Annotated in this window: 53 protein-coding genes (2 of these 53 running past the window's edge); 20 read left to right on the forward strand and 33 right to left on the reverse strand. The window is 38.9% G+C overall.

The features are described from left to right. The 3 genes from FZF08_RS18995 to FZF08_RS19005 form a co-directional block, all read left to right on the forward strand. On the forward strand, nt 1-470 hold the 3' portion of the coding sequence (locus tag FZF08_RS18995; protein ID WP_159471631.1) for a M48 family metallopeptidase. 793 nt of this gene lie to the left of the window's left edge; the window shows 470 of its 1,263 coding nt (coding positions 794-1,263); its start codon lies off the left edge, out of view; the stop codon is at nt 468-470. Between the two features lie 360 nt (nt 471-830). Continuing rightward, nucleotides 831-1,496, forward strand: a complete 666-nt coding sequence (locus FZF08_RS32080; protein ID WP_159471633.1) for a DUF2975 domain-containing protein — start codon at nt 831-833, stop codon at nt 1,494-1,496. Nucleotides 1,497-1,500: 4 nt separating this feature from the next. Then, nucleotides 1,501-1,722 (forward strand): helix-turn-helix transcriptional regulator, encoded by a 222-nt coding sequence (locus FZF08_RS19005; protein WP_159471635.1) that lies wholly within the window; start codon nt 1,501-1,503, stop codon nt 1,720-1,722. A 286-nt stretch (nt 1,723-2,008) separates the two neighbouring features. Here FZF08_RS19005 and FZF08_RS19010 read toward each other — a convergent pair whose 3' ends face one another. The 3 genes from FZF08_RS19010 to FZF08_RS19020 form a co-directional block, all read right to left on the reverse strand. Further along, nucleotides 2,009-2,413, reverse strand: a complete 405-nt coding sequence (locus FZF08_RS19010; RefSeq protein WP_159471637.1) for a nucleotidyl transferase AbiEii/AbiGii toxin family protein — start codon at nt 2,411-2,413, stop codon at nt 2,009-2,011. After that, nucleotides 2,323-2,697 (reverse strand): hypothetical protein, encoded by a 375-nt coding sequence (locus FZF08_RS19015; protein WP_200837129.1) that lies wholly within the window; start codon nt 2,695-2,697, stop codon nt 2,323-2,325. Before FZF08_RS19015 ends, FZF08_RS19010 begins: the two co-directional genes overlap by 91 nt. Before the next feature lie 122 nt (nt 2,698-2,819). After that, nucleotides 2,820-5,222: an outer membrane beta-barrel family protein gene (locus FZF08_RS19020; protein ID WP_200837130.1), complete on the reverse strand. Its 2,403-nt coding sequence runs from the start codon at nt 5,220-5,222 to the stop codon at nt 2,820-2,822. A gap of 109 nt (nt 5,223-5,331) precedes the next feature. On the opposite strand from FZF08_RS19020, the gene FZF08_RS19025 reads away from it, so the two are divergent. From FZF08_RS19025 to FZF08_RS19045, 5 genes are all read left to right on the forward strand, one after another. Beyond that, the gene (locus FZF08_RS19025; RefSeq protein WP_200837131.1) at nt 5,332-6,999 is read left to right on the forward strand and encodes a histidine kinase; all 1,668 of its coding nucleotides are present in this window, start codon (nt 5,332-5,334) and stop codon (nt 6,997-6,999) included. Continuing rightward, nucleotides 6,933-7,694, forward strand: coding sequence for a LytTR family DNA-binding domain-containing protein (locus FZF08_RS19030; RefSeq protein ID WP_229216598.1), 762 nt, complete (start codon nt 6,933-6,935; stop codon nt 7,692-7,694). Before FZF08_RS19025 ends, FZF08_RS19030 begins: the two co-directional genes overlap by 67 nt. A gap of 451 nt (nt 7,695-8,145) precedes the next feature. Beyond that, a complete protein-coding gene (locus tag FZF08_RS19035) occupies nt 8,146-11,469 on the forward strand; it encodes a SusC/RagA family TonB-linked outer membrane protein (RefSeq protein ID WP_159471639.1) in 3,324 nt (1,107 codons plus the stop codon). 5 nt (nt 11,470-11,474) lie between these two features. After that, nucleotides 11,475-12,935, forward strand: coding sequence for a SusD/RagB family nutrient-binding outer membrane lipoprotein (locus tag FZF08_RS19040; RefSeq protein ID WP_159471641.1), 1,461 nt, complete (start codon nt 11,475-11,477; stop codon nt 12,933-12,935). Nucleotides 12,936-13,092: 157 nt separating this feature from the next. Further along, nucleotides 13,093-15,078, forward strand: coding sequence for a M1 family metallopeptidase (locus tag FZF08_RS19045; RefSeq protein WP_159471644.1), 1,986 nt, complete (start codon nt 13,093-13,095; stop codon nt 15,076-15,078). Nucleotides 15,079-15,554: 476 nt separating this feature from the next. Here the strand turns inward: FZF08_RS19045 and FZF08_RS19050 are convergent, their stop codons facing one another. The 3 genes from FZF08_RS19050 to FZF08_RS19060 all read right to left on the reverse strand — a co-directional run bounded on the left by FZF08_RS19050 (nt 15,555) and on the right by FZF08_RS19060 (nt 17,631). Continuing rightward, the gene (locus FZF08_RS19050) at nt 15,555-15,833 is read right to left on the reverse strand and encodes a hypothetical protein (protein ID WP_229216599.1); all 279 of its coding nucleotides are present in this window, start codon (nt 15,831-15,833) and stop codon (nt 15,555-15,557) included. 111 nt (nt 15,834-15,944) lie between these two features. Continuing rightward, on the reverse strand, nt 15,945-16,424 hold the full coding sequence (locus FZF08_RS19055) for a hypothetical protein (RefSeq protein ID WP_159471646.1): 480 nt from the start codon (nt 16,422-16,424) through the stop codon (nt 15,945-15,947). Between the two features lie 226 nt (nt 16,425-16,650). Then, on the reverse strand, nt 16,651-17,631 hold the full coding sequence (locus FZF08_RS19060; RefSeq protein WP_159471648.1) for a GlxA family transcriptional regulator: 981 nt from the start codon (nt 17,629-17,631) through the stop codon (nt 16,651-16,653). A gap of 131 nt (nt 17,632-17,762) precedes the next feature. Here FZF08_RS19060 and FZF08_RS19065 point away from each other — a divergent pair, with 131 nt between their 5' ends. The 3 genes from FZF08_RS19065 (at nt 17,763) to FZF08_RS19075 (ending at nt 19,748) form a co-directional block, all read left to right on the forward strand. Next, nucleotides 17,763-18,245 carry an SRPBCC domain-containing protein gene (locus tag FZF08_RS19065; protein ID WP_159471650.1) on the forward strand — a complete coding sequence of 161 codons (483 nt, stop codon included), beginning with the start codon at nt 17,763-17,765 and terminating at the stop codon, nt 18,243-18,245. A gap of 53 nt (nt 18,246-18,298) precedes the next feature. Continuing rightward, the gene (locus FZF08_RS19070) at nt 18,299-18,745 is read left to right on the forward strand and encodes an SRPBCC domain-containing protein (protein ID WP_159471652.1); all 447 of its coding nucleotides are present in this window, start codon (nt 18,299-18,301) and stop codon (nt 18,743-18,745) included. Between the two features lie 571 nt (nt 18,746-19,316). After that, the gene (locus FZF08_RS19075; protein WP_229216600.1) at nt 19,317-19,748 is read left to right on the forward strand and encodes a hypothetical protein; all 432 of its coding nucleotides are present in this window, start codon (nt 19,317-19,319) and stop codon (nt 19,746-19,748) included. Between the two features lie 95 nt (nt 19,749-19,843). Here the strand turns inward: FZF08_RS19075 and FZF08_RS19080 are convergent, their stop codons facing one another. Next, nucleotides 19,844-21,718, reverse strand: a complete 1,875-nt coding sequence (locus FZF08_RS19080; protein WP_159471654.1) for a M1 family metallopeptidase — start codon at nt 21,716-21,718, stop codon at nt 19,844-19,846. Between the two features lie 352 nt (nt 21,719-22,070). Between FZF08_RS19080 and FZF08_RS19085 the strand changes: the two genes are divergently transcribed. The 3 genes from FZF08_RS19085 to FZF08_RS19095 all read left to right on the forward strand — a co-directional run bounded on the left by FZF08_RS19085 (nt 22,071) and on the right by FZF08_RS19095 (nt 25,221). Further along, on the forward strand, nt 22,071-22,985 hold the full coding sequence (locus tag FZF08_RS19085) for an AraC family transcriptional regulator (protein ID WP_159471656.1): 915 nt from the start codon (nt 22,071-22,073) through the stop codon (nt 22,983-22,985). Nucleotides 22,986-23,114: 129 nt separating this feature from the next. Further along, nucleotides 23,115-24,461 (forward strand): Gfo/Idh/MocA family protein, encoded by a 1,347-nt coding sequence (locus FZF08_RS19090; protein ID WP_159471658.1) that lies wholly within the window; start codon nt 23,115-23,117, stop codon nt 24,459-24,461. A gap of 382 nt (nt 24,462-24,843) precedes the next feature. Next, complete coding sequence (locus tag FZF08_RS19095; RefSeq protein ID WP_159471660.1) at nt 24,844-25,221, forward strand: T9SS type A sorting domain-containing protein; 378 nt, start codon at nt 24,844-24,846, stop codon at nt 25,219-25,221. Nucleotides 25,222-25,399: 178 nt separating this feature from the next. Here the strand turns inward: FZF08_RS19095 and FZF08_RS19100 are convergent, their stop codons facing one another. The 18 genes from FZF08_RS19100 to hutH form a co-directional block, all read right to left on the reverse strand. Continuing rightward, on the reverse strand, nt 25,400-28,021 hold the full coding sequence (locus FZF08_RS19100) for a sodium-translocating pyrophosphatase (protein WP_159471662.1): 2,622 nt from the start codon (nt 28,019-28,021) through the stop codon (nt 25,400-25,402). Between the two features lie 213 nt (nt 28,022-28,234). Further along, a complete protein-coding gene (locus FZF08_RS19105) occupies nt 28,235-29,167 on the reverse strand; it encodes a zinc-dependent peptidase (protein WP_159471663.1) in 933 nt (310 codons plus the stop codon). Between the two features lie 53 nt (nt 29,168-29,220). Then, nucleotides 29,221-30,381 carry a DUF2062 domain-containing protein gene (locus tag FZF08_RS19110; protein ID WP_159471665.1) on the reverse strand — a complete coding sequence of 387 codons (1,161 nt, stop codon included), beginning with the start codon at nt 30,379-30,381 and terminating at the stop codon, nt 29,221-29,223. A 63-nt stretch (nt 30,382-30,444) separates the two neighbouring features. After that, a complete protein-coding gene (locus FZF08_RS19115; RefSeq protein WP_159471667.1) occupies nt 30,445-30,801 on the reverse strand; it encodes a 3-hydroxyacyl-ACP dehydratase in 357 nt (118 codons plus the stop codon). Between the two features lie 39 nt (nt 30,802-30,840). After that, the gene (locus tag FZF08_RS19120) at nt 30,841-31,473 is read right to left on the reverse strand and encodes an outer membrane lipoprotein carrier protein LolA (protein ID WP_159471669.1); all 633 of its coding nucleotides are present in this window, start codon (nt 31,471-31,473) and stop codon (nt 30,841-30,843) included. Beyond that, nucleotides 31,460-32,230: a polysaccharide deacetylase family protein gene (locus tag FZF08_RS19125; protein WP_159471671.1), complete on the reverse strand. Its 771-nt coding sequence runs from the start codon at nt 32,228-32,230 to the stop codon at nt 31,460-31,462. The genes FZF08_RS19120 and FZF08_RS19125 overlap by 14 nt, the downstream gene beginning before the upstream one ends. Next, a complete protein-coding gene (locus FZF08_RS19130) occupies nt 32,220-33,182 on the reverse strand; it encodes a beta-ketoacyl synthase chain length factor (protein WP_159471673.1) in 963 nt (320 codons plus the stop codon). Before FZF08_RS19130 ends, FZF08_RS19125 begins: the two co-directional genes overlap by 11 nt. Nucleotides 33,183-33,221: 39 nt before the next feature. Continuing rightward, nucleotides 33,222-34,409, reverse strand: a complete 1,188-nt coding sequence (locus FZF08_RS19135; RefSeq protein ID WP_159471675.1) for a beta-ketoacyl synthase — start codon at nt 34,407-34,409, stop codon at nt 33,222-33,224. 12 nt (nt 34,410-34,421) lie between these two features. Then, the gene (locus FZF08_RS19140) at nt 34,422-34,679 is read right to left on the reverse strand and encodes a phosphopantetheine-binding protein (protein ID WP_159471677.1); all 258 of its coding nucleotides are present in this window, start codon (nt 34,677-34,679) and stop codon (nt 34,422-34,424) included. Nucleotides 34,680-34,728: 49 nt separating this feature from the next. Further along, nucleotides 34,729-35,340 carry a hypothetical protein gene (locus tag FZF08_RS19145; protein ID WP_159471679.1) on the reverse strand — a complete coding sequence of 204 codons (612 nt, stop codon included), beginning with the start codon at nt 35,338-35,340 and terminating at the stop codon, nt 34,729-34,731. After that, nucleotides 35,337-36,371 carry a beta-ketoacyl synthase gene (locus tag FZF08_RS19150; RefSeq protein ID WP_229216601.1) on the reverse strand — a complete coding sequence of 345 codons (1,035 nt, stop codon included), beginning with the start codon at nt 36,369-36,371 and terminating at the stop codon, nt 35,337-35,339. The genes FZF08_RS19145 and FZF08_RS19150 overlap by 4 nt, the downstream gene beginning before the upstream one ends. Nucleotides 36,372-36,458: 87 nt before the next feature. Further along, nucleotides 36,459-36,872, reverse strand: coding sequence for a thioesterase family protein (locus FZF08_RS19155; RefSeq protein ID WP_159471683.1), 414 nt, complete (start codon nt 36,870-36,872; stop codon nt 36,459-36,461). A gap of 39 nt (nt 36,873-36,911) precedes the next feature. Further along, the gene (locus FZF08_RS19160; protein ID WP_159471685.1) at nt 36,912-37,328 is read right to left on the reverse strand and encodes a hypothetical protein; all 417 of its coding nucleotides are present in this window, start codon (nt 37,326-37,328) and stop codon (nt 36,912-36,914) included. Then, nucleotides 37,325-38,194, reverse strand: coding sequence for a lipid A biosynthesis acyltransferase (locus FZF08_RS19165; protein ID WP_159471687.1), 870 nt, complete (start codon nt 38,192-38,194; stop codon nt 37,325-37,327). The genes FZF08_RS19160 and FZF08_RS19165 overlap by 4 nt, the downstream gene beginning before the upstream one ends. 3 nt (nt 38,195-38,197) lie before the next feature. Beyond that, nucleotides 38,198-38,464: a phosphopantetheine-binding protein gene (locus tag FZF08_RS19170; RefSeq protein WP_229216602.1), complete on the reverse strand. Its 267-nt coding sequence runs from the start codon at nt 38,462-38,464 to the stop codon at nt 38,198-38,200. 277 nt (nt 38,465-38,741) lie between these two features. Then, on the reverse strand, nt 38,742-39,959 hold the full coding sequence (locus FZF08_RS19175; protein ID WP_159471689.1) for a beta-ketoacyl synthase: 1,218 nt from the start codon (nt 39,957-39,959) through the stop codon (nt 38,742-38,744). Further along, the gene (gene fabG / locus FZF08_RS19180; RefSeq protein ID WP_159471691.1) at nt 39,959-40,690 is read right to left on the reverse strand and encodes a 3-oxoacyl-ACP reductase FabG; all 732 of its coding nucleotides are present in this window, start codon (nt 40,688-40,690) and stop codon (nt 39,959-39,961) included. The genes FZF08_RS19175 and fabG overlap by 1 nt, the downstream gene beginning before the upstream one ends. Continuing rightward, the gene (hutH, locus tag FZF08_RS19185; RefSeq protein WP_159471693.1) at nt 40,687-42,216 is read right to left on the reverse strand and encodes a histidine ammonia-lyase; all 1,530 of its coding nucleotides are present in this window, start codon (nt 42,214-42,216) and stop codon (nt 40,687-40,689) included. The genes fabG and hutH overlap by 4 nt, the downstream gene beginning before the upstream one ends. 144 nt (nt 42,217-42,360) lie before the next feature. On the opposite strand from hutH, the gene FZF08_RS19190 reads away from it, so the two are divergent. The 3 genes from FZF08_RS19190 to FZF08_RS19200 all read left to right on the forward strand — a co-directional run bounded on the left by FZF08_RS19190 (nt 42,361) and on the right by FZF08_RS19200 (nt 49,114). After that, the gene (locus tag FZF08_RS19190; protein ID WP_159471695.1) at nt 42,361-46,215 is read left to right on the forward strand and encodes a trifunctional MMPL family transporter/lysophospholipid acyltransferase/class I SAM-dependent methyltransferase; all 3,855 of its coding nucleotides are present in this window, start codon (nt 42,361-42,363) and stop codon (nt 46,213-46,215) included. Nucleotides 46,216-46,341: 126 nt separating this feature from the next. Further along, nucleotides 46,342-47,871 (forward strand): NAD(P)/FAD-dependent oxidoreductase, encoded by a 1,530-nt coding sequence (locus FZF08_RS19195; protein ID WP_159471697.1) that lies wholly within the window; start codon nt 46,342-46,344, stop codon nt 47,869-47,871. Next, the gene (locus FZF08_RS19200; RefSeq protein WP_159471699.1) at nt 47,864-49,114 is read left to right on the forward strand and encodes an NAD(P)/FAD-dependent oxidoreductase; all 1,251 of its coding nucleotides are present in this window, start codon (nt 47,864-47,866) and stop codon (nt 49,112-49,114) included. Before FZF08_RS19195 ends, FZF08_RS19200 begins: the two co-directional genes overlap by 8 nt. A gap of 56 nt (nt 49,115-49,170) precedes the next feature. Here the strand turns inward: FZF08_RS19200 and FZF08_RS19205 are convergent, their stop codons facing one another. Both FZF08_RS19205 and FZF08_RS19210 read right to left on the reverse strand, forming a co-directional pair. Then, nucleotides 49,171-50,220, reverse strand: coding sequence for a beta-ketoacyl synthase chain length factor (locus FZF08_RS19205; RefSeq protein WP_159471701.1), 1,050 nt, complete (start codon nt 50,218-50,220; stop codon nt 49,171-49,173). 23 nt (nt 50,221-50,243) lie between these two features. Continuing rightward, nucleotides 50,244-51,893 carry a glycerol-3-phosphate dehydrogenase/oxidase gene (locus tag FZF08_RS19210; protein WP_159471703.1) on the reverse strand — a complete coding sequence of 550 codons (1,650 nt, stop codon included), beginning with the start codon at nt 51,891-51,893 and terminating at the stop codon, nt 50,244-50,246. 210 nt (nt 51,894-52,103) lie between these two features. Between FZF08_RS19210 and lysM the strand changes: the two genes are divergently transcribed. After that, nucleotides 52,104-52,562, forward strand: coding sequence for a peptidoglycan-binding protein LysM (lysM, locus tag FZF08_RS19215; protein ID WP_159471705.1), 459 nt, complete (start codon nt 52,104-52,106; stop codon nt 52,560-52,562). Nucleotides 52,563-52,654: 92 nt separating this feature from the next. Here the strand turns inward: lysM and rplI are convergent, their stop codons facing one another. The 4 genes from rplI to FZF08_RS19235 all read right to left on the reverse strand — a co-directional run bounded on the left by rplI (nt 52,655) and on the right by FZF08_RS19235 (nt 54,835). Beyond that, complete coding sequence (gene rplI / locus FZF08_RS19220) at nt 52,655-53,101, reverse strand: 50S ribosomal protein L9 (protein WP_159471707.1); 447 nt, start codon at nt 53,099-53,101, stop codon at nt 52,655-52,657. A gap of 20 nt (nt 53,102-53,121) precedes the next feature. Next, entirely contained in the window at nt 53,122-53,373 is a 252-nt protein-coding gene (gene rpsR, locus FZF08_RS19225; protein WP_015811483.1) for a 30S ribosomal protein S18, read from the reverse strand. Nucleotides 53,374-53,376: 3 nt separating this feature from the next. Beyond that, nucleotides 53,377-53,754, reverse strand: a complete 378-nt coding sequence (gene rpsF, locus FZF08_RS19230) for a 30S ribosomal protein S6 (RefSeq protein ID WP_159471709.1) — start codon at nt 53,752-53,754, stop codon at nt 53,377-53,379. 139 nt (nt 53,755-53,893) lie between these two features. Then, entirely contained in the window at nt 53,894-54,835 is a 942-nt protein-coding gene (locus tag FZF08_RS19235) for a hypothetical protein (RefSeq protein ID WP_159471711.1), read from the reverse strand. A gap of 140 nt (nt 54,836-54,975) precedes the next feature. Between FZF08_RS19235 and FZF08_RS19240 the strand changes: the two genes are divergently transcribed. Beyond that, entirely contained in the window at nt 54,976-55,638 is a 663-nt protein-coding gene (locus tag FZF08_RS19240; protein WP_159471713.1) for a YggS family pyridoxal phosphate-dependent enzyme, read from the forward strand. A gap of 37 nt (nt 55,639-55,675) precedes the next feature. Here FZF08_RS19240 and FZF08_RS19245 read toward each other — a convergent pair whose 3' ends face one another. Then, a complete protein-coding gene (locus FZF08_RS19245) occupies nt 55,676-56,737 on the reverse strand; it encodes a glycosyltransferase family 9 protein (RefSeq protein WP_159471715.1) in 1,062 nt (353 codons plus the stop codon). Nucleotides 56,738-56,893: 156 nt separating this feature from the next. On the opposite strand from FZF08_RS19245, the gene FZF08_RS19250 reads away from it, so the two are divergent. After that, nucleotides 56,894-57,271: a DUF423 domain-containing protein gene (locus FZF08_RS19250; RefSeq protein WP_159471718.1), complete on the forward strand. Its 378-nt coding sequence runs from the start codon at nt 56,894-56,896 to the stop codon at nt 57,269-57,271. A 206-nt stretch (nt 57,272-57,477) separates the two neighbouring features. Here FZF08_RS19250 and rodA read toward each other — a convergent pair whose 3' ends face one another. Continuing rightward, nucleotides 57,478-57,671, reverse strand: the final stretch of a protein-coding gene (gene rodA, locus FZF08_RS19255) for a rod shape-determining protein RodA (protein WP_159471720.1). 1,090 nt of this gene lie beyond the right edge of the window; 194 of the gene's 1,284 nt are visible here — the last part of the coding sequence; the start codon falls outside the window, past its right edge; its stop codon occupies nt 57,478-57,480.

Raw genomic sequence — 57,671 nt, forward strand, 5'->3', positions numbered from 1 at the left:
TAAAAAGCTGCACTCAGAAAATGGGGTCTGACGTTTTGCCGGACAAGGAAATCCGCATCAATGAAATCTTTCAGTTGATCAAAGGACAAAAAATCACGAAAGATTTACAGGGACTAAATGTCTCTTATAACGAGTTGATCTCCTTAGGCGTAACAACACCACAAGTTTATAATGGATTAGCTTTTACCCTACTTTGTCAGCAGGCAAATGAGGAAGCGAAGAAAAATATAACGCTTGGACTTGGTAAAGATTCACAGGACCTGTACCTGCTGGAAAACCTGGGGAATTATTATTTATTGACCGGCAAATATGATCTGGCCATGGAAATATACCGCAAGTATAAAAACGAAAAACTGCCGGATAAACGAAAATTCAAGGAAAATCTGGCTCAAAGTCTTAAAGAATTTGAAAGATCTGGAATCAAAAATTTAAATTTTGATAAGGTGAGAAAAGAGCTGAAATTGAAATAGATTGATCGCCACGAAGCAGATACAACTGCCTGATTTTTCAGATAGTATCCAAGACAAAAAACCTACCAGCACGAGCTGAACAAATCGCATTGCGTTCGATGTGGATATTTCATGTCAATTTCTGCATGGTTTATACCCTAGGAACACTTTTTCTTATACTATTTTTCCTCTTGATCTTGAAAATACATCACTTAAATAGCTGATAATTAAATATTTACATGGTATTCAAGATCCATTTTTCAGGCCTTCATCTAAATAAATATACATATTCAATAAATATTAATTAATTTTCAACTAATATTTATTGAATATCAATAAATATTAGTTTTCTTTGTGTTGTTAATCTAAATTTTCAAGCACATGAAAAATAAGTCAATCATATGGGTATTCCCATTCGTCAAGAGACTGGTTAGCCTTTTGTATTATTTCGTTTTAACTGCATTACTTCTTTTCACCCTTTTGTGTGGTCTGAAATTGCTGGGCATCCAAATCCATAATATTTCGTTTCAATCCGAAAACGTTTCGTTCGGAGATGAGCCCTCAGGCTATATCTCTCTACCAGTAACCTTTGGCCCAATTAGCGACAAAACATTTATTTCTTCAACACAACCTTTCATTTACCTAAAGCCTCACAATCTTACGAGTCAATTACAGGTGCCGATTCGATCAACATCCGGTATCCTCATGATTTCACTCGGGCTGGTTAGCTTAATCTCGGTGGCTTGGACTTTGTTTCTACTACGGCGCATATTTATGACTTTACAACCCCAATCTCCCTTTCATGAGCGTAATACCCGACGGATTACGATCATGGGGTTACTCTTTTTAGGACAGACATTTATAGAAATTTTACTTAAACTTATCCTTTTAAACCAGACCAAACCTTTCTTCAAGGGAATTAACCTGGATTATCCTATGGATATCAGATTAGACGGGCCCTGGCTACTGGGTTTAATTCTACTAGCCTTAGCTCAAGTCTATCAGCGAGGTATTGACCTTCAGCTTGAAAACGACTTAACCATCTGATAAAATGGCAATTATTGTAAACCTGGATGTCATGATGGCGAAACGTAAAATATCACTTTCTGAATTGGCTCAAAAAGTAGATATCACCTTGTCCAACCTGTCTATCCTGAAAACGGGTAAAGCCAAAGCGATTCGATTCAGTACATTAGAGGCTATCTGTCAAGCTCTTGCTTGTAAACCCGGAGATATACTGGATTATAAAGATGACCTTGAAACTACCCCATGATAACCCAGCGATTAGTTTTTAAATCAATAAAGCCAAAGGGTGCAGTTGATGTGGATTCTTTTGGGGTCCTAAACAAATAGTCGGTTCCTGAGAATTAAATTCTAATTGTTTCATTATAATATTAATCACTAAGGCAAGCGTAAGAGGAATTGTCAATGGCCTGAACTACGGATTTTCAAGCAGACGATCTGACGAAATATGGCTTTTTGCCATTGACAACTCCTGCGCGTTTTATGATTCAACAGACGGTATCGTCTTTTTTAAGCGGAATCAGGTCAGGAACCTTTTAAAGGTTATCACTAAACTTAAATAGAGCCTCTTCAATATCTTCCTTGATGAATTCCCAGTATTTACCTCTCAAACAAATCGGGTCAAAATCATTATCCGCACTTCTAAAATCTGAGAAATTTTCAATAATCATGTCTTTGTCATGACTATATTGATATCTAAGCTTATGAAGCTCCAACATAGTCTTTATGTCATAATGAGAAAGTAGCTCATGTAAATCCCAAAAATCCTTTTTCCGCCCACCACGCTGCACAACATCAATTTTCATAGCAATAATTTCCTCAATAGTAATCATCCTGATCGTATCTTGTTTTACAGAAGGTTGTATAAATGGATCGGTATAGTAGATATCCAGCTTAATTGTATTATCCCAAGATGTACCAACAGTATAGGATTTTCCCATTCCAGGCAGGGTGTATTATGCTCCTGCTTTTTCTTTTCTTCCTTTATTTCATAATGAGCCTGCAAAAAAACAAAGGTCCCTTCTTCCAATTGTAATTCTTTTTCAATTTTTAGAGCGAGTGCAGTATTCAGATTTCTCTTGCCCTTGGTGATTGCATTGAAAGTCTGCGGATGTTCAGCAATCGATAGCGCAAAAGGTCGCTGTTTAAGCGATCGCTTTTTCAATTCCCTTTCAAGAACAATACCAGGGTGAATACCTTTATATTTTTCAAACTGCTTTTCCATAATCTAAATGTAAACAAATTTGCTTACATTTATTGTGCTTTCTATTTATCAAAACAGCAATTTTCGGTGATGATCGCCGAAAATTGCTGTTTTGATAAATAATATAAAAACTTAATAGCTCCCTACTCCCTATTCCCTCTCTTAGCCTGCCTCACGGACTGATTTCCCTTACCATTCAACCGATATAAAAACGTCAGTCTGTAACGTGCAGCATTCGGCCGGTTTATTTGCGTTTGCAAATAATTGGTCCCCGTCGTTGTTGTTTTAAAGTTCCGCAGATTGAACAGATTTGACACATCAAAAACAATCGTAGCTGCATTTTTTAGCAGGTTTTTGTTTACTCCAAAATCAATATTATGTACTGCCGCAGTATTTCTTTGCGCATTGCTTTGAGCTCCTGCAAAATTATAGCGAAACTGAAAACCCAGCTGATGGTCAAGTTTGATTTGTGCACTGACACGGCTGGTGACTGCATTACCCAGATAATCAAAATTGTGCTCCTGATAAAAGCCCTTTTGTTTAAATCTGTATGCATTTAATTCCGCATTAAGCTGTAAAAATTTCAGCGGATTGTACAAAACAGAAAGCTCCATTCCACTGCGGGTTTCACTGTCAATATTGACAGGAGAAGTAATAAAAATACCCTGCTCATTTCGGAAAGTGTAATCCAGAATGATACCGGAATTGTTCTGATAATAAACCGACGGATTGACTGTCAAAACATTTCCTGTTTTCAAAAATCCAAATTCAAACACATCCGCATAAGAAGGATTCAGTTCAGGATTACCCACATAGCGGGCATTAAAGTCAGTCAGTTCGTTGAAAGGGTATAACAGCTGAAGCGATGGCCGGTTTATTCTTTTACTATAATTTCCCTGAAAAGTTGCATTGGCGGAAAGTTGATATGTTAAATGCACCGTAGGAAAAAAACGTGTATAATTTCGCGACCGGTCATAAATATGATCCCGATCCTCGATTTCAATCCGGGTATATTCAGTCCGCATACCCAATTGATATGCCAGCTTTCCAACTTTACTTTTCAATTGAACATATCCACTTCCAATCAATTCATCATAAGTCAGCTCATTATCAATATTATCAATAATAGTCCATCGGTCTTCAATTTGCTGTTCAGCTTTGAACCGGGAGGTAATATTTCTTTTCTCTGCCTTTATCCCAAATTCCAGCACAGCATTGCTATCCAAGGGCTGGATAAGATCCGTTTGCAGCAAGAAGTCCTTACTCGACCCGATGGAACTTGTGCGAATAAACGCAAGAGATTGCTCGACCGGCATCAACTTTTTGGTGGACAGATTCCAATCTTTATCGCTATTCCAGAAATCATACTGCATATCAACCGTATACTTTTTCCCAGGACGGCTAAATAGTTTTGTATAGTTAAATTCCAATTGATTGTAGTCGCGTTTTTCCCAGGATTCACCATTTCGAAGCAGTGTACTATCGGTTTTTGTGTTATCCGAATACGCATAAAGCAGCGATGTTTTATCATGATCCTTGGTCGCATTTTTCAGAAAAGCGGCTGTAATTGTATTTTTGCTATTAAGCAGATAGTCCGCTCCAACATACAGAAGCCTTCCATCGTCATGGCGCTTTTCGTTTTGCCGCTGATTTAAAAAAGTACTCACGTCGTTGTCGTCTGTAACTTGTTTGGTCTTGTAAAGACCAACATAATCTGAAAAACGGATACCCAGCGTGGCGAACAGATTTACTTTATCCGACTTATAATTAAGGCTGGGACTGATTCTGTTATCATTGGGCATACCACCCACCAGGCGCAATTGCCCGCTAAAACCTGCTTTTCTGTTTTTCTTTAAAATAATATTGATGATTCCCGCAGAACCCGCCGCATCATACCGCGACGATGGATTCGTGATCACTTCAACGCGCTCAATCTGATCTGCCGGAATTTGTTCCAGGGCATTGGTCTGTGTAAGTCCGCTGCGCCGCCCGTTGATCAAAACCAAAACATTATTGTTTCCCCGCAAACTTATCGCTCCGGAAGGACTCACGCTGACAGATGGTACACCATTCAAAAGTTCTGTCGCCGAGCCTGTTTGTGACAATATATCTTTTCCTACTTCAAAAATCTTTTTGTCAAGTTCCAGACTTACCGATGCCTTTTGTCCCGTTACTGAAACTTCTTTTAATTGTATCAGATCCTGCTGCAACTTTACAGAACCCAAATCCACAGATTTGGCAAAATCTGTAATTTTCACAGATTTTGAAAATGTTTTGTAACCCACAAAACTGAGCTGGAATATTACTTCACCTTCCCCGGTATTGGCTAGTTCGAAATAACCTTTTTCATCCGTCACCGAAGCGACAAGAACTTTTGACGACTGATCTTTTATACTGACCGTCACAAAAGGCAATGGTGTTTTTGACAGTGAATCCACTGCAAAACCAAAAACAAGCCCCGAAGTTTTTGTTACAACCGGCTGCTGTGCCATACCTTCCAGGCAGCACAAAAATAGAAATAGGAAGAGTATATATCGTTTTTTCATGTGGCAAGTTTAGCGTGTGCAGGTCGGAGTGAAATCAAAAATCATTTCAACAGCATTATATCCTTTTGAAATGCACTTTTGTGATTTATCTTCCTGTTACCTTTGCCTTATGCAACGCCTCTTTTTTCTTTTAGCAATCCTTCCCTTTTTTGTTTCCTGTAAATCCGACGTGGTTTATGAGGAATTCCCAATTGTATATCAAAATGGCGACGACAGGTTGTGGGCCAATAAAAATTTTGGTGACTCAGCTTGGGCAACTCAACAAATACCCAGCGGAGATTCTATTTTCTGGATCAGGACACGAATAAAAATCCAGGAGAAGCCGACAGCCCTGGCTGGTATGCAGGTGAATGCTTTTGGAGCTTTTGAATTATATTGGGACGGCGTACATGTTGGTACAAACGGCAAAGTTTCTGGTAAAAACGCGCCCGAAATTCCAGGTACAGAAACCACATTTTACAGCCTGCCCGATTCTTTAACACAAGCAGGGATGCACGCTGTTGCGTTCCGGGCGTCACAATCTTATCTTACAAAAGAGCAGCGTGGAATCTATACGCGAATGGATTTGTATAAAAATTTACTAACGCGGCCACTGATCATAACCTCGCTTATGAATCTGCTGTCCGGTGCTTTTCTGATCGCTTCCCTCTATTATTTCTTCTTATATTTTAACAGCAGCAAACGGCAGCAAACGACCTTGATCTTTGCCGTGATTTGTCTTCTTTTCTTCGCTTTACTGATTCTTGAATTTATAAAGTTTTATATCGATATACCCTACACCGCCTTTTTTATCCGGCTGGAAGCCATTGGGTTTTTGACTATGATCATTGCACTGCTCGTCCCACTTTACTTTACAATTCAGTTTAATTTCAAATGGAAAAAAGTACTGCTGGTATTTTTGGCTATCTCATTAATTTGCATTTACCTTTTCAACTACCGGCATTATGACCAGAATGCACAATTTTACAGCAGTTTCATGTGGGTTTCCTCAACCATAATTGTACTCAATGCAATCTGGCAAAAAGAAAAAGGTGCGGTTTTGGTACTAGCCGGACTGCTTTGCAGCATTGTCGTAAATAAATATCTGGTTTATGATTTTGGTTTGTTTATCAGTTTTATGATCATCGTATTGTGTATGCTCTATTTGCATACCATTCGCAGTAGGGCCATTGAGGATGAATACCACTCCTCACTGCTGCTTTCTTCACGGTTGCAGCTGGAACTGGTCAAAAAGAATATCCAGCCGCATTTTCTAAAAAACACACTTACTTCCCTGATCGACTGGGTGGAAGAATCGCCCAAGGAAGGTGCCAGATTTATTCACGCCCTGGCAGCAGAATTTGACATTATGAATACCATTTCCGAGGCAGTATTAATTCCAATCAGACAAGAAATTGAACTTTGTAAAGTGCACCTTACCGTCATGCAGTTTCGGAAAGAAATTAATTATCATTGGGAAGAATCCGGGATTGATGAAGATGAATTTATTCCTCCTGCGCTAATACACACAATTCTGGAAAATGGGATAACGCATAGTATTCCGATTGCTGACGACGGGATCAGGTTTTGTTTGCGCTTTGTAAAAACTGAAATTTATCACCAATATACCTTTGAAACGATAGCCGAAAACCGGACACCAATCAGGCAAAGCAAAGGAGGAACCGGATTCCGATATATCCAGGCTCGTTTGACAGAAAGTTATGGCGACAAATGGGATTTTTTCTCGGAAGCCTCACCTACTGGCTGGATATCTACTATAAAGATTTACAAGAAATGAGGGTACTGATTATTGAAGATGAAGCCAGAATTGCTAATAGATTAGAAAGAATAACGCGTAGTTATTTTGAGGAAAACCTGTCGGCTCTTATGATTTGTGATTCCTTACAAAAAGGACTGAATTATATTGAAAATAACACGATCGACCTCTTATTACTGGATTTAAATCTCAATGGCGAAAACGGATTTGACGTGCTCGAATCTGTCCTGGCCGGATCTTTTCATACGATTATTGTTTCAGCTTATACCGATAAAGCCATTACCGCTTTTACGTATGGTGTACTTGATTTTGTTCCTAAACCCTTTGATCAGGCGCGATTAGAACTGGCTTTCAAGCGGATTTTAATACTTCCAAAAGGTGTGGAAAAAAATATCAGATTTCTTGCCGTCAAAAAAGCAGGTACTGTCCGGCTGATTGATATAAACGAACTGCATTATATCAAAGGTGCGGGAATTTACAGTGAATTACATCTCCAAAACGGAAAACAGGAACTGCACGACAAATCCCTCGAAAAACTGCAACAATTACTTCCGGACACCTTCGAACGTATCCACAAATCTTATCTTATTTCCCTGGCACAAGCTGAACGGATTCTGATTCAGCCGGGAGGACGTTATGGACTTTTGTTAAAAACCGGAGAAATACTGCCCGTGGGAAGATCACGCTATCGGGATTTGAAAGATAAAATGATTTAATTCCGGAATCTTCCCAAAATCCTGAACACCTCAAATTTCGAAATACATCAAAGTAACCACTCAAACAATTAAACTGCATTAAAAACCGGTGATGCATTATAATTTGTCTATTTTTAAAATATTCCATACAAATCACTACATAATACAGATTTGCCAAAATTAGTTAAACAGAAAGATAATATTGGTAAACTATCCGGCAATTACCACGAAGAAATTCCAATTCGCGACAAGTAATTTTACAAATAATAACTCCAAAGTAATACCAGGGCCATAAATGTGTATGCAACCGTTTGTGATAACCCTTTGGTTTGCCCACGAGCATTCCAGCTTTTAATGGCTGAATGGTTATCGTGTTTTACAATTATTTTTTAACTGACTGCCCGAATATTACTCGGATAGTACATAATATTTTCATGGATTTTAATTACTACAAACCTATCTACAATTAAGTATGAAACGACCTATCTTAATTTTTACCATGCGTACCATGTTGGTCGCGGGCACCGTATTTTTTTGCCTCCCGGCAATGAATACCGCCAGGGCGGAACGTGTAAAGCAGATTTCCAGGGTAGCAGAAATTGAAATTTCGGGTGTGATCACATCCAAGGAAGATGGAAGTCCGCTTCCTGGCGCATCCGTGATGGTGAAAGGAGATTTAAACAGCGGAACCACGACTGACGAAAATGGAAAATTTCGTCTGAAAGCTTCCGAAAACAGTACGCTGATCATTAGTTTTATTGGTTATGTAACGCAGGAAACTCTGGTAGCCGGTAAAAGTATAATCAATGTTACGCTGGTAGCAGATCATAGACTGTTAAACGAAGTTGTGGTAACTGCTTTGGGTGTTACAAGAGAAAAAAAATCACTTGGCTACTCGATACAGGAGGTAAAAGGAGCTGAACTTACCCGCAGCAACGAGCAAAACGTATTAAACTCACTTTCAGGAAAAGTGGCTGGCGTACAAATCACGGCAGGTAGCGGCGCGGTTGGATCGGGCACGAGAATTGTTTTGAGGGGTAATAATTCCTTCGGAAATAACCAGCCCCTTTTTGTAGTTGATGGGGTTCCAATCAGCAATTTTTCAACCAATACTTCCTCAGGCGGTGGAGTGGATTATGGAAATGCTGTTGCTGAAATTGACCCAAACAATATCGCTTCCATGTCGGTACTGAAAGGTGCAAATGCGGCAGCTCTATATGGTTATCAGGCAGCTAATGGTGTTATCCTGATTACGACTAAAAATGGAAAAGGTGCAGGTAAAGGTACTTCGGTAACTTATTCCGGCGGTTTTTCTTACGAGAAACCTTACATCCTTCCCAAGTACCAGAATTCATACGGACAAGGCGTATATGGAGAAGAGTACATGTGGAAAAAAAATGGTAATGGCCAGACATATCAGGATTATGCAACCTCAACGGGTTTCTCATATAAGGACGGTCTAGGCAATGGTATCAACGATGGTGTGGATGAAAGCTGGGGACCAAGACTGGATGCCGGACTTCTTATTCCACAATATAACAGTCCACTGGATGCCAGCGGAAACCGTACCGCAACGCCCTGGGTTTCACATCCGAATAACGTAAAAGATTTCTTCCAGACTGGTTATACCATCGATAATTCGGTTGCGATTGCATCCAGTTCTGATGCAGGAGATACACGGTTGTCATTTGGTCAGCAGAAGCAAATTGGTACTATTCCAAACACAGATCAAAAACGTTACACAATCCAGCTGAACACAACGCAAAATATCACTAAAAGACTAAAAACGAACGCATTGATTAATTATGTTCGTACAGCAAATGACAATTTGGTTGGCCAGGGATATCATTCCAATAATCCTATGCAATCGATTGGTGGCTGGTTTGGCCGTCAGGTAGATATGGCCGATCTGAAAGCGCATTCCAATGACACTTTCGAAAATGGAATGCCTTACAATTGGAACAACAATTTCCATGACAACCCTTATTTCAATGTAAACAACAATACGCATTCACGCTATAAAGACCGCGTTTTCGGTAATGTCAGCGCCACTTACAAATTCGGCGAATGGCTTAGTGCCATGACGAGAATCGGAACAGACTGGTCGGCTGAGCGCAGATTGGAAGTCATTCATAACAAGTCAAATGAAACATTGACAAGTATGGCTGACAAAACCTGGGGAGGTGGAAAATTCACTGAATCAAAATACAATATCAATGAAATAAATGCTGACCTTATTCTTACAGGACACGGTACAATCGCAAAAGACCTTACGCTAAGTTACACAGCAGGAGCAAATTATCGTAACTACAATTACAATTACAGCTCACTTGGCGGATCTCAATTGACGGTTCCTGATCTGTTTACGATCAGCAATGCAAAAGGCAGCCCGACAACAGCTATGACAACAAACAAGTTGAGAACCAATAGTGTTTACGGACAAGCTTCATTGGGTTACAAAGATTATCTTTACCTGGATGTTACTGCCAGAAACGACTGGAGTTCTACATTGCCAAGAGGAAACTGGTCATATTTTTATCCATCGGCGAGTCTTAGCTGGGTATTCACAAACGTGATTCCGGTTAACTCTGAAATTCTTAGTTTTGGTAAACTTCGCGCAAGCTGGGCGAGCGTTGGTAACGGAGGAAGTCCGTACCAATTACAATCTTCCTACATAGCGAATGCTACGCCTTTCAACGGTACGACACTTTACAGTATTTCAAACATCTTGCCTCCGCTTAACCTGAGACCGGAAAAAGCAAAAAGTACAGAAGTTGGTTTTGAGCTGCAATTTCTGAACCGTCGTATTGGTCTGGATGCAACCTATTACAATAAAATCACAACCAACCAGATCATGCAGGTGAATATTTCCGGGGCTTCCGGATATAGCGCCATGCAGCTGAATGCAGGTGAAATTCAGAATAAGGGAATTGAGCTGCAATTGACAGCCGGAATCATTCGTAACCCGGGCGGCTTCAACTGGGATATCAGCGCCAACTGGGCCAAAAACAAAAGTATGGTCAACGAGCTTTATCAGGATCCAACCACAGGTCAGAAACTGGAAGCTTACACAATTACTTCGGTTTGGGGACTTACCGTGGATGCTGTTCCAGGCCAGGCCTATGGTGTCATGAGAGGATCAACCTTTGCCAGAGATGCTTCAACAGGCGCTATCATTGTGGGAAGCAACGGTTTGCCAACGTATAATTCTACACCAACGGCGGTAGGTAATGTAATGCCCGACTGGGTTGGAGGTGTTACCAACAGTTTTACCTACAAAAATTTCAACTTCAACTTTTTGTTGGATATGAGAAAAGGTGGTGACGTTTTCAGCGTGACGCAGTGGTTTGGCTTGCAGTCGGGTGTGACAGCTCCAACGGTTGAAGGAGGTATCCGTGAAAATGGTCTGATTGTTGGACAAGACGTACTCAAAAACGAAAAAGTAACCCTTGCTGACGGAACGCCTAACACCATACGTGTTGGAGCAAGAGATTATTTCCAAAGCCTTTGGGGTGGCAGAGAAACTGCGATTGTTGACGGAAGTTTTGTAAAACTACGTCAGATTGAATTCGGCTATCAACTGCCATCTGCTTTTACTTCCAAATATCCATGGCGTAAAGGAGCAGGCATTTCCTTGTTCGCCCGGAACGTAGCGTTGCTTTACACTTCAAAAAGTAATGTAGCCCATATTGATCCTGAAACAGGATTTGGAGTAGGAAACGATGGGTTAGGAATTGAACAATACCAGATTCCTTCCAACAGAAGCATAGGCGTTAAATTAAATGTGAAATTCTGATCATTATGAAAAATATAACAACCTGTTTACTAATCCTCATTTTCCTGGCATTTACCGGACAGTCTTGTACCGACGATTTCGAGGAAATAAATACAAATCCCAATAGTCCTGTTCAAGCCCCTATTACCAACGTGCTGGGTTACGTGCTTACCGATTTCAACATGAATTATTTTGGTGTCATCGGTGATATGAACGAGCCTTCCACGTACGCAGGTCAGTTGGGAAAACTGCAATACATTGATGATTCCAGGTATATGTTTACCTCCACAAACATCAATACGCTTTGGACTGTCATTTACCGCGACTTGAAAAATGCCCAGGCGATCATTGACCAGGCTGATAAAACCGGTTCAAAAAACATGAAAGCAACGGGTTTGACCTTGCAGGCTTTTATTTTGCAGATTGCAACTGACCGCTGGAGAGATGTTCCGTTTACTGAAGCTTTTAAAGGTGATGCCGGTTTTATCACACCAAAATATGATACACAGGAAACCATTTATCCTGCCATTATTACACAGTTAAAAACAGCAGCAGATTTGTTCGCAGCTGGCGGTACGGATGTTTTGGGAGAAGGTGATTTGCTATACGGAGGCGACGTGAAAAAATGGCAAAAACTTTGCAATTCACTGCGACTTCGTGTTGCGATTAGAATTTCAAATGTTAGCCCGGCCACTGCCAAGCCTATCATAGAAGAGATTGCGTCAGCGCCAACCACTTATCCGATACTTGCCGCTAATACTGACAATGCTTTGTTAAAGTGGACAGGATCAAGCCCTTATATTGAACCTTGGAACTCAAACTTTATGACGCGTGACGACCACGGTCCAAGTAATATTCTGATCAATTCTCTTAAACAGCTAAAAGATCCACGTTTGGCAGTTTATGCCAAACCGGCACCAGTTGATGGCGAATACAGAGGTGTGGAAATTGGCCCGCCAACTTCTCCTGTAATATCCAATTATTCAAGAATCGGCGTTAAATTTCGTGAAGATCCAACAGGATTTTCTCCTATGATGCGATATAGCGAAGTGCTTTTCATCCTGGCCGAGGCTAAGCAAAAGGGCTGGAATTCAGGTTCAAGCACTGCCGAAACTTTGTACAATGCAGGCGTAACGGCTTCTTTGAATGAAAACGGAATTACAGACGGAACGGTGATCAGCACTTATCTTGCCGGTTCGGATGTGAAATGGGATAACACAACAACAAAATTGTATACACAAAAATGGCTGTCTCTTTACAAAAACGGAAACGAAGCATGGGCGGAATCCAGACGTACCGACATTCCTCTGATGCCCGCTGCGACAGGATCACCCTTCACGGGACATACCCGCCCGCCGTTCCGCTACCCTTATCCGCCAACTGAAACCACATTAAATGCGGGTAACAGTGCGTCATTTATCGCAGAAATAAAAGATAATTTCTGGGGTAAAAAAATGTGGTGGGATACACGTACAGTTACCAATTAACAGATTTATTCTACATTAAAAAAGGGACAATATCGAAAGCGAAAGCCGGATATTGTCTCTTTTTTTTGTTTGAAATTCAACTTAAATTATGAAGTGATTTTTTACATTAAATCGCTATCTTCGATTGCCAACTTTTTTAATTTGCCTGAAAATATTTATGAAGTCTTTTCTTTTATCCTTTTGTCTTTTTCTATCGTATTTGTCTGTTTCCGCTCAATTGGCCGAAAAGCCAAAAACAAAATACAAAGCATCAGAACTGTTTTCGGTATCATCGTTTTTGCCTTTGGGAAATTCTTATCGACTGGCAACGGGTGAACCTGGACCGGATTACTGGCAAAATCAGGCAGACTATAAAATTGACGTATCACTGGATGATAAAACTGAGATAATCTCAGGCATAGAAACGATCACATACTACAATAACAGTCCCCGGGAATTAAATTTCCTGTGGCTGCAAATGGATCAAAATGTTTATAAAAAGCATTCGAAAGGACTTGATTCCAAATTGTTTCTCAGCAGCAATGAAGACCCGAGAGTTGAAGGCGGTTTTACCATTGAATCAATTCTTTTAAATAATCGTGACAAGGCGACTTTTACTATACATGATACGAGAATGCGTATTGAATTAGCGGAACCGCTTGCTTCCGGGAAAAAGATTTCATTCCAAATTGAATACAATTATAAGTTTCCCAGAAATTTCAAAAATGCTGATTTTAATGTAAACAGAACGGATATTATGCCAACTAAAAATGGAAATATCTATTCAGTTGCACAGTGGTATCCGCGTCTTTGTGTACTCGATGACGTGACAGGCTGGAACACGCTTCCGTATTTAGGCAATGGAGAATTTTACCTCGAATATGGAAATTTTGATGTTAATATAACACTTCCGTCGGCATACATTGTTGAAGCGTCAGGTGATCTTTTGAATGCCGAAGAAGTATTAACAAACGTCCAATTGGAACGTTGGAAAAAAGCAAAATCTTCGTCCGAAAAAGTATCTATTAGGACTGCGGAAGAAGTCACAGATCCTGCATCCAGACCTTCAAAGGCATTTTGTACCTGGAAATTCAAATTAAATTCCGCCAGGGATTTTGCCTGGACAGCTTCAAAATCATTCGTTTGGGAAGGACAGGAAATTGTTTTAGCCAGCGGCAAAAAAGTCTTAGGAAGTTCGCTCTATCCGGTTGAATCCAAGCTGAGCGATAGTTGGGAGCGTTCCGGTGAATATATCAAATTCACCTTGCAGTATTTTTCAAAAATGTGGTATGAATATCCATATAACAAAGCCGTAAATGTTGCTTCCAATCTGGATGGAATGGAGTATCCAGGACTGGTTTTTTGTGCCGCAAAAGACAAGGGGAATATGTACTGGGCGGTTGTCAATCATGAACTTGGCCATACCTGGTTTCCGATGATCGTAGGCAGCAACGAGCGGAAACATGCCTGGATGGACGAAGGATTTAATGCTTTTATGGATAACCTGGCGACCAAAAATTTCAATGGCGGAGAATTTCCAGGTTACCCCGAAATTGATGTTCCCGTAAAAGCATTGTTTGCAGATTCCCTGGCCCCGATCATGACCCGGCCCGATGTCATTCCAGGAAATCAGGTTTATACAATTCAATATCAAAAAGTAGCTTATTTACTTACACTGCTCAGAGAACAGATTTTAGGGAAGGATCAGTTTGATCCTGCCTTCCGGAAATATATCAGCGACTGGGCCTGGAAACATCCAACGCCCCAGGATTTTTTCAGCAGTATCAACAATTCAACGGGTGAAGACCTGAACTGGTTTTGGAAATCCATGTTTTTGGAAAATTACAAACTTGACCAGAAAATAACCCGCGTTGTAAATCCTCAAACAGGAAAATCAAAGAAAGCGCTGATCACGATTGAAAATATGGAAAAGGCAGTTATGCCATTATTCGTAGATATTACTTTTGAAAACGGAGCGAAAGAATCACACCATTTTCCGGTAGAAATCTGGCTACAAGGTGCCTCCTATTCCTTCTCTCCTGATTCAGAAGGGGCAATCAGCAAGGTTGTTATTGATCAAAAAAATGTATTTCCGGATGTGAGAAATGATAATAATATTTGGGAAATCAATGCATTAAATCCCAAACATAAAATCAGAAAATAACATCGCAAAAACCTTATTTCACGAATTGCTTCACTCTCGTATACCGATTCCGCAGCTAATCAAGTTTTGTTTTACAATTCTGACCTTCAACAGATTAGCCGTTTCGTGCGGATCATTTTTTGTATCATAAAGTACCTCGTAACCGTGTTGGATTTAATTATTCATATATTTAAAATCACGACCTAAAACACCCTCTACTTTTGGTAAACGTGGGCTGCCCAAATACGTGTGTTATTAAAAAAAGTCCTCTCGTCTTTCTAATTTTTTACCTCTATTATCAAGCAGGTTTTCCCCCTGAACTGACAACGGAATTGCTGTGCCTGCAAGGGAAAGAATTGTGGAAGCTATATCAATATTAAGAGCAATTTGATTTCTTTCCGTCGCTACAACCGATACGCCGGTGGATTTCCGTCCAGCGCATGTGCAGATTTAAAACTTACAGACAGACAAAATGGTCCTTTTCCTCCAAATTCACCCTAAAACCGATGGATGTCCTTTCCCACACTATCGGTATAGTGTACAATTTTTCCGCTACTATTTTTAAGCTCATAAACAGGTTGTCCACTTCTTTCAGCAGCACAGTAATTAAAAAGTGTATCTGAAATATTTTTAGACCCAATACCAAATTTGCCGACCAATCCGATTTCATAACCGGCCTTTTTCAGTAATGCAGGATAGGTTTTGGCAAGTGCCTGCTTGATGAAATCGGTATCAAAATCATTGATCTTATGACGGGATTCGTATTTACCACTCAAAATACTGGCCCGGCTTACGGAACAAATGGATGTTGCAACATACGCTTTTTAAAAAAGAATTTCACCCCCGAAGTGATAGAGCGAAGCTACTTTATACAGTAATTCTTCTTTTCAGCGATGAATAATAAACCTGACTCTGGTTTCTTCTGAAATCCTGGGAATTACAGCATAAAAAGGTACTTCTGATTCATTCGCAGTCCCGTCTATATTTACTTTATACTGGACATCAAAATATATTTCATTGGAAATACAATGGCTTTTTATGCTTTGCTTAACAACGGAACCCGGCATCGGTGTATGAATTCGCCCGACAAGTAAAGTCTGATTTGAAAAATTCACCTTTTGCGGCGTGTCCACTATATACTTTTTATAATCTGCATCGGTTTTAATGACTAGTGTTACCAGGCTGTCCTTGGGATTAATAATACTTTGAAAATGCCTGATACTTTCTCCTGTCTCATAGTCCATAAATCCATCCTCACAAACGTATACATAAGGCTCAGTTGGTTTACAGTTCCAAAGCAGTATTAAAATCAAAAATGGCAACTTCAACACCAGGTGTCTAATCAAAAGTCTACCGAAACTTTTCATAAAAATTAATCTTTAACGGTTTCTAATGAAAATTGAGAATGGCCAAAAAAGCGCAGACACAATGGCGCGATTCCAGTTTGGCTTGGACTTTAAAGATTCTTTGCTACAATACCACAAAAGTATAATTCCGGATAATACTAATAATGAATTCATAATTTATGGCTAATATTTATGCGTAAAATTCAAGAAAATATATGTTTTTTTTAGATAAAAGTCAAATTTCATGCTAAATTAAAACAGATTCCCTTGTATATCTTGCCTTATAATCCAGCGGAGAAAGCCCTGTTATTTTTCGAAATACTTCCCGGAAAGCCTTATCGTCGGAATAGCCCACTTCATCCATTACCTCAAAAATACTTTTTCTTCCTTTTTCGAGCGTTTTTTTTGCAACTTCTATTTTCACTCTCTGCAAATATTCCACCGGAGTATTGCCCACGGCTTTAAAAAAACGCCTGTCGAAATTCCTTCTGCTGATTGCCAGCTTAAATGCCAGATCGCCGAAAGAGATTTTTTCTTTCAGATTTTCTTCAATATAATTTTGAGCCTTACAAACGATTTCATCGCCGTGGTTTTTCTGCGCCTGAAAGATAAAAAAGGGCGATTGAGAATTTCTTTCCATATCAATCTGAAAAACCTTGGAACAGAAAATTGCAGTTGACCGGTCAAAATATTTTTCGACCAGAAAAAGCATCAAGTTCAAAAAAGAATACGCACCTCCGTTCGTATAAATACCAGGTTCAACGGTGAGCAATTTATCAGGCTGAAGATTCACTTTTGGGAAAAGCCGTTTGAAATCATCAGCTGCGTTCCAATGCGTAGAACAGTTTTTCCCATCCAGTAAACCCGTCGCCGCCAGCAAAAAAGCACCCGTGCAGATACTTGCGATTTCAGCACCGTTTTTGTATTGATCCCTAATCCAGTCAATAAGCATATCATTTCTCCGGATAACCTGATCGTATTCATGAGAAACCGATGGAATAATTACAAGATCGGTTTTCTTGATATCTTTAATATTGACGGGATGAATAGAAAAGAAACCGGCATCCAGTTTCAGTTCCGATATAAACCCGGCGATACGAATTTGCATCATGGGCTTATTTCCATTCTTTTGCCAGTATCCGTCCGCACGGTTAAGAATTTGAAATGCGCCGGTAACACTGCTCAGATTAGCATAACCCTCGGGAACAACAATCGTAACTTGTTTCATCGCAGTTTTCTTACAAATATAGAAATTCAAATTGTCCAAATCAACCCGCTAGAAAGTCCATTTTACCCCCTAACGATTTGATATATAGACAATATATTTGTGATACCGATAACCTTTTAAATCTCAAAAAAATGGCTTCACCAGATTTCACGATAACCTTAACAGTTGACCAATCTCTAAAAGATGCTTTCAAAGCAATCACAAATGTTCGTGGGTGGTGGTCAGAAGAAATTGAAGGAGATACGGAAAAACTCAATGATGAGTTTAGCTACCATTTCGAAGACGTACATATTTGCAAAATGAAGTTAATCGAAGTGATCCCTGATAAAAAAATGGTTTGGCTGGTTTTGGAAAACTATTTCAAGTTTACCACAGATAAAAGTGAATGGACAGGCAACAAAATCATTTTTGTTCTTAGTGTAAAAGACGGAAAAACACAAATCAAGTTTACACAATTAGGTTTGGTACCTGACTATGAGTGCTTTGAAATCTGCCAAAATGCATGGACACAATATATTATGCATAGTTTAGCGGATCTGATTTCCAAAGGCAAAGGCCAGCCTAACGCCAGTGGAAAACCGACAACCAAAGATGAAGAAAGGCTTCGTGCATGATGGAACTAAGTAATATTTTCGTAATAATCAGATACTGTCTTAAAATATTTCTCATGAACGATTATCAAAAAAGCATTATCGTACAAAAACCGGTTAGTGAAGTTTTCGCTGCTATTACGGAACATATTTCAGATTGGTGGACCAATGATTTGACCGGTTCGGCCAGTCATATTGGTGATCGTTTTATGATTGCATTCGGCATGACTAAAAAAACAATGGAGATTTCCGAGGTAAGACCAAATGAAAAAGTGGTTTGGACTTGCATTGAGGCTTATATTGACATGGCTTCTTTGGAAAACAAATCCGAATGGGTTGGCACTGAGTTAATCTGGAAGTTGAGTACTGATCAGCAAACAACAATATTAACTTTTCTCCACAAAGGTTTAAATCAAAATTTTCAATGTTATGACGTTTGTGAAATCGGTTGGAACACATTTCTTGCAAGCCTGGAAACTTTTTTAAAAACGGGACAAGGAAATCCACATTTAAAGAAAGTGTAATTTTATTGACAAGAAAACTTCTACAAACAATACGCGTGTTAAAGACTTCTTTTACCCCAAATAAATAAAGGTCAGACTTCAATTGATATGGTGATCGTGGAAATAAATAGTCTCCGCCAACTCTCCTCTTATAATGTAAATATATAACTATTTCATTATATACATTTTCTCTCAAAACAGAACTCCCAAAATTTTGTTCGAAAAAATATTCGAAGTATTTTATCAAAATTGCACTCTAAATAGTACTATTCAAATAAAAAGTCTTGATGATTTGAAGATAATTCAAGTTGCATGAATTTTTCGTAAACTATTGACTAGCAATAGATGTTCCGTAATAAGTAAAAGTATTTTAACTAAAAAAAAAGACAATAAACTAATCATTCACATAACTATTTTAACAAAAACATTAATTGAAATAGCACTGTAAAATTCAGGTCCCGGTAGAAATTTCGACCTGACATACAAAGACAAAATTGTACTATAACAATTTACAATATTTTCTACAAAGAAAAACTTTAAATGTTCTACAATTTCAATTAACAAGCTATTTTGATTTTCAACAAACAAGATTATGACACAAGAACTAAAATATACAGCCAAATCTCCGTTATCCGATCTTAAAAATTCTTTCCAGAATTTCCTTTCTGCCTATACTAAAAAAGGCAAATCCAAAGGAGAGAAAAACGTTGTTTCAGAAAATCGTTATTCAGTATTGTACACATTGAACGCACAGTATCAACATATTGGCTGCTCGTCACAAGCCGAAGCGCAATCGGCATTGGGACTTTTGATGACGGATGGAAATCGTATTCCGGTGGGAATTTATGACGAGAAGACGGACTCGTTTGAATGGGAAATCATCGGACAATATTTTCATAGCCAGGATTCTACCATTGACCAAAACAGCCGTCTTCAGGAAGTCCTGACAATCTCCCGTGCATTACGTCGCAGGGATTCGAGCTGGCAGCCTGGTTACCTTCAAAAACCAAGTTTCTTTGCTTAACAATAGATAATTTTCACTTCTATTTTGATAAAACATTTAGGAAAATCTGACTCAAATCAGATTTTCCTGTATTTCATTAGCCTGAATAATTCCCCCTATTTCCGGGGCACCCAAACATTATTTTCAGGCTGGACATCCAGATCAAACGCAGTACCAAGAACTATTTTTTCCAAATGTTTATTTGAAACGACATTCACCGTCAACGTTTTATTTCCCTTCGCCAAGGCGGCAATACTTGAATTGATTGTTTGTTGGCTTCCATCCTTGTAATAAACCGTAAGATGAACAGGCACAGTCAGATTTCCCAGATTTGTGATTGTTATCACCTGTTTTGTTGAAGTTCCGGTTACTTTGGTAATTGCCAGATCGGGCACACCTTTTTCGAAAAACCAATTTTTCCAAAACCAGTCTAAATTAACACCAGAACCAGTATTGATACAATTGAAAAAATCAAGCGGTGTAGGATGTTTTCCCTTCCACTGATCAATATAATAATGCATCGCTTTATTAAACAAAACATCACCCAGCATTTCCTTTACGTATAAATAACCAAGCGCAGGTTTCAGGTTTTTGGCTACATATCTGGCCGCGCCTGCAAGTTGAGGCGTCAGCGTCATGATAGGAAGTTCCTGCTCTGTCCCGACAACCGTATTTGCGTCGCTGATATCATAATTCAGTTTTACGGTTGAATCAATCAAAGGGTGCAGTAAAAATTCAGAAAGCGTTGCAAAACCTTCGTCCATAAAAGAATATTTTGTTTCATTGATCCCTACATAAAAAGGGAAAATGCTATGAAATATTTCATGTGCTGTCAACTCAATGGCTTCCTGTGGCTTTTCCAGCGGACTATTTACAACCATCATCGGATACTCCATTTCTGTGGGACCGTCAAAAATGGTTTCATGTGAAAAGGGAAACGGTATGGCAGGAAATATGGTGCTGATCAAATCTACCGTCTTATGACCGTAACCCATTACAGGCTGATATTCTTTGTGATCCGGATTAAAAACGGCGTCAATCCGGGTGCGTCTGCCCGTGGAACGATCCACAACAAGGCTCGATGCCATCCATACATAATGATTGCTGATCCCAAAAGCAAAGTCCGTAACGTTGTCTGCCTCAAATTTCCAGATTTTGACAGACTTGCCATCAGCTATTGAGTCGGTCCTTATATCTTTCTCGCTGATAATTTCCACCATCTGATCACACCTGTTTGCCTGATCAATCAGACTGAGGTACTTTGGTTTATAAACCTGAGCTGCATTTTTGAGCTCGCCTGTGGCCCAAACCTGATAATTGTCCGGAACTGTTATTTCTGTTTTAAACTGACCAAAATCATTGTAAAATTCATATTGACCCGTATATGGATATTCATTCCAGCCGTCAATATCATCGTACACGGCTATACGCGGAAAAAAATAAGCGATAAAAAAGGTACCTGAATCAATCTGACCGCCTCTGATAAATGACCCCCTGTTTAGATCATAGGAATAGGTTATATCAAATTGTACTTTTTGTTTTGGTAAAATTTTATGCCCGCGTACCGTCATATTTGTACCCCGGATGCTGTATTGTTTTGTATCAAGTTCCCGACTGTTAAAGCTGAATTTTTCAATGGAAACACCGTCTGTTAAGTCCTGCGCCTTTACCTGAACCACCCGACTGGCTTCTTTTTGGTAAATATTGGGATAGAGTTTAAACACAATCTTGCTCAGTGTATCCGGACTATTATTGACATACCGGATGCTGACAATGCCTTTTACTTTCGCGGTCAACGGATCAAAATTCACTTTAATATCATAGTCAGACCTGTTTTGCCAGTAGTTTTTTCCAGGCGCACCACCCGGGTCACGCTGCTTTTGTGAATATGATTTTTTAATGTTGGAAGCTACAGGTAAGGAAATCTGGGCACTGGCATTAATACAAATGAACAGGCTAAAAACTAAAAGCAACCTTAGAGTTTTATTCATGAATAAAGGGTCAATTAAATCAAAACAATCATCAGCCAAAACGCAATTTAGGCATCGTAATTGTTTTGATTTGGAAATAAAAAATAAACCGGTAACCGCTATTTAAATACAACAAAAAACCGATTTATCTTTCTCACAATATTCAACATTTCACCACCTCTGGTTACGGCTAACGTTAATTGACGATATATCGTAGAATTTATTCAGAAACAAATTTTATAAGTATTTGATTATCAGTTAAATATAAACTGGCACGGTTTCTGATTACTACTAATGATTCGTTAGCATAATCCATACTTCACACACTCCAGGTTTAAAACATCCCAACCCAGAATCTAAAAAAGCAACGGTTATGAATCCCTTACATGTTTACCCCATTCCTTCTTCCATAACATCTGGATACAGTAATCCTGTAAATTTGAAAAAGGAGTTACATCCTTCTTTTGAAATCAGAGCTTTGGAGTCAACGCCTTTTTGTAAAGCCCATGCAAGTTCAAAGTCTGTGACAGAAAATTTATATGAAATTATCTGGATCAGGAAAGGATCCGGAAAGTTCAGGATTGATATGCAAGCACAGGAAATTCATGATCATAATGTAGTTTTATTATCTCCTGGTCAACACTATAATTTTCAGCCCTTTGGCATTTTGGAAGGTTACAGCATTTGCTTTTCAGAGGATTTCCTTTGCCTCACAGGGAGAGAAGCATGCGATCTTTTTCATTCAGCCAAACAAACTGGCCGAAACATTTTTCCGGCAATTCAACTGGATAATAATCTGCAAGGCGACATTGATATGATCGTACAAAATATGATCAAAGAATGTTCCAATTGCTTCAAATCCAGATCGGAAGTATTACAAGGATTATTAAAAATTCTGATGATCTACCTTTCGCGCAAAATTGATACTCATCCTGCTACAACCTTGTCCGGAAGTAGTAAAGAGCTCCTTAAAAAATTTGTTCTGCTGGTGGACCAGAATTTCATTCGTAAAAAAATGGTTAACGATTACGCTTCTGATCTTTTTGTTTCTCCTAATTATCTTAACGAAGTTGTTAAAAAACAGACTGGTTTTACCGCGAGTTATCATATACAGAAGCGGGTGGTTTTGGAAGCTAAAAGACTTGCGCTGAATCCGGAAATAAATATGAAAGCGATTGCATTTCAGCTTGGGTACGATGACGTTGCACATTTTAGCAAATTCTTCAAAAGCTGCAACGGGATCAGTTTTACAGATTTTCGAAAAAAAATTAATACGATGCAGGATTAGGCAAAATTCTTAGCGCTCCTTACAAGTAAATTTCTTCCGTATTCGACTTCATTGAAATAGCACACCAGGATATGTTCTTTCTTAAAATGAATCATTTCCTATAATAGTAAAACGCATTTCAAAACATTTATGGAACACAGAAGGGATTTCTTAAAAAAGATAGCGGTAGCGTCCTCTGGTATTGCCTTTGGCGGTTCCGCTTTGGGTTTCAGTGCCAAAAGTTACAATCGCATCATTGGTGCCAATGAACTCATACGGGTTGCAACAATTGGTGTAAACAGCCGGGGGAAAAGTATGTCGGCTACCTTTGCCGGGCAGAAAAATACAGAAGTCGGCACTGTTTGCGATGTGGATTCCAGAGCAATTCCACTTGCGATTGAAGAGATCAAAAAAATAAAGCCGGATGCTGCGCCAAAACCTGAGAAAGATTGCAGAAAAGTACTTGAAGATAAATCCATTGACGCAATTTATATTGCGACGCCTGATCACTGGCATGCTCCGCTGACCATTATGGGCTGCCAGGCTGGCAAACATGTGTATGTTGAAAAACCACTCAGCCACAATCCAAGAGAAGGCGAACTCGCTGTGGAAGCCGCAAGAAAATACAAGCGCGTGGTACAAATGGGAGCTCAGCGCCGTTCAGCGCCGGTTTTAACACAAGGAATTAACGAACTTCACCAGGGAATTATTGGACGGGTTTATCTTGCAAAAACCTGGTATACCAACAACAGAAAATCAACTTTTCTGAAACCGGGAACGGTTCCAGCCTGGCTGGACTACGATTTATGGCAGGGGCCAGCTCCAAGAATGTCTTTTAAAGAAGGATTGATCCATTACAACTGGCACTGGTTTTGGCATTGGGGTACTGGCGAAGCACTTAACAATGGTACGCATGAAGTAGACGTAGCACGCTGGGGCCTTGGCGTGGATTTCCCAACCCGCGTGAGCTCTGTTGGCGGCCGATACGAATTTAAGGACGACTGGGAAACGCCCGACACGCAGGTTGTAGCGATGGATTATCCGGGCCGCGTCTCCTTAGTATGGGAATCCAGAAGTTCGAATGGGAGAAAAATTGAAGGCCTTGACCGTGGAATTATTTTTTATGGCGAAAATGGAAGTCTGGATACTGGCGGGGATAGTTATACAGTTTATGATCTTGACGGTAAAAAAATTAAAGAAGTCAAAGCGACTGACCAGGCTGCTGATATACAGGGGCGCAATACGGCAAGTCCAAGTCTGGGAATGGACAATCTGCACGTTATGGATTTTCTGGATGCGATCAAAAATAATCGTAAACCTAATTGCGATGTTGAAATTGGATTCAAAAGCGTTGTTGCGATGCAGCTAGGTAACATAGCCTGGCGTGTTGGGCGGGATTTGAAAATCGACCCGAAAAATGGTCATATCATTGGTGATTCCGAAGCTGAAAAATTATGGTCGCGTGACTATGAAAAGGGCTGGAAACCGATTGTTTAATATTTGTCATTATCGAAAGCCGGAAGGATCAGATTGCTGATTTTCCGGCTTTTTTCTTTTTGATAAAACAAAAAAAACCTTCTTCTTATTGCCTGTCAATTTCTTTTTCTCTTCTCATAAAATGATACTATTTTTTTAAATAAGCCAAATTTAACCGGCGAATCGCATTTCTTTCACTTTGAATCTCCCAACCACACCGATAAATACATAATAACCTTACTATAAGGATACTAAATTGATTTCAGAGACAGATAACTGCCCTTTATCATGTAACATTCACTTTTGGTCGAAGTTGATTTTTTGCTGTTGTTTTCAGCCGTATTCTTGCATCATCGGAACGCAGCACAAAGCTGCTGACAAAACATTTAAAACAACAGATACCATGAAAACGCCAACACTTTTTTTATCAGCCGCATTCTCTCTTTTGCTTTCAGTAAACAGCTTTGCAGGAATTGCAAAATCTACAGACAGTGCCATCGAGGCGGAAAACCAAATTGCAATTACTTCACCCGTTTCAGGAAAAATTGATGTAATGATTAAAAAATCAGATGGAAAAAATCGATCTATCCGCGTTGTGGATGAAAATGGCAATACACTTGTCAGCATTACCGTAAAAAATTACGAAGATACCCGCACCCGTTTTGACCTCAACAATCTGACCGATGGTGACTATCAGGTAATGGTCACAGATGGTACAACAACAGTCGTCAAACCAATTACACTTGATACCCATGATTACAGAACCGTTAAAATGGGTTAAATTTCAACAGATTTTTATTTTTATACCGAATGTCATCTGGTTACTTTGGTTGCCTGGCAGGGTATAAATACAAAAATGACCGCAAAAGCTAAAAACAGCTTATGCGGTCATTTTTGTATTGGTGTAATTTAAAAATTCACCAGGTTAATTGGCTTCGTGATTACCAACCAGGCAATTGTTACTTTTTGGTTACCCTGATTGATATACGGCGGTTTTCTGCTCTTCCTTTATCGGTGTCATTTGAAGCAACAGGATGTTCTTCGCCATAACCTTCTGCTTCCAGACGTGATTTGTCGATACCCAAATCTTCCAGTGATTTTTTGACTGATTGAGCTCTTTCGCTGGAAAGTTTCAAATTTGCAGCTGCATCGCCAGTATTATCAGTATATCCACCCAGTTTAATTTTAACATCAGGATACGCTTTTAATATTTCAGCAACATTTTCAAGCTGTTCCTTCGACTTTGGTTCAAGTTTATCACTTCCGGTTTTAAACAATAAACGGTCAAAATCAAACCACGTTTCCTTATCCACTTTTTTATCAGATTTGATAAAATCCAGTAAAGCCGCTTCAACAGGATTTCCGGAAGCAGCGATATTTAACTTCATTCCGTTTAAATCAAGCACAGTAGTCTCTACTTCTGTTATTGGCATTTCGATAATTTCCTCTTCCACTACTTCAACACCAGCAGGGATAACGGCAATATGTGGTGCAATTACCAGGGAAACAATGGACATCAATTTGATCAGAATGTTCATAGACGGGCCCGAAGTATCTTTAAAAGGATCACCCACAGTATCGCCCGTTACAGCAGCTTTATGTGGATCTGAACCTTTATAATATGTTTTACCATTAATAACGGCTCCTTTTTCAAAAGATTTTTTGGCATTGTCCCAGGCACCACCTGCATTATTCATAAAAATACCCATCAAAACGCCGGATACCGTAACACCAGCCAGCGTTCCGCCAAGTACTTCCGGACCAAAAAGAAATCCGACAATAACAGGTACCAGCAAAGCAATTAGTCCCGGGGCTACCATTTCTCTTATGGATGCTTCCGTAGAAATCGCTACACATTTGTCATACTCCGGTTTTGCAGTTCCTTCCATTATTCCCGGAATTTCCCGGAACTGTCGCCGTACTTCTTCCACCATTTTCATAGCCGCCCGGCCTACCGCGGCAATAGCCAGAGAAGAAAATATGAACGGAATCATGGCCCCTACGAAAAGTCCGGCCAGTACATTGGCCTTGTATATATCAATGGAGCTTATCCCAGCCACTCCACAAAATGCAGCAAAAAGAGCAAGCGAAGTAAGCGCAGCGGAAGCAATCGCAAAACCTTTTCCGGCAGCAGCCGTAGTATTCCCTACCGCGTCCAGAACATCAGTACGGCCACGAACCTCTTCTGGCAAATGGGCCATTTCAGCAATACCACCCGCATTATCCGCAATAGGACCGAAAGCATCAATAGCAAGCTGCATAGCGGTAGTCGCCATCATTCCGGCAGCCGCAATGGCCACACCATATAAACCTGCGAATTCATAACTGATAAAAATCCCGGCAGCTAAAACCAGCGTAGGAATAACGGTTGATTCCATTCCCACAGAAAGTCCACCGATAATATTGGTCGCATGACCTGTTGATGACTGATTGACAATGGATTGAACAGGCCGTTTCCCCATAGCTGTGTAATATTCAGTCACGGTTGACATAATAGCACCGACAATGGATCCCAGCAAAATCGCGTAAAAAACGTGCATGGAAGTGAATTCCACACCACGAATGGTAAGAGTTCCTTCTGGTAACATCCACATGGTCAAAGGATAACATGCAATTAATGTCAAAACAATAGAACCCCAGTTTCCCCGGTTCAAAGCACCTTGTACATCACCATGATCGCCACTGATCCGAACAAAAAGCATACTGATAATGGATGCTATCAAACCAATACCTGCGATTACCATGGGCAATAAGATGGGTGATATTCCCCCAAAATTATCTGTTCCTTCGGCAATAATTTCTCTTCCTAAAACCATGGTTGCCAGAATCGTGGCCACATAAGAACCAAACAAATCGGCTCCCATACCCGCAACGTCACCCACATTATCTCCCACGTTATCAGCGATCGTTGCCGGGTTTCTTGGATCATCTTCGGGAATTCCTGCTTCCACCTTTCCCACTAAATCGGCTCCAACATCCGCGGCTTTTGTATAAATACCTCCACCCACACGTGCAAAAAGTGCAATAGATTCTGCCCCAAGAGAAAAACCAGCCAACACTTCAAGCACTTTCTCCATGCCAAGTCCGTTGACATCACTGCTATCTCCAACAAATACACTGTAAAGAATTATAAACAAACCGCCCAATCCAATCACAGCCAAACTCGCAACCCCGATTCCCATCACGGAACCGCCGGTAAATGAAACTTCCAGCGCTTTGGTAAGACTTGTACGCGCAGCCTGAGTGGTCCGCACGTTGGATTTGGTAGCAATATTCATCCCAATATACCCGGCAAAAGCAGAGATGAAGGCACCTGCCAGAAAGGAGGCACCAATAAAAACACTGGAATTTTCAACCAGTGTGCCGGAATAACCTAACAATATACTAACAATGATACCGAAGATAATCAGAACGCGCCATTCCGCTTTAAGAAATGCAAGGGCACCGTCAGCGATTGCATCTGCGATTTCTTTCATGGTGCCATCACCGGCATCCTGCCTGATCACCCAACCTCTTTTAAAAAACATAACCAGCAAGCCAATCAGGCCTAATACTGGCACTAAATAGGTAATATTACTCATGCGCGATATGAATTGGTTAAAAGGTTTTAAATTCTCGTAAATATAGAGAATGCGACCTCATAACAAAATCAAAAACCGCTTATTTTTGTTTAATTCATATTTTTTTTGTGAAAAAATATAGAAATTAAATATAAGTAAGTCAATAAAAAAATATACTAGTCAATGTTTACTATACTACTAAGACATTCACACTACTGTTAATCAATACATTAACTAGGAAGCAGGTTCGATGTGATAAAACTTGGAGAGAATTTCATATAGTTCAGGGTGTTTGTGCTCGAATTCTTCCGGATTATTGAAGAAATATTCACTGACAACAGCAAGAAATTCTGCATTGTTTGTAATTGCATAAGGATTAATATCCGATTCGCCGCTCCGTATATTTTGCATTTCTTTTTTGATCAAATGAAGCCATGGCAAAGTATAAGCATGATCTGCCAAACGTTCAGGAACTCCGTCGGTATCGCCATCTTCACGATCCAAAAGATGTACGAATTCGTGAATCCCAACATTGTTTTCTCCCTTTTTACCGTTAAAACCACTCAACAAAGCTGGCTTAGACAAAAGCAGGGAATGATTCATATACCGGTTGCCAACCATACCTTCAATATTTTCATCGTGCTTGTGCGCACCAATTTCAAACTTTTCACTGAAAGAGGCCGGATAAACCAGAACCTCGTTTAAATCGGGATAATCAAAGGCCGGAAAAGCGAAAGTCGGAATGATCGAACTCGCGGCAACTAATACGCGAATTTCATCGTCAATATCCGTATCAATACCTTCCACTCTTTTTGCAAGCAAAAACAACTGTACTCTTTTTTCAAATAAAGTTTGTTTCTGAGCATCCAGATTTTTATAGAATACCGAATGTTTTTCAAGAATTTGACGCCAGGCCGCCGGAAATGGAGTTTTAAAAACTGCCAGTCTTTTATAAGATTTGTTGTGGTACCGGCGGTGAAAAATGGCAATAATACCTACGATTAAAAATCCGGCAAGGTATAAAACCGTTTTATGACTAAAATAAGCGAGCAAACCAAACAGAATCATAACGCCAAATTCCCAGCCAATAGCCCTTACCCGCGCTGATCTGAAAAGATTTTGATAATAATTTTTCAAGTCTTCGGCAGTCGAAATAGTAGCACTCATATCTGGTAAATGATTTAGATGAAGGAAGTAATTTGACTTGATTTATTGAAAAATCAAACCTCCTTTCTTACCAATTTAAAAATAAGCCATGAAATACCAAAAGCAGAAAGACCCATGAAAACAGCCAATAAAGTACCACCGAGAAAATACTGAACAAAGTTTTTATTGATACAATCCAGAGTGAGATCCTGCATCGATTCAAGCTGAACACCGTTTTTATAAAACAGACCACCGAATTTATAACTGAAAAATATAATGAGCGGAATCAGCGGCGGCAGACTGATATTCGCCGCTGTAAGAAAAAGAACTTTGTTCATTTTGAAATAAACAGAAAGCGGAATACCAACCAGAAGTTGAAAACCCCATATAGGCACGATACCCATAAAAAAACCAAAACCAATAGAAATTGACTTGCTAAAATTGGTTTCACCCTCCTTAATTGCTTCCTCTTTTATAATCTTCCAAAGTCCTTTTTTTTTAACAAAAAGAAAAAGTCGCTTGGGCAAAAAATATAACAAAGTAAGGATAACGAAATATGTATTCAGAATACTTATTCTTGTAAAATCCTGAAATGGCCGAAAATGAGTTACGCGCTCATTGCTGTCATAAATCACCTGAATATCAATAGGTAATATTTCAACATTACGCCAGGCAAGTTTTACTATGACTTCGATTTCGGTTTCAAATTTCGTCGTAAGAAGTCTTATTTTGTTAACTTCTTCTAATGGATATAACCTGAACCCAGTCTGCGTATCCGGCAAAACAAGACCCGTTTCTACCCTGAACCAAAAATTAGAGAATTTGTTACCAAAAGAACTTTTTCCCGGCACACCCGCCTGCTCCATATTACGGGACCCCATTATTAAAGCACCCGGATTTTGATATGCTTTCTCAATAAAAAGAGGAATATCCGAAGGCAAATGCTGTCCGTCTGAATCAATTGAAATGGCATTTTTATAACCCCGACCCAGTGCTTCTTTAAAACCGCGCCTTAATGAAAATCCTTTTCCACGGTTTCTGTCGTTATGAATTACCCGAATTTCATTTCCGTATTCGGATAAAATACTAACCGTTTCATCCGTAGAGCCATCATTAATCACAATCACATCTTCCCTGCCACTGTATGCCAAAACACCGTCAATGACCCGTCGGAGTGTTTTGTGATTGTTATAGGTTGGAATAAGAACGCAGCAATGTATGTCTTTTAAAGTCATTTGTTAATGGACGATGTAACTGAAATACTTTCAGATGAGGCCGTTTGATCTTTAACTTTTTAGCTAAATATAAGAGACTTGTGTCTTAAAAAACGTTATGTTTTCCCAGCTTCCGGAGGCCAAAACTTCTAAAACTTCGCCGCTCTTAAATTTGATGTCTAGATATACGTTCCGGGTTTCTTTTGGATTTATTACATTAAGAAATTTAGTGGTCCGCATTGTTTTCATTTTCAATGTTCTTCCCAAATGTTTCTCCAGCAATTCCTTCACAATTTGCAGCTGCAAAACACCAGGTAATATGGGCGAGCCCGGGAAGTGCCCTGCAAATATAGCGTGATCCGGATTTATGGAAATTGTAGCCAAAATCACTTCCGGACTAACATCAAAACCGGCTATTTTATAAAGGTTTTCGGAAAACATTTGATAGTGCATTTGATAAATCCTGAATGAAAAATCAGATCATAAATTGTTAAAAACAGTCTCAGCAATGGGCTGATTAAACTTTTCATTCTGGAATTTCATAATACTTTTGTCGCCACCCTTTTCAAAAAATGTAAGTTCCTTTAAACGTAGATTATTTCTTAAAAAAACCAGATTAATCTTAGTATATACATTTCTCATCCGCTTGTTCGTCGGCGTTAATATAACCTGATAATGATCGGCGTTTTCCATACAAACCTGCGTAAAAGCTTTGCTTTGCTGAAAATCTCCGTTGACAAGCCCAAGCATAACCTGCTTAATTTGTCCGGCCATTTTTCCGGCAGAACCTAGATTTTTCTCTTTTCCCGCATCCAGCACACGCAATTTTTCGCCTTTGATCAGAATAATATATTTGAAAGGCATTTGTTGTTCCCAACGCATTTGATCTTCCTTTTTGTAATAAAATACACCCGAAGACTTTTCAGGTTCTTTCAAAAAAGATAAAAATTTTTCCTCTCTAAAATCAGCCTGAATGGAAGAAGTCGCCAGCGATGACTTTCTCAAATCTGCCAGTATTTTATCAGGATTAGCTGCCGGTTTGAATTCCTGTGCAAATAGCGTCCCGCTAAAAATGCTTAAAAACAGGATGAAATATATCTTAAATAACTTCATAAGGTTCTTTATTAATGATGACTGAAAGAGGCTGGATTTCAATATTTTTATTGAAACAATGCTCAATAAGATCTTCCAGTGCATCGGCAGTTACAGCACGGTTGTCGTGCAGCAATACGATATCTCTTCTTTTTAACTTGGAAATGACTTTTTCAATCAGCTGGTATTTATTTTTCGCTTTTGTATCAAAACTTCGCAGCGACCAGCCTATCGACTGCATTTTTAATTCCTTTAAAACTTTGGCATAACGTAGGTTAGTAACACCAAAAGGCGGCCGAAAAAAAACGGGGGATTTTCCCAAAGCAGCTGTTACAGCTTCATTGCAATGTACCAGATCCTGATTGAGTCGTTTTTTGGAGAAAAATGCGATCAGGTGGTTATGACTGTAAGAATGATTAGCGACAATATGTCCTTCTTCATCCATCTGCCTAATCAAATCCGGATATTTTTCCGCCTTTTCACCTATCACAAAAAAGGTTGCTTTTACTCCTTTTTCTTTCAAAACTGCCAAAATCCGAGGTGTTATTTCCGGATCCGGCCCATCGTCAAAAGTGAAAGCTACGGATTTTTTATTCCCTCTGTGGATGGATTTAACAAAATAATTCGCCTTGATTTGAAAAGACCCGTAAGTTGTACTGGCCAGATATAAAACAACGATCAAACCAAGAATTATCTCAACATAACCTGTTTCCCAAAAGGAAAATCCACACAAAACCAGTGCGATAGCAGAAATAGCCGTAACGATGTTATGCTTCAAGAGATTCGATTAATGTTAAGCCCAAATTTATTTTATTTAATCGGTTAATAATCAATACCGTTTTTATCTTATTGTTATCCTGAATTCTGTCAACAGCATAATGAATTGCAAAAGCGGAATTCGATGGATAAACCCCGATAAGATTCGTGTAATTTAGGACTTCTGAGCTTACATCAAAACGTTGAATAAAATCTGCAACCTGACCAGAATCTTTTATATCATAAAAATCACTATAAAGGACCATATCGATTTCTGATTTTTGCAAAGTATTATTTGTTAGAAAATTTTCTATCGATTCTTCAATATCCTCAACCAAACCCACCGTCTCAATGTCCTTAATCCTAGCCAATGATTTAACCGATTGCTCTTTCGATACTAAAAAAAATGAGGCTCCGGAAGTCAAATTAACTTCTGATTTTACATGCAAATGTTCTCCGATTATGCTCAATAATTCAATATATTCATCGGCAGCACCAACGATAATATTGTCATTTCCTTCACCCAAAAGCAAACCGGCATCGATTAAAGCATATTCGAAAGAAAGTGTGTTTTGAGTATGCGTCATGTTATAACCGTGATTTCCAATGCTTAAAGAAATCTGCCCGGCTATGGTATTATGCGTAGACTGAATAAATGATGTCGGTGGCAATAGTCCTTCTATCGTCAGAAAGTTATTCAGGAATTTTTCAGTATCCTGCAAACAACCCAATCCTGTTCCAACGATAATTGCACCTGGCTGATCAATTGCTGCTTGCTTTAAACAATCCTTTGCAGCCGTTACCGACATCCTCAAAATTTTGCTCATCCGGCGAAGTAAACCTGCGTCAATGTATTCCTTAAAGTTAGGAATGATCAGTTCTGAATTATTTTGTAATGGCTCAATAGATTTCGAAAAACCTGCATTTTTGAAGGTAGGCTGATGAGAAATCGTTGAAGCGGCAGTTATATACATTTCACTTTTTTTGAAAATCGCTGGCGAAATAGGCTGCGATTAAGAAATATTAACGGTAAAAACCAAGGATGAATTATTTCCACCAAAACCAAATGAATTGGATAACACCGAAGTCACGGGCTGGTCTGTCTGAAATTCCGTGCTAGGTACCAATCCCGTTTCCAGAATGGCCTGACTATAATTCAGGTTTGGAAAAATAAAATTATTTTGGATGGCAAGCACAGAAAAAACAGCTTCAATAGCACCCGCAGCTGCCAGGGTGTGGCCGGTAAAAGGCTTTGTAGAACTAAAATCGGGATAATTATCTCCAAAAACATTAAGCAAAGCTACGGATTCCGAAAGGTCATTATTCTTCGTTCCGGTACCATGCGCGTTGATATAGGAAATATCCAAAGCGCTTAATCCTGAAACTTCAATGGCATTTTGAATAGCCAGCGTCGCTCCTCTTCCATCCGGAGAGGAAGCCGTCTGATGATAAGCATCAGCGGCATTGGCCCAGCCACTCAAACACGCTAGGGTTTCGTTACCTGACAATTCCACACTTTTATCATTTTCCAACAACAAAAACGCAGCACCTTCGCCCAGATTCAGACCACTGCGTGATTCATCAAAAGGCCTACACCACTGATCATCATAGATCATCAAAGATCGGAAACCGTTCAACGTAAATTGTGTCAAAGCATCCGTTCCTCCAACCAAAACACGGTCAAGTTTACCTTGCTCAATCAATCGCGCGCCAAGCATAATTGCATTCGCACCCGAAGAACAAGCGGTTGAAAGTGTATTGATGTAACCCGAAATGCCTAATTCCGCAGCAATTCTTTCTGTTGTATTACCACTATCGTGACATTTCAAAACCTGAAAGTCAGGATTGGTATGACCCAGATAATTCCGGTAAAAATGTTCTGTCTGATCCATTCCACCCACTGAGGTAGCCGAGATAATACCCGTCCGCAATTTGGCTGAAAGCTTATTACCTCCCCATGCTTCTCTTGCTGCTGCTAATCCTAACAGGGAGGTTCTGGAAACTGGTCTGGATTTTACGTGCAGTCTGTTGATCAATTCCTCATTGGAACACTTGACTTCACCCACCAGGTACGCTCCTTCCTGATCAAGATATTGTATCCGGCCAATACCGGACTTACCATTTTCCAGGGAAAACAGATTTTCTGCAACATTTAATCCGATTGCTGAAATAATACCAATACCTGTAATTCTAACGGCCATTTTATGCTAATCTTATGCTTTTCTTTTTTCGATGTAATCGGCCATGGTATTGATTGACAGGAATGCAACTTTTCCCTCATCCGGATTTGTAACCTGAATCCCGTAATATTTCTCCATCAAAACAATCAGTTCCAGTGCATCTATCGAATCCAGTCCGATCCCTTCTGTACTGAAAAGCAAAGCATCATCATCAATATCCGAAACCTGTAAATCTTCAAGATTCAATTCTTCTATAATGTGCTTTTTTAGATCTTCTTTTAAAGTATCCATTTATAATAATTCGTTAATTCAGCTATCTGTGATCTTTTCATCAATACGTTCAAAGACCTGAGTATTTTAAAATATTTTCTGCATCAAACTTTTCGCCATTAGTGTTTTCTGTTTCAACTAAAAACATAAAAACCTGCACCCGCCCTTCCGATATCCCAAGCCACCCCGCGAGCATGGCCTTTGAGCCTGTATTTAATAAAATCGTACCATACTGCACGAAAAAATCAGGTGTGAATTTAGGTAAAATGGCAAACATATTTTCACCAAACCATTTATTTCTAATCGAAATTTCCCCTAAAACGATATTGGGCAAAGTGTAAACAAATAAGGATGGACTTGGTGTTTTCTTTTCCAGAAAGGATTCTTTAAAACGAATATCGGTGTCCGCGCTTGATTTGCTGTTCGCAAAAAGGAGAGCTATTTCATCATCTTTATATTTTGATATCAAATCAGGCTTAGCTCTTTTTATAAATTCTGATCCTATAAAACCTCCCTGGGAAAGCATATCCATTTTATAAAATTTCGGATATTCTATGCCGAGTTCTTTATACAATTGCTTGAACCAACTGTCCGGAGATTCCTCATTTTTATGTAAAACAGTTTCACCGTTTACAAAGCAGGAGTTTTCATTGATATGACAACAAACGGTAATAAAACTCATATTTTCCGAATGACTAAGGATGCATTACAACCTCCAAAACCTGAGGCGGTTTTCAAAATTGTATTTAATTCGGAAGATTTATTTTCTGTGGCGATATTCAAGGTTTTTGAAGTACCGGATTCTTTATAACCAAGACTTTTAACCAGTAAATTATTTCGCATCATTTGTAGAGAAATCGCCGTTTCAATTACGCCGGCTGCTCCTAAGGTATGTCCAAAATATCCTTTCAGACTATTAAGTGGTTTCTCATTGATTTCCAAACGTTCAAAAGCAATGGCTTCCATTTCATCATTAAAAACAGTAGCCGTACCATGTGCTGAAATAAAATCAATTTCATTACCATCGATATGATTTTGTTCAAGCGTCTTCTTTACGCTTCTGAACAAACCTTCTCCCGTCCTTGAAGGACCAGATATATGGTTTGCATCATTAGCAGAAGTGCCAGTGAGTAACTGAAAAGAAGATTTTTGAAATATTTCTTTTGAACTGGACAACACAACGGCCGAGCAGCCTTCTCCCAAAGTAATACCGTCCCTGTCAACATCGAAAGGTGCACAAGGCTTAGCACTTACAGCAAAAAGGGATTGAAAACCATATAGAACAAAATCAGAAATGACATCGCAACCCAATACAATGGCGTGATCATACAATCCTGATTTTATAAAATTACCAGCTGCATTAATTGCTAAAACACCGGATATGCATGCGTTTGAAACCACAATCGGCTCATTGGCCAGTTCAAAATACTTTACAAATGCAGTTATGGAATCTGCAAAGGGGTTCGAAATATTTCTATCCAGATCACCTTTGGTGGAGCTGATTATAACAATTGTCTTTTTTGACAAAACAATACTGGGATCAACCTGTTTTAATACTTTTTCGAGTATATCAATTATAAGAAACTCAAATTTGTTATAATTTGGAATGCCAGCAATTTTTGATAAATGAATCGATTCATCGTTAAAACCAGCATGAGGAATTAAGGAAATCCCTGAACGGTTTTCATAAACCGACAGGAAATTTTCTTCCATGTTTTGTCCCAATGGACTTATTATTTCCTCAGCACCAATAAAAATCATTCTTTAACTAAAATTCTGTCAGGGATTATTTAAATCAAACTATACAAGATGATCTTCTTTCCAGATCCTGTAAAAATCCGGTGTTAACAATTCCAGCGTTCTGGATTGACGATCAAGAAATACCTGCATCGTTTTGCCTACGGCACAAATTTCATTTGTTGACAGGTTAATTACCTGATATTCAAACATTATTTTAGCCGCTTTGGAAGAAATGAATTTAGTAATTACCTTAATTTTTTGTCCGTAAAACACCGATGCTTTATGATCAATTTCTGATTTTACAATGGGAGTAAAATAACCCTTATCGAAAATCGTCAAATACTCCAGTCCAAATTCTCTGCCAAAAGCTTCTCTACCATCTTCAAAAAATTTGAGATAGTTGCCATGCCAGACAACGCCCATGGCATCTGTTTCACTAAATCTTATATCAATTTCAATTTCAGAAGAAAGCATATTTTATAATAAGCTACGTTAATCGCAGACCAAAACGATTTAAGTAACCACAATTTTAATTTCACATTCAAGCAATTTACGTCCATTACAGTAATTTTCCCCTTTTACCAGAAAAATATTCCCTAACTGATATGTTGGAGTAACGATTGTGTTGATTTTGGAATGAATCGCAGGAAGCTCAAAAACTTCCAGTTTTGTAACAGCGCCAATAAAACCAATTTTAGGTTCTGCCCCATTTCCATGATCAAGAAAACCAAAACCGGCAGCGCAGGTTTGTGCAATATTTTCTATCAAACCGGATTCTTCAAAATAACCCGAACGCACTAACACATTATTTTCTTCAATAAAAAAATCCGATTCAAAACGCTCTGCGTCTGCAAAAATCAGATTATCGATCATTAAAAACGGTGCTCTGTGTGGAATGAAATTCGTTATATTTTCTTTTGTTATGATCATTCCTGAAAAAAGTTGAAATAGTTAAACCATTGTTCCGGATACTGCCGGACTTTCCGTTCTAACTCCGCTACATATAACTTAGCTATTTCTTCCGGCTTCATTTTGCTTTCAATCGGCGTTGTAGCACTCAAATGATAACTGAATTTACCATCTTTTGCAGCGAAAACAAAGGTTACCGGTGCATCAAATTTGGAAGCGATCACAAAAGGTCCAAAAGGAAATTTTGCTTTTTTACCAAGAAAATCAAGTTCGATATACTTTGCACCTTCCAGATACCGGTCTGCATGAATGGCTACAAACTCATTGTTCAACAACGCGTTACGGATTGAAATAACATGCGACAAATCATTTTTAATCGGTATGATCTTAAATCTGGATCCTCCTGTGGAAAGATCCATGAATTTTTTAATACTTTCAACCTCGGCATCCAGCATTACAATATTGATTGTGGGCGTCACTCTTCCTTTTAGCAAATTGCCCGCAGTTTCCCAGTTTCCCAGGTGCGCGCTCAGCAAAATACCGCCTCTTCCTTTATCTCTTATGTCGAGTAAATACTGCTCGTTTTCAAAAGTATGCGTGAAATTTTTATCCTTTCCCAAAAGAAAAGCTGCCCGGTCGAGCAAAGTCTGACCGAGAATAAAGAAGTTTTGTCTCACCAGAACAAGTGCTGGCTTACCCGAAACATGTAGTGCTTTACTATAAAAATCAAGAAGTGCTTCCTTCGGTTTTGCAGCAAACAGATAGTAATAATACGATACCATCCGCAAAAGCCCATAAGCAGCGTTGAGCCCCAGGGCATTAATCAGAAAAAGGAAAATTTTATAGCCTAATAAAGATCCTTTGGTTTTACCATCCCAACGGCTCATTTGTTAAAGCGATAGTTTCTTTTGAATAAGTGCGTAAAAATCTCCGAATGTTTCAATTTCTTTAAAATCTTCACCGGTGACCTTAATATTCAAATTCTCTTCGATCAATACAACGAGATCAACATAATCCAGGCTATCCAGATCCAATGTATCCTTTAAACTATTCTCAGGAAGAATAAGATCTCTATCTACCTCAAACTCCTCTGACAAAAAATCCCTGGTATCCTCGATAATATCTTCCAATCCCATTGTAACAAATGTTTCATTCATGCCTACAAAATTAATTTATTCTTTGGTTATAGTTTTCAAATTCGCGTTAATTTTTAACATATAATCCATTAATTAATATAAATTTCATACAGATTATAATTTTAAAACACATAAAACGTTACCCGACAGCTTTATATATAAAAAAATATCAAAAATTACTTTGAAATAATGAAATGATCATCAACAACTGTAATTGACATTATGCTGTGAGCATGGCGTAGTGTACCAGTATTCCGGACTTTCCCCCTGAATAAATCGGTTTCAACCAGACTCCTGATTAGATTTTTTTTATTATTAAAGTAGAATTAGTACCGCCAAAACCAAAAGAATTTGAAAGAAAACAATCAATTTTTTGCTCTGTTGTTTGTGCGATGATGTTGATTTTAGCGGATTCTTCGTCCGGATTTTCAAAGTTGATATTAGGAGCCACAAAGCTTTCTTTCATCATCAAAAGCGAATAAACAATTTCACTCGCACCAGCCATCCAGCATTCATGGCCCGTCATGGATTTGGTTGAACTTACGGGAACCTTGCCACCGAAAACCTCATAAATTGCATTTGCTTCACTACTATCACCAACAGGTGTAGACGTTGCATGTGCATTGATATAATCAATTTCATTTGCCGAAGTTCCTGCATTTTTTAAAGCCATCTCCAAAGATCTGACCTGTCCCTGCATACTTGGATTTGAAATATGATCCCCATTTGAAGAAAAACCGTATCCTACAACTTCTGCAAGAATTGGAGCTCCACGTTTGACAGCCGCCTCGTATGATTCAAGAATAACGGTTGCCGCGCCACCACTTGGAACAAGTCCATCCCGATCACGATCAAATGGCCTTGATGCTTTTGCAGGATCAGATTCATGAACGGAAAATGTACCCAAACCATCAAAACTGCACATCGCAGCCATATTGATTTCCTGAGCACCACCACAAATAATCCTATCCTGTAATCCTTGTTTAATCATTATATATCCCATCCCGATGGAATGAGAACCGGAAGCACAAGCGGCGCTTAATGTAAAATTGATCCCCTTTAACTTGAAAATAGTTGAAAGATTCATATTTACCGTGCTATTCATATTCTGAAAAATAGCACCGCTTCCGATTAAAGTAGTATCAAATTTTTCTCTTGCTTTGTCGAACGCTTCTACAATAGAAGCAGCTGTACTGTCATTGCCAAAAATAATCCCTGTTTCCGTCGTTTCAAGAAAATCAATATCAAGACCCGACATTTCCATCGCCTCTTTTGTCGACATATAGGCGTACATTGCAGGCTGATGCATACCCAAACGTTGTCTTCTGGAAAGGAATGGTTTCAAATCAGGTTCCTTCACCATACCGGTAAGGGCAGACCGGAAACCAAAATCCTTTCTGGACTGATCAAAAATAATACCACTTTTTCCGGCATATAGTGATTTAGTAACTTCTCCAAGATTCTCTCCCAGACAAGAATAAATGCCAATTCCGGTTATAACGACTCTGTGGTTCATTATGAATAAATTCCTCCGTTGATATTAATTACTTCTCCTGTGATATAAGAAGCCTTGTCCGATGCCAGAAAACTTACGAGATGCGCAACTTCTTCCGCCTTCCCAAAACGATTCATCGGGATCATTTGTTTCAATTCATCTTCATTAAGGTCTTTCGTCATATCGCTCGTAATAAAACCGGGAGCAACTGCGTTTACCGTTATTTTTCTTTTGGCAACTTCCTGCGCCAATGCTTTTGTAGCAGCAATCATGGCACCTTTCGCTGCTGAATAATTGGTTTGTCCCGCTACACCTTTCAATCCTGAAACCGATGCGATGTTAATAATCCGTCCGGTTCTTTTACGAAGCATTTGCTGAATTACGTTCTGGGTTACATTGAAAAGTCCTTTGGTTGAGGTATTTAACACGTCGTCCCAGTCCTTTTCAGGCATCCACATAAATAATCCGTCCCGCGTGATTCCCGCGTTATTGACCAAAACACCAATGGAATTTTCTGGATTTGCTTTCTTCCAGCCATTTAATGCTTCATCCACTTCGGTTTTGGTCTGCACGTTAAACTGCAACAGTTCTCCATTTCCTCCGTTCGATCTTATTTCTGCCAAAGTTTCCTCCGCCGCTTCCTGGTTTGTTGAATAGTTAACCAGAATAAAAAGTCCATGATCCTTAGCCAATTGCACCGCTATCGCTCTTCCCAATCCTCTGGATGCTCCTGTTACAAGTGCGCAATTCATATAGTAAACGGGGTTTCCTTAATTAATTGATATACATCAGCGATACTTTCCGCCGGTGGAACATCTTCCTTAATAAACGATGCTTTTGTTCGGATCTGCGCGTAAACCGCCTTTGTTTTTGCTGATAATCTGTCCTTTTCTTCCGGCTCCAACAAATCAATAGCCTGGCAAATAGCCATGATATGAATGGACATCACCTGATAAGAATTTTCTAAAACCTGTTTTGCCAGAACCGCACTGTTCGTACCCATGCTCACAATATCCTGATTATCATTGTTATTTGGAATGCTGTGAATGTATACCGAAGTGGACAATGCCTGACTTTCAGCGGTTGTTGATGTTGCTGTAAACTGAATTCCCTGAAATCCAAAATTAAGCCCCCAGGTTCCCGCATTCAGGAAAGGCGGGAATTTACCGTTCAACTTACTATTCATCAAAAAGTTAAGCTGGCGTTCCATCAGCATGGAAAGTTTTGTCAGTACAATTTTGACCTTATCCATTTCCAGTGAAATATAATCTCCGTGAAAATTTCCTCCATGGAAAACATTATTTTCATCAGGTCTTACAATCGGATTATCATTTGTAGAATTTAACTCATTTTCAACAACTTCCTGCGCATAATTGATGGTATCAACAATCGGCCCTATAATTTGCGGCACACAGCGAATAGAATAATATTCCTGAATTTTCCTCTCAAATTCTCTGGTCTGAAGCGCCGTATCGTCCTTAAACAATTCCTCCCGATTACGGATCATTTCACTTCCTTCCAGGAAGTCACGCATTTGCTCCGCAACATATTGCTGGCCTTTATGATGTTTTACAGCATTTAATTCTTTTGAAAAAGAATCATCAAAAGCTTCCATGATCTCATTTAGCATCGACGACGCCGCTATTGACCATTGAACAAGTCGCTGGGCATAAATCAAATTAACCGCAGCAATTCCCGTCATGCAGGAAGTTCCGTTGATTAATCCCAGGCCATCACGAAGTTCCATTTTCAAAGGCGCGATTCCATGTTTTACCAAAACATCCGCTGTTTTTTGACGAACGCCGTTTTCATAAACATAACCTTCACCTATCAAATTTAATCCCAAATGAGAAAGCTGGACAAGATCACCACTTGCTCCAACACTACCGTGTTCAAAAATTTCAGGAACAATTCCTTTATTTAAAAACAGCACCAATTGTTGAATAACACCGGTACTAATCCCGGAATTTCCTTGTAAAAACGAATTCAGACGGGCAACCATCACACTCCGCGCATAGGTTTCATCCAGCGGTTTGCCAATTCCACTGGAATGGCTACGGATGAGATTATACTGCAAATGATTTAATTTATCCGTGTCAATCCGGTACTGCGCCATCGGGCCAAAACCGGTATTGATACCGTATATGATTTTATCTTTTGAAAATTCAGTTAAGAAATCGAATGACTTTGAAACGTTGTTGAGTGCGTCTTCAGCTAGTAAAAATTCTTTCTTATCAATGGCATATTGCTCGATCTGAGCTAATGAAATACTATTCATTTATAGTTACTGTAATTAAAACCCATGTAAAATAAATCTTTTTTTATGGCTTTGACAAGAAACGCAATTTACCGGCAAGAATATCAATATTTTGCCAGGACACGTACATTTGTATAAATTTACCCCAAACTCACGTTCAAATCCATGATTGGAGATTTATTACTTAGACTAAATACCCTCCTTTCCCGCCATAAAACCGCTTTCTTTCTCTCGCTGATCTGCATCACTGCCGTTCTTGGTTTTGGAATATCAAGGCTAAAAATCACTGAAAGCATTTTTGCAACTTTACCAAAAGGCAAAACATTTGAAGAATTCAACAGGCTGGTTGAAAATAAAAGCATCATTAACCAGATTGTTTTTTCAATTAATATAAAAGAAGAAACCGATACCGAGGATGCCAAAACGTTGGCGGAGAATTTTGCCGGTGCTCTTGAAAAAAATACAAAAGGGTATATCAAAAACATTCAGGCGGTGCGGCCAAACATTCAGCAGGATGTTTACGATTACACCTTTGCGCGTTTTCCTGAACTGATCGATTCGTCTTATTATCAGCATATTGCAAATAAAACGGTTGCAGATTCTATTAGGATTTCCGTGACAAATGCTTACAAACAACTGCTGGCTCCCGGTGGGACTTTTCTACGTCAGTTTATATTGAATGATCCGTTAGGGATTTCAGGTAAATATTTTCGCGATTTAAATGCGATTAATAATTCCAACGGTATGACGGTTGACGACGGTTTGATGTTTTCCAAAGATCGGAAGCAGATTATAGTCATGGCCGGAACAAATTATGATTCCGGGAATTCTGCCAAAAATATTGAATTATATAATAATGTTGAGGCTTTTAAAGCCAGTTGGAGCATACAACATCCTGATAATCAGTTTTCCTATTTCGGTACTTTTGAAATTGCCGCTCAAAATGCAATTCAGGTAAAACACGATTCCTATACCACGATGATCATCGCATTATCAGCGATTTTGCTCATCATGATTTTGTATTACCGGAAAATTCTGATTCCGTTTTATATCGTATTGCCAGCGATTTTCGGTGGTGTTTTTGCCTTGGGAATCATTGGCTTTTTCAGACCTGAAATTTCAGGGATTTCGCTGGCAACGGGCGCAGTATTATTCGGAATTTTACTGGATTATTCTTTTCATTTTTTCACACATCTCCGGCATACCGGCTCTGTAAAAATTGCTGTCAAGGAAGTAAGTGAGCCACTTTTGACTGGAAGTCTGACCACGATTCTTGCATTTAGTGCGCTTCATTTTGCGAATTCTGTGGTTTTACAGGACTTTGGATTATTTGCTTCTTTAAGTTTATCCGGCGCAGCACTTTTTACATTAATTGGTCTACCAGTTGTTTTACAGGCTTTTAATTTTGATTACAAAAATATTCCGGGCGAAATCAAATTTTTTAATTTCCCCAAAGTCCCGGCAAAACTCCGTTCAGCTATTCTGTTTCTGGTCGCAATTCTCACGGTTGTTTTTCTTTATTATTCTCAGTTCACAGAATTCGACAGCAGCTTCGAAAACCTGAGTATCCACAGTGCCGATCTCAAAGAAAAAGAGCAGCTTTTGACAGGAATAAATCCGGAAAATGAGAAAAGGATTTATGTTTTTTCAATGGATAAAAACAAAGAAAAAGCGGAAGAATTAAATTATCAAGTATTTCAAAAACTGACGGCGCTTAAAACGAATAAAAAAATCAACGGTTTTGTTTCCTCCGGCTCATTTCTTATTCCTGAAAAACTAAAAAAAGAAAGAAAAGAACGCTGGGCTAATTTCTGGAATTCGGATAAAAAAGCTCAGACATTTTCCGTAATGAATCAATCTGCTTCACAAAACGGATTTAATGGCGCTGCATTTGACAATTTCAAAAGCTGGATTTCAGGAGAAAACGAAAATCCGGTTGAAGAAAAAGAATTGTTTTCTGAGTTAGGGTTAAATAATCTGATTGAAAGCAGTCCTGGAAAAACGACACTTATCACGACCATTGTAGCGAAACAGGATCAATTACCATCCTTAAAAACGGCATTACGAAAAATCGACGGCGTCGAAATCTTTGATCGTGGTGAACTGGCCGCTGAATTGCTGACGATGGTAAAAGATGATTTCAATTATATTCTGATCATTTCCGCCTCGATCGTTTTCCTGACCCTATTAATCGTTTATGGAAGATTTGAATTGACATTTCTATCCTTTATTCCGATGGTAATCAGCTGGATATGGATTTTAGGAATCGCAGCTTTATTGGGAATAAAATTCAATTTTGTTAACGTGGTCATTACGACTTTCATCTTCGGACTTGGAGACGATTTCAGCATTTTTGTCACGGAAGGACTTTTAAGTAAATATAAATATGGAAAAGATACACTTCGCTCCTACCAGTCTGCGATTGTACTTTCTGCCTGCACAACGATCGTTGGAACCGGTGTTTTAATTTTTGCCGAACATCCTGCAATTCATTCCATTGCGCTGATTAGCGTTTTGGGCATTGTTTGTATTCTTTTTGTGTCCTTCATTGTTCAGCCTGTTATTTTTAATTTCTTCGTTGAAAATCGTATCAAACGTAAAAAAGCTCCGGTAACGCTGCTTCCGTTTATTCTCAGTATCAGCAGTTTCACCTACTTTCTTTCAGGTTGCCTTTTTCTTCATTCCAAGCTGATACTCATCATTCTTCTACCGATTTCGAAAATCAGAAAAAAGCAGATGATTAATAATTCACTGGCATTTTTCGCAAAAAGCGTCATTTATTCCGGTCCGCATGTAAAGAAAAACTTTTCCGGGACTGAGCATATGGATATCTCAAAACCAGTCATTTACATTGCAAATCATACTTCTTTCCTTGATATTCTGCTTGCTATTATGATCAATCCAAAAATTGTGATGATGGTGAAAGGATGGGTTTATAACTCGCCTTTTTTCGGCCCGATCATTCGTTTTGCAGGTTATATTTACACAGAAGCAGGCCCGGAAGAAAACATTGCGCGGATGAAAAAACTGATTGAAGAAGGTTATTCAATCCTTGTTTTCCCAGAGGGAACGCGCTCGGAAGATGGGAAAATTGGCCGCTTTCACAAAGGCGCATTTCATCTGGCCCAGGAATTAAAACTTGATATTCAACCTATTTTAATTCACGGAGCTTCGGATGTTTTGCCAAAGGGCGATTTCCTGATTCGTTCGGGTGCTTTGAACGTAAGAGTTTTGCCACGATTACCTTACAATGATCCGAGATGGGGAGAAAGTCTGCGCGATAAAACAAAGAATATCTCGGCGCATTTTAAATCAGAGTTTGAATTTTATAAGGATGAGATGGAAGATACAACTTATCTCAAACCTAAAATTTTCACAAATTACGTTTTCAAAGGACCCGTTCTGGAATGGTATTTCAAAACAAAATGGAATCTGGAAGCGAAAAATTATACGTATTATAATGAATTAATCGGACACCGGAAAAACATTCTGGATGTTGGCTGTGGCTATGGTTATCTTTCATTTTATCTTCATTATAAAAATGAAAACAGAGTTATAACTGGTATTGATTACGATGAAGACAAGATTTTAATCGCTCAGAATAGTTATAACAAAACAGAAAATCTGCAATTCCGGTATGAGGATATCATGTCCACCGATTTGGCAAATCAGGATATAATATTTTTAAATGATATACTTCATTATCTTTCAGAAGAAAAACAGCAGATCACACTGGACCGATGTGCGAAGGCTCTTAATCCAGGCGGAATTCTGTTTATCAGAGACGGTATCACGGATTTGAAAGAGAAACACAAAAATACAGAACGCACAGAAGCATTATCGACCGGGTTATTTTCATTTAATAAAAAAGATACCGAATTTCATTTTTTCTCCTCCTCTGATATAAGAACATTTGCCGAAAAAAATCAGCTGGATTTTGAAATGCAGGAGCACTCAAAAAATACCTCAAACGTATTGATCATTTTAAGAAAACCATCCTCTTACCAAATAACGGAATAAGTTTCAAATAATGGATTTTTGATCCACGGGAAATAACCGTTAAATTAATAAAAGTTAAAATAAGAAATTATTTGTAAATCTTGCCGGGATTTCCGGCCGGATAATTTATTTGAAACAATCATTTACATGCAGCAAGAGTCTGAAAAGGAGTATGATTTTGTAATCGTGGGGAGTGGTTTGGGAGGACTGGTGTGTGCATATATTCTAGCCTCAGAAGGGCATAGTGTACTCGTTCTCGAAAAGAATCATCAAATTGGTGGCCTTCTTCAGGTATATAGCCGGGACAAAACCATCTTTGATACAGGCGTACATTATGTCGGAAGTCTGGACAAGGGAGAAAATCTTTATCAGTTTTTCAAATATTTCGGTATTCTTGATAAAATGAAACTGAAACGGATGGACGACGAAAAGTTCGATGTCGTCCGGTTTGATGATGGGTCAGAATACTTTTACGGACAAGGATATGATCAGTTCAAGAAAAATCTGATCGGATATTTTCCGGATGAAAAAGACGTAATTGAGACCTATTGTGCCAAAATAAAAGAAACTTGCGGCAAATTTCCACTCTACAATCTGATGACAACAGGGCCCAATTATCAGATGGACAGTGACATGATGGAGCTCAATGCATATGATTACATAGCTTCGCTGACTACAAATGAAAGATTGAGAAATGTGCTTGCAGGCACCAATCTGCTTTATGCAGGTGTAAAAGAAATGACTCCCTTTTATGTTCATGCACTGATTTTAAACAGCTATTTATCAGGATCTTATAAATTTATTAACGGTGGCTCTCAAATTGCGATCCAGCTTAGCAGGGCAATCAGGAATTTCGGAGGCGAAATTTTAAAAAGGAAAAAGGTTGTGGGTGCCCAGTATAATGATGCAGGAAAAATTACCGGTGTTGTTACTGAAAACGGAGAGGTTTTCAGAGGCAAAGAATATATTTCCAATATACACCCGGCTGTCACGATCGATATTTTTGGAGAAAACCGGTTTTTACCGGTTTACAGAAATCGTATTCGTTCGCTAAAAAATAGTATTTCCACTTTTATCCTACACATCACATTTCAGGAAAATACTTTTGAATACCTGAATTATAATATTTATCAACATCATAATGAGGATGTTTGGGGAGGTGTTGAGTATGATCAGGAAACCTGGCCGCAAACTTATTTTGTCTGCACGCCCTTCATTTCAAAAAATGAAAAATATGCAGAATCCATGTCCATCATGACCTACATGAAAAGTGAGGAAATTGAGGAATGGAGCCATAGCTTGCGAACTGTATCTGAACCCGGAGAACGTGAAGAATCGTATCTCAGATTCAAAAAACACAAAGAAGAACAGGTAATGGTACGAGTTAAAAAACTATTTCCGGGCATTGAAGATAAAATTCGTTCGGTTCATAGTACGTCACCACTTACTTTTCGGGATTACATTGGTAATAAAGACGGGTCGCTATATGGTGTTTTGCAAAACTCAGCCTCACCCACCAGAACGCAGATTAATACAAAAACAAGAATTTCGAATTTGCATTTAACCGGACAAAACATTGCCATGCACGGTATTTTGGGCGTGACGGCCAGCGCTTTTGTTACCTGCTTTTCATTTGTAGATAAAGATAAACTTATTCAAAAAGTCAAAGATGCTTGATCATGCCAAAGTTGATGTGGTGGTTATCGGGGCCGGACCTGCCGGAACCGTTGCCGCAGCCTATTTAAAAAAGCAGGGATATGATGTTACAATTTTAGAAAAAGAAAAATTTCCACGCTTCCAGATTGGCGAAAGTCTTCTGCCGTGTTGCATGGAACACCTTGACGAATCAGGACTTCTGGAAGCGGTAGTTCCTAAAAATTTCCAAAAAAAGACAGGAGCAGCGTTTATGCGTGGCGAAAATCGCTGTGAATTTTTCTTTTCTGAACAATTTACAAAAGGCTGGACATGGACCTGGCAGGTAAAACGGGCTGATTTTGACCTGACACTTGCCGAAGCAACGCGGGCGAAAGGTGTAGATGTGAATTTTGAATGTGAAGTACTGAATGTAACCTGTTCCAAAGAAAAACAAGTTGTTGAATATAAAGATGTTGATGGAAATAAATTTACGATAGAGGCAAAATTTATTATTGATTCGAGCGGTTACGGACGTGTTTTACCAAAATTATTTGATCTGAGCAAACCATCTGCATTCTCTCCTCGTGGTGCTATTTTTTCTCATTTGGAAGATAAAAACCGGACAGAAAAAGCGAGCAACAATATTTTCGTCCACTCTTTCGACGATAACAAATCCTGGATCTGGGCGATTCCTTTTTCGGATGGTTCGACTTCCGTAGGCGTTGTTGGAAATCGCGAGAAAATTGAAGAAATGGCTGAAAACGGTGGAGAAAAATATAAAAATTTCATCCGGGAATTCGATGATTTGAAAGGCCGTTTTAAAAATGCAGCACTAAAATGGGAGCCAAAACATATCCTCGGTTATTCGGTCGGGGTGAAACAGATGTATGGTGAAGGTTTCGTTTTATCGGGAAATAGCACAGAATTCCTCGATCCGATTTTTTCATCAGGAGTTACTTTTGCCACGGCATCAGGATTACTTTCTGCTAAAATGACCCACAAACATTTGCAGGGAGAAACAGTAGACTGGAAAAAGGAATACGAAGATGTGGTTCAGGGTGGAATCAATGTTTTCAGAAGTTATGTTTCAGGCTGGTATGCGGGAGATTTCCAGACAATTGTTTTTGCCAAACAAATAAATGAAGATATTAAAAACCAGATATGCTCTGTTTTGGCAGGTTACGTCTGGGACCAATCTAATCCTTTTGTAAAAAAGCATGATACCATTTTGCCGACGCTTGCGAAAGTCATCAAGATGAAAGAGAATCCCAGGGTTAATTTGTAATCGAATTAATCAATAAAAAGCTCCTGATGCGTCAGGAGCTTTTTTTATATTCAATTTTACAGGCCGGACATCAAAATAAATCCATGTTGAATTCCTTTATGATGGTTATAAACCAGGATTTTCTCAGGCTTCCTAATTATTCCCTTCGTTAGCAAAGTCTCGTCCGGCATTTTCTTTCCATTCAAAATATGAGCCCCCATCCAAACTGCAAAAGCAGTAGCGGTTGGGAAATCGCCTACCAGATTTTTATAGTTGTAAACAGTACTTTCAGGAAATAGCGTTTCGTGCATCCAGCTATACCAATGATCGTTCCGGCTGTCACCACTATAACCTAAAATAAGTGTGTCAATTTCTGACAATTCAATTTTATTCTTTGTCAAAAAACAATTCAGTTTTTCTCTTAATTTGTCTTTATCAGCATAGCTAATCTGATCAACATCAACAATTTCAGCGAGCGAATTCTCAGATTTCTCAGCTTCAACAACAAACATTACCGCAGCTTCACCGCAAACGGTTCCGGACGTTCCTGAGTTTAATAATGTTCCCGATGTCGTTTGTTCCTTTTTCCAGGAGCCTGCAAACAGGTCAATATTATAATTGTAATCTGAAATTTCCTCTATATTTCCCAAAAGCAATGATTTTGCTTTTTTCTCTTCAAAAAGTAAAAAAGCATCTAATAAGGCCCCTTCAAAAGCAAGGTAATTATTCACATGCGTGGCATTGTATCCTGTTATCTTGCTCATGAGCGCCAGGTTTCCTGCCACTGCGTTAGGAGTGCTCTGCACGAAATTGGTAGGCGTCAGAGTCCCTTCATTGTAGTCGACAATTTGGTTGAGGAATTTAAGACAATCTTCCAAGCCGCCGTTTGTCGTTGCAAGTATAATGCCGTCCAGATCCGGATTTTTTTGAATTAGCGGAAGTCCTGTGCCCACGCCTATGCGAACAGCTTTCCCCATTCTTCTGAGCAAACCAGCGGGGATTAAATTTCCATATCCTGGCTCGATAGCCATATATCGGTTTCCAATATTTATTTTCAGAGCCATTTCAAAGAAAGCCTCGTCATAGGTCTGCTGAGCCGAAATACAGGATAAATCTTTTATAAACATGTTCTAACTTTCACTATAACCTGCTATTTAGCAACCATTTCGCCTGCGGCTGTTGCCATAAATTGTTCTATTTCCTGACTATATTCCAGAATATGTTTTTCCTTTAAAGCATCGCTCCATCCCAGCTCCTCTCCCATCAATGTCGCTACTTCCGGTAAACATTTTAATGTGGCCTGCCAATCCGTGATTTCCATACGAATTCTTCTTGCCAGAAAATCTCTCGGGGTTATCGCCATTTCATGACGGACCGTGTAAATTACTTCTGCTTTGATGTATGGATAATTCGAGTCCAGTTTTTCTTTAAGTACAGGGTTTGCGGCGGTAAGTTTTCCAATTTCACTGGCTCTCGAACCATATTTACTTACCAGATGCTTGCTCACATCTTCTGGTAAATTAAAGTCCTTCACAAGAAACTTCCAGGAATTGTAATCAAAATTAGCACCACCGGTCAATAAATGATCCGAGGTTGTACATTCATTCGTTTTCCCAAAAATAATATCCGCCTGATCAATCGTATCCTTCGCCATCAAACGATAGGTTGTCCATTTTCCACCCAATAAACTGACAAGCCCGGAAACCTGATCAATCTCGATTTCATGGTCTCTTAACAATGTTTTGGTAGACTTATGCGGATCAGCAGACAGCAATGGCCGTAATCCACCATAACCCGCTTTGATTTTTGAAATATCGATCTCTTTATCCAGATACGGATTTAAGGTACTTACCAGATAATCAACTTCTTTTTTAGTTAAAGTAGCCTCATTCACAATATCTTGCGAATCCGTATCGGTTGTACCAAGCAACATAGATCCTTCAAAAGGAATGGCGAAAACGACGCGACCATCCGGTGTTTTCGGAATCAACATCGCATTTTTACTATTCAAAACTTCATAAGGAAGAACTACATGAACACCTTTACTCGGCCGTATCCGGCTCGACAAAGAGCCATTGGCGAAATGCCGTATTTTATCAGAAAATGGTCCGGTACAGTTGATTACAATTTTAGAATTGATCGTAAATTTTTCCTCAGACTGTGTATCCTGCACCTGCACACTTTTTAATTCCCCATCCCGACTTTTTTCAAATCCACTAACTTCGATATAATTGGCAACTGCCGCACCCGCTTCTGAGGCAGAAGTTGACAAGGCAAGACAATAACGCGCATCATCCAGCTGACCGTCGTAATACATGACGGCACTGTGTAATTTGCTTCTGTTAAGTGTAGGCATTTTCGCCAAAACCTCTTCCTTTTTTAACCACTTGCTTTTTGGCAGAGAATCGTTTGTTGCAAACCAGTCGTACATTCTAAGACCAATACTAAAATACAGCCCTTCAATCCAGGAATTTACAGGAGTCATTAATGCCAGCGGCCTTGCCAGGTGTGGTGCATTATTTAATACGATATGCCTTTCTTCTAGTCCGTGACGAACCTGTTTTAATTGTGCAAAATCAAGATTTTTGAAAGCTTGTTCCAGATAACGCACACCACCATGAATCAGTTTTGTAGAACGTGAAGAAGTTTCTGAAGCAAAATCCTTTCGGTCAATTAGCGCCACTTTATAACCTCTTAAAACAGCATCCAACGCACAGCCCGCACCACTTGCCCCTGCGCCAATTATACAAATATCAAAATGCTCATTTTTTAATCTTAGGAGTGACTCGTTACGATTCATGCAAAGCGGGTATAATATTTGTATTAGTTAATCAAATACAAAAGTACAAAGTTGAGGATTGTTATTGCATTAAATTATTGATAAAATAAATTCTATAAATGATGTGACGACTTTGCTATTTTTCCGTCTGAGAGTTGTTGTATTTGAAAAATACAGTAGCTTTGAACTCAATAGTTAAACTTTTTTTACACACAAAAAACAAATTTTACAATGGGACTAATGTCATTTTTTCAGGGAGTAGGAGAAAAAATTTTCCACAAAGAGGCAGCAGCAGCTCCGACGCCGGAGACAGAACCACTTCGTGCCAGCGCTCTTTTAGCTCACGTGAAGCAACTTGGATTGGCATACAATTCCCTTTCTGTAAAAACTTCTACCGATACTGTAACGATTGAAGGCGAAGTTGCAAAACAGGAAGATGCAGAAAAAATCGCTCTTGCTGTTGGTAATGTTGAAGGAGTTAAAATTGTAGACAACAGATTAAAGGTGGCTATACCGGCTCCGGAAGCTACTTATCATACAGTTGTAAAAGGAGATACACTTTCTCTGATCGCCAAAGCTGTTTACGGAGACATGATGAAATATCCTATCATCTTCGAAGCTAACAAACCAATGCTGACCCACCCTGATAAAATTTATCCAGGACAGGTTTTACGTATTCCGGCACTTTAATTAGCTGTTGGCTTTTAGGAGTTAGCTTTTAGCATAAAAAAAATGACAACCCTTTCAGGTTGTCATTTTTTTATATCGAAGAAGACTAATAATTAATCTTCTGCTGCGATTACGTTCAAAGTTACTTTGTGTTTCACTTCTTTGTGTAGATCGATAAGCGCCGAATAAGTACCAACCGATTTTACATCATCAACAGTAATTTTCTTACGGTCGATATCAAAACCTTTTGATTTAAGTACATCAGCTACCTGAGTGTTGGTAACACGTCCGAAAATACGACCGCTTTCTCCAACCACAGTACGAATGTCGATTATTAAATCGCCGATTGCTGCTGCGATATCTTCTGCATCTTTCTTAAGCTTTTCAGCTTTGTGAGATGCCTGACGTACGTTTTCAGCAACGATTTTACGATTAGAGTCATTAGCCAATAAGGCAAAACCCTGCGGAATAAGGTAGTTACGACCGAAACCCGCTTTTACGTTTACGATGTCGTTCTTATAACCTACTCCGGCAATATCAGTTATTAGTATGATTTCCATTGATAGTATCTCTTTCTATTTTATTTCAATTGATCAGCAACAAAAGGCAATAATGCCAAATGACGTGCTCTTTTAATTGCCTGAGATACTTTACGCTGGTATTTCAAGCTTGTACCTGTAAGACGACGTGGCAAGATCTTTCCTTGCTCATTTACAAGTTTCAACAAAAAGTCAGGATTCTTGTAATCAATGTACTTGATGCCTGCTTTCTTAAAGCGGCAATATTTTTTGCGGTTGATGTTTTTTTCAACCGGTTCGTTTACGAGTGACATAGCTTATGCTTCGGTTTTAGATTCAGTTGTTTCTTCCTTCTTTCTGCCAATCAGACCTTTACGTTTTTTCTCGTTGTAAGCAAGAGAATCTTTGTCAAGGGCGATCGTTAAAAAACGCATAATGCGTTCGTCACGACGGAATTCTGTTTCCAAAACATCAACAACGACTCCGGCTTCCGCCGAATACTCAAACACATTGTAATAACCTGTGTTTTTCTTTTGGATGGGGTAGGCTAGCTTACGCAATCCCCAGTTTTCTTCGTGTACAAGCGTACCACCATTCTCAGTGATAAGCGTACGGAATTTTTCAACGGCGTCCCTCATCTGAGCCTCAGACAAGATGGGAGTTAGAATGAACACCGTTTCATACTGCTTAGACATACGGCAAATATTTAAATATAAATTGAATTTGATTCTCATTATGTTCTACTGGAACCAATAATGAGGGTGCAAAAATAGGGCTTGGAATTGAGAATTCCAAGCCCTATTTGTATTTATCAGAAAGTTAGTCAGTTACGGATTACTTAACCGTGAAATCTCCCTGTCCAATCTTGAATCCTTCACTATAAACTTCGATTGCATATTTACCGTCTTTCATTGGAATTCCACCCCGGCCATAAAAAATATCAACCTGCTGACGGCTGTTAGAGAAATTTACAGTTTGTTTTGAACTGTAAATCACTTCCTTTCCATTATAGCTAAATGCACCTGAACCGGTTGCCATATCCGAAAGTACCGCACCATCCGGATCGAGAATACGCAGATAAATATCCTTTTCATTTTGTTTGGCAACTGCATTTTCACCCAGTTTAAAGCTAACACGCAGTTTATCAATTCTTTTTGCCTTGAATTTATCACCATCACGTTCTTTTCCTTTTGCAGAAACGGCATGGATTGTAAGCTCTTCCGTACGTAAAGCGGAAGCCAAAGTTACTTTTTCTGCCAGTTCGCGGTTTTGAGCCGAATAATTGTTGACGGAATCATTTAATAACTGCTTTTCAGACTCCAAACCTGTAACCTGCTGGCTCAGTTCCTGGTTTTTGTTTATTACTATGCCTAACTCCTCACGCAGATTAGCGATTTCAGTATCCTTTTGTGATAAAACATTTTCATAAGATTTAATCTTCTTATTGAAATTTGAAGCTGAGAAATTGTTAACATTTTTCAATTCTTCCTTGTCTTTTTCAAGTTGTTTTTTCAACTCTATCAAAGAATCCACACTACCACCTAATTGCTGAATTTCGGCGATTTTTGTATCCAGTTCAGCAGATATTGAATCAAGTTTCGTTTTGGTAAATAAAACTTCTTCGGTTTTTGCAGTAATAATATCGTCTTTAACTCTATTTTCCTGTTTTTCGTGATATATAAAATAAACAAGTACCAAATTAAGCAATGCTAAAACGGCCAGAGCAGCCCATAGAAGAGTTTTCCGATCTTGCTTTTGTTCTTGATTATAGTCCATAAAGAGAGTTAATTTTTTAATTAGTTGGTAAAAGAACTATGTTTTTTTCAATTTTGAAATAAGTTAAGCCTGATTTGTCAAAACCAAGGCTCAAATATTCGGTGTAAATTATTCATTATCAAAAATTTTATATAAATATAATGCCTGAAATTGCTCAAAACATCAAGCAAATTGAAGATCAGTTACAACAAAAAGCAAGATTAATTGCTGTAACAAAAACCAAACCAATTGAGGTTCTCGAAGAAACCTATCAGGCAGGATTCCGTCGTTTTGGTGAAAACAAAGTTCAGGAAATGACCGCAAAGTACGAAGTTTTACCCAAAGATATCGAATGGCATATGATTGGCCACTTACAATCCAACAAGGTAAAATACATGGCGCCTTATGTTTCCATGATTCATTCGGTTGATAATTTCAAACTTTTAAAAGAGATCAATAAGGAGGCTGCAAAAAACAATCGTGTTATTGACTGTCTTCTTCAAATATTTATAGCGGAAGAAGAAACGAAATTCGGTCTTTCCGATGAGGAAGCAAAAGAGATACTGGAATCTGAAGCATTGCCTTCACTTACCAATATCCGCATCGTTGGTTTGATGGGCATGGCTTCCAATTCTGATGACGAAGAAAAAGTACGCCTGGAATTCCGTCATTTGAAAACGCTGTTTGATTCGTTTAAAACCTATGAAAAAGCGAACGTCAAAATGCAAGAAATTTCCATGGGCATGAGCGGAGATTTTCTGCTTGCAGTGGAAGAAGGGAGTACGCTTGTAAGAGTTGGCAGTGCTATTTTCGGAGCAAGATAATTAGTGATTTATTTTAAAGAGAGAATTTCATATTCTTTTATTCTCTCTTTAAAATAGCTTTATTAAGTACATTCGCCGTTTTTTCCTTTACAAATTCAAAAGAAAGTTCTGAACACATTTTTCCTTCCTGACGTACAAAAAACGCATTTTCCTGTCGCCCGTAACTTCCCGAATATGGATTGTAAGATGGAAATGCTCCCAAAGATCCCATTAAAATAACGCCTGTGGTGCCTACCGCATTTGCCAAATGAGACGGGCCACTATCCAGGCCAATGAAAAAATCTGCCCTTTTTATAACTTCTGCGGTTTCTAAAATAGACAATTGTCCGCATAGATTTCTGTAATCCGGCTCTTTCGTTATTAAGTTACTTTTCAGCCCAATTTCAACAATTTTGAAAGAATAATTTTCAACAAGCCAGCTTACAAGTTCATCCCAACGCTGTGCTGGCCAATCCTTTGGCGCATAGTTGGACTGACAATGAATAACGATGAATTTTTCAGGCAAGAGCAAAGAATCAACTTTTTGGCGATGCTGTTCCTGCAAATATAATCTGGGCTGATCATCGGCCGGAAAAGGTGTTTTACTATCAATTAAATCGGCGGTCTGAGCAAACACCTCCAGTAAATTACCGAAATTAAAATAAGTACTTACATTAATCCCTTTGCGATCCGCAATCGGATTATCAAGAAAAACCTGGCATTTTGCGCAATGATTATTATTGCTGAATTGGAGCGGATAAATCTTGTCAAAAACATTTTTTTCAAATAAAAGCCTTCGTTGGGTTACACAAAATTCGCCGAAAGTTTCATCCACAGAAGGATTAAAATCGATCAATTCATGATAGGATGTCTTTACAAACCAGACAATATGGGCATTTGGATGCAGTGACCGCACATATCTGCTTATCGGCTCAGCAGCCACTATATCGCCAAAATGTTCCGTTCTGACAATCGCAATAAGCTCCTGACCTTCTGTAAATTTTGCTTTTTTGTTTTTAAAATAAATCCAGGCCTGATAGGCCAGCAAATGAGCTTTAAAAATATGTGAATACTTAAAATAGCGGTGTGTCCAAAGCTGCCTGAAACGTTCTATTGTCATTTTGTAATCTTTTCCCGGGTACTATATTTCAAGATTGTAGATTCTGACTGCAAGTTAAAATAAATTTTCATCAAAGAGTTGGTTGCCCCTATTCTCAAACCTAACTTTGCCCATAGTCATCTCGACAAAATAGCTAACTTTCAACTATCAAAACATATGAAATTCATAATTCAGGCAGGCGGTATTTTTGGTGCATTAGCCGTAGCACTTGGTGCTTTTGGCGCTCACGCGTTAAAGGGAATGCTTGAAGCTTCCGGCAGAATGGACACATTTGAAACAGCAGTAAAATATCAGTTTTATCACGCTCTGGCTATGGTTTTAGTAGGACTTTTGTTGCAGCGGGCGGGAGATGATGCAGTAAAATTATTAGGCTGGTCAGGTCACGCTTTCATTTTTGGCGTTATCATTTTCTCTGGATCTTTGTACGCCATCTGTTTCACTGGGATTACAAAATTCGGCGCAATAGCTCCGATAGGCGGTTTGCTCCTCATTGTGGGATGGATATTGCTGGTTATGGCAGCTGGAAAACTTTAACTTAATGGTTAATGGTTAATGGTTAATGGTTAATGGTTAATGGTTAATGGTTAATGGTTAATGGTTAATGGTTAATGGTTAATGGGAGAGTCTGTTACGCTAAAATAAGTTCAGTGTTTTCTGAAAAAATCAAAATAACTTTATCGGCCAATTACTATTTCTATCCATCATTAACAATTAATCCTTAACAATTAACCATTAAAAATTTATCCTCTCGAAAGAGTAAACGGTCTCTGCGCATCTATCTTTAAAAAGATAAATAGCAATACAGAAAACGACCATAGTGAAGATCCTCCATAACTGAAAAACGGCAGAGGGATTCCAATAACGGGCATCAAGCCGATTGTCATTCCGACATTCACCAGAAAGTGGAAAAAGAAAATCCCGGCGACGCAATAGC

The sequence above is a fragment of the Dyadobacter sp. 3J3 genome (assembly GCF_009801115.1).
Lineage (GTDB): Bacteria > Bacteroidota > Bacteroidia > Cytophagales > Spirosomataceae > Dyadobacter.

Excerpts from the sequence above, each read along its gene's own strand:
- FZF08_RS32080 (WP_159471633.1), top strand. The coding sequence starts at position 831 with ATGAAAAATAAGTCAATCATATGGGTATTCCCATTCGTCAAGAGACTG.
- FZF08_RS19005 (WP_159471635.1), top strand. The coding sequence starts at position 1,501 with ATGGCAATTATTGTAAACCTGGATGTCATGATGGCGAAACGTAAAATA.
- FZF08_RS19010 (WP_159471637.1), bottom strand. The coding sequence starts at position 2,413 with ATGGGAAAATCCTATACTGTTGGTACATCTTGGGATAATACAATTAAG.
- FZF08_RS19015 (WP_200837129.1), bottom strand. The coding sequence starts at position 2,697 with ATGGAAAAGCAGTTTGAAAAATATAAAGGTATTCACCCTGGTATTGTT.
- FZF08_RS19020 (WP_200837130.1), bottom strand. The coding sequence starts at position 5,222 with ATGAAAAAACGATATATACTCTTCCTATTTCTATTTTTGTGCTGCCTG.
- FZF08_RS19025 (WP_200837131.1), top strand. The coding sequence starts at position 5,332 with ATGCAACGCCTCTTTTTTCTTTTAGCAATCCTTCCCTTTTTTGTTTCC.
- FZF08_RS19030 (WP_229216598.1), top strand. The coding sequence starts at position 6,933 with ATGGGATTTTTTCTCGGAAGCCTCACCTACTGGCTGGATATCTACTAT.
- FZF08_RS19035 (WP_159471639.1), top strand. The coding sequence starts at position 8,146 with ATGAAACGACCTATCTTAATTTTTACCATGCGTACCATGTTGGTCGCG.
- FZF08_RS19040 (WP_159471641.1), top strand. The coding sequence starts at position 11,475 with ATGAAAAATATAACAACCTGTTTACTAATCCTCATTTTCCTGGCATTT.
- FZF08_RS19045 (WP_159471644.1), top strand. The coding sequence starts at position 13,093 with ATGAAGTCTTTTCTTTTATCCTTTTGTCTTTTTCTATCGTATTTGTCT.
- FZF08_RS19055 (WP_159471646.1), bottom strand. The coding sequence starts at position 16,424 with ATGAAAAGTTTCGGTAGACTTTTGATTAGACACCTGGTGTTGAAGTTG.
- FZF08_RS19060 (WP_159471648.1), bottom strand. The coding sequence starts at position 17,631 with ATGAAACAAGTTACGATTGTTGTTCCCGAGGGTTATGCTAATCTGAGC.
- FZF08_RS19065 (WP_159471650.1), top strand. The coding sequence starts at position 17,763 with ATGGCTTCACCAGATTTCACGATAACCTTAACAGTTGACCAATCTCTA.
- FZF08_RS19070 (WP_159471652.1), top strand. The coding sequence starts at position 18,299 with ATGAACGATTATCAAAAAAGCATTATCGTACAAAAACCGGTTAGTGAA.
- FZF08_RS19075 (WP_229216600.1), top strand. The coding sequence starts at position 19,317 with ATGACACAAGAACTAAAATATACAGCCAAATCTCCGTTATCCGATCTT.
- FZF08_RS19080 (WP_159471654.1), bottom strand. The coding sequence starts at position 21,718 with ATGAATAAAACTCTAAGGTTGCTTTTAGTTTTTAGCCTGTTCATTTGT.
- FZF08_RS19085 (WP_159471656.1), top strand. The coding sequence starts at position 22,071 with ATGAATCCCTTACATGTTTACCCCATTCCTTCTTCCATAACATCTGGA.
- FZF08_RS19090 (WP_159471658.1), top strand. The coding sequence starts at position 23,115 with ATGGAACACAGAAGGGATTTCTTAAAAAAGATAGCGGTAGCGTCCTCT.
- FZF08_RS19095 (WP_159471660.1), top strand. The coding sequence starts at position 24,844 with ATGAAAACGCCAACACTTTTTTTATCAGCCGCATTCTCTCTTTTGCTT.
- FZF08_RS19100 (WP_159471662.1), bottom strand. The coding sequence starts at position 28,021 with ATGAGTAATATTACCTATTTAGTGCCAGTATTAGGCCTGATTGGCTTG.
- FZF08_RS19105 (WP_159471663.1), bottom strand. The coding sequence starts at position 29,167 with ATGAGTGCTACTATTTCGACTGCCGAAGACTTGAAAAATTATTATCAA.
- FZF08_RS19110 (WP_159471665.1), bottom strand. The coding sequence starts at position 30,381 with ATGACTTTAAAAGACATACATTGCTGCGTTCTTATTCCAACCTATAAC.
- FZF08_RS19115 (WP_159471667.1), bottom strand. The coding sequence starts at position 30,801 with ATGTTTTCCGAAAACCTTTATAAAATAGCCGGTTTTGATGTTAGTCCG.
- FZF08_RS19120 (WP_159471669.1), bottom strand. The coding sequence starts at position 31,473 with ATGAAGTTATTTAAGATATATTTCATCCTGTTTTTAAGCATTTTTAGC.
- FZF08_RS19130 (WP_159471673.1), bottom strand. The coding sequence starts at position 33,182 with ATGTATATAACTGCCGCTTCAACGATTTCTCATCAGCCTACCTTCAAA.
- FZF08_RS19135 (WP_159471675.1), bottom strand. The coding sequence starts at position 34,409 with ATGGCCGTTAGAATTACAGGTATTGGTATTATTTCAGCAATCGGATTA.
- FZF08_RS19140 (WP_159471677.1), bottom strand. The coding sequence starts at position 34,679 with ATGGATACTTTAAAAGAAGATCTAAAAAAGCACATTATAGAAGAATTG.
- FZF08_RS19145 (WP_159471679.1), bottom strand. The coding sequence starts at position 35,340 with ATGAGTTTTATTACCGTTTGTTGTCATATCAATGAAAACTCCTGCTTT.
- FZF08_RS19150 (WP_229216601.1), bottom strand. The coding sequence starts at position 36,371 with ATGGAAGAAAATTTCCTGTCGGTTTATGAAAACCGTTCAGGGATTTCC.
- FZF08_RS19155 (WP_159471683.1), bottom strand. The coding sequence starts at position 36,872 with ATGCTTTCTTCTGAAATTGAAATTGATATAAGATTTAGTGAAACAGAT.
- FZF08_RS19160 (WP_159471685.1), bottom strand. The coding sequence starts at position 37,328 with ATGATCATAACAAAAGAAAATATAACGAATTTCATTCCACACAGAGCA.
- FZF08_RS19165 (WP_159471687.1), bottom strand. The coding sequence starts at position 38,194 with ATGAGCCGTTGGGATGGTAAAACCAAAGGATCTTTATTAGGCTATAAA.
- FZF08_RS19170 (WP_229216602.1), bottom strand. The coding sequence starts at position 38,464 with ATGAATGAAACATTTGTTACAATGGGATTGGAAGATATTATCGAGGAT.
- FZF08_RS19175 (WP_159471689.1), bottom strand. The coding sequence starts at position 39,959 with ATGAACCACAGAGTCGTTATAACCGGAATTGGCATTTATTCTTGTCTG.
- fabG (WP_159471691.1), bottom strand. The coding sequence starts at position 40,690 with ATGAATTGCGCACTTGTAACAGGAGCATCCAGAGGATTGGGAAGAGCG.
- hutH (WP_159471693.1), bottom strand. The coding sequence starts at position 42,216 with ATGAATAGTATTTCATTAGCTCAGATCGAGCAATATGCCATTGATAAG.
- FZF08_RS19190 (WP_159471695.1), top strand. The coding sequence starts at position 42,361 with ATGATTGGAGATTTATTACTTAGACTAAATACCCTCCTTTCCCGCCAT.
- FZF08_RS19195 (WP_159471697.1), top strand. The coding sequence starts at position 46,342 with ATGCAGCAAGAGTCTGAAAAGGAGTATGATTTTGTAATCGTGGGGAGT.
- FZF08_RS19200 (WP_159471699.1), top strand. The coding sequence starts at position 47,864 with ATGCTTGATCATGCCAAAGTTGATGTGGTGGTTATCGGGGCCGGACCT.
- FZF08_RS19205 (WP_159471701.1), bottom strand. The coding sequence starts at position 50,220 with ATGTTTATAAAAGATTTATCCTGTATTTCGGCTCAGCAGACCTATGAC.
- FZF08_RS19210 (WP_159471703.1), bottom strand. The coding sequence starts at position 51,893 with ATGAATCGTAACGAGTCACTCCTAAGATTAAAAAATGAGCATTTTGAT.
- lysM (WP_159471705.1), top strand. The coding sequence starts at position 52,104 with ATGGGACTAATGTCATTTTTTCAGGGAGTAGGAGAAAAAATTTTCCAC.
- rplI (WP_159471707.1), bottom strand. The coding sequence starts at position 53,101 with ATGGAAATCATACTAATAACTGATATTGCCGGAGTAGGTTATAAGAAC.
- rpsR (WP_015811483.1), bottom strand. The coding sequence starts at position 53,373 with ATGTCACTCGTAAACGAACCGGTTGAAAAAAACATCAACCGCAAAAAA.
- rpsF (WP_159471709.1), bottom strand. The coding sequence starts at position 53,754 with ATGTCTAAGCAGTATGAAACGGTGTTCATTCTAACTCCCATCTTGTCT.
- FZF08_RS19235 (WP_159471711.1), bottom strand. The coding sequence starts at position 54,835 with ATGGACTATAATCAAGAACAAAAGCAAGATCGGAAAACTCTTCTATGG.
- FZF08_RS19240 (WP_159471713.1), top strand. The coding sequence starts at position 54,976 with ATGCCTGAAATTGCTCAAAACATCAAGCAAATTGAAGATCAGTTACAA.
- FZF08_RS19245 (WP_159471715.1), bottom strand. The coding sequence starts at position 56,737 with ATGACAATAGAACGTTTCAGGCAGCTTTGGACACACCGCTATTTTAAG.
- FZF08_RS19250 (WP_159471718.1), top strand. The coding sequence starts at position 56,894 with ATGAAATTCATAATTCAGGCAGGCGGTATTTTTGGTGCATTAGCCGTA.